Genomic DNA, 57,671 nt, shown 5'->3' with positions numbered 1-57,671 from the left:
TTTGCATAGGTATCTGGAAAGTCTTCAATTCTATTTTCACCATATAACACTTCAGGATGAACCTTAACTAAACCGCTTACAAAAGCTGTGAGCTGTTGATATTTTATTTCATCTGATTTTTCATCCCTCACTTTTTTCAGTCCTAGCAATAATTTATCTTCCGTCATTTCACCAGAATAGACAGCTTCTTCTTTTAACACTTCAGGTAGATTTTTCTCTCCTACTATCAGTATTGCATTTAATCCAACAGTCAAAAGAAGTATCCCTATTATTGAGAAAAGCACATATCTTGTAAAAAGTCCACGCTTTAATTCTTGATATATCATCTCTTTACCTCCTCCTATAGTTTAATGCGGTGAATACTGTGCTAAGTAAGAATATAATTCCACTTACTATCAGCAAAATTGATGGTATCAAAAAAACTTTTCCACCAAGTGTTATCATAGGGAATTTAGTCAATCCTACGAATTGTAGATATGAAAATGTCGCTCCTCCAGGTAACAATATTTTAATTGCATCAATAATTGGAGCATCTATATTAATAAACACACCTAATAGAAAAGCTCCTAGTATTGTCAATATAGAGAATTGAATGGCCTTTGAAGATTTCTTAGCTATAGATGAAATCCAAGTAGAAAAGCTTGCTATTGTTAAAATTCCTATAACTCCGAAAATAAATAAATTTCTAAGTAATTCACCTTGGTTGTATGGAAGAAAGCTTTCACTAAAAACCTGTATTGATGTATTTAAAGCATCAGCAGGCAATAAAAGTCTCAGAAGCACAACATAAACGCCAACTCCACAAAGATAGATAATAAATGCCATAACCCAAGGTATAATAATCTTTGCTACAGCGAGATTCTTCCTACCCTTCATTGTAGTTGTGATAATCTCATCCATTCCATTTTCTTTATCTTTAGCTATAATGGAACCTGCAAAAATTCCTGCCATAATCATAAGTACAAATGAGAAAAACATCATATGTTGAATTCCGTCATCCCATTGTTTAAATCCACTATAATAAGTATAAGGTTTTTTTACGCTATTCCAAATTGAAAGAGCTAATGCCTTTTCACTTTCATTATGTGCGTTTCTATCAATATAATCACGATAATAAAGATCTTCATTTTTATAAAAATGCTTTCCTGCATCCTTCGGAATATCCCAAAGATGCTCTGTAGACTCTCCTATCATGTTTCTAAGTCTTAACTCTTGCATAACTAGCATGTCAGCATAAACAGCATGTTCTAATAGGTCTTTAGTCATTTCTACATTACTTTCGTCATTACCTCTTAATGCATTAAGAAACGCATCACAACCACTTTGAAATTTATCTTCAGTCATTTCTCCAGCAGTAACGTTTCTATCCTTAGCTGCCACTTCTATTGCCGCTTTACCTTTATAGTCTTTGTAACATCCTGTCTGCATAAAGCCATCAGTAGCTCCCCCTACAATAAACCATGTCCATAATCCTGCTAATGTAATTGCAATTAAGATATATGTTAGCAGCCTTTTAAAATTAAGCTGTCTTTTTAACTCTTGAAAAAATATATCCATTTTTATACCTCCTTCACTTTTGAAAGGTAAAAATCATTAAGAGAAGGTGGAACTAACTTACTATTTGGTAATGGAACATCTGCAATATAGCGAATTGTAACCTGACCCCTATTTTCATTACGAAAATTCATAATTCTATATTCATTTTCTAGCCTTTTCATTTCATTTTCTTCAACAACTGTCTCAAATACATTACCATCAAGTCTTTGAATTAAAGAATCACTTTCTCCATTTGCAATTACTTTACCTTTTTCCATAATCACAAGATAATTAGCAATAAACTCAATGTCTGAAACAATATGTGTAGATAAAATAACGATTTTTTCTTTACTTATTGTTGTTAAATACTTACGAAATCTTCTTCTTTCTTCAATATCTAAACCTACAGTTGGCTCGTCTACAATCAAAATATCAGGATTATTTAACATAGCTTGGCATATTCCAACTCTACGTTTCATACCTCCAGAAAGCTTATCAATCTTTTTCTTTCTAACTTCTGATAAATTAAATTGACTTAATAACTCACTGATTCTTTCATTTCTTAACTTTTTATCCATCCCTTTTAAAGATCCAATATAATGGAGAAAATCTTCCACTGATTGATTTTTATCATATCCAAATTGCTGAGGCAAGTACCCTATTTTATCCAAATATGCATTCCTAAGTTCAGCAATATCTACATCGTCTAGCATTATTTTCCCCTTACTTGGCTTTATATTTCCAACCATCATTCTCATTAATGTGGTTTTTCCTGCGCCATTAGGTCCTAAAAGCCCCCAAATTCCTGGAGTAAATTCAAGATTTATATCATCAACAGCCTTTAAATCTTTAAACTCCTTAGAAAGATTATAAACAAATAATTTCATATCTTTTTCCTCCTTAATTAAAGCAAAATAAAAAACCTTTCTTCTATCTTCAGTATAACTAAGATAAAAGAAAGGTTTATTCATAAATTATTTAGTATTTATAAAGATTTCATTAAGAATTGAGTATAGTAATAATAAATACAGTATGTCCATCCTGACTTTCAGCTTCTAAAGATCCCTGATGCCTTTCTACAATTTCTCTTGCAATAGCTAATCCAAGTCCTGCCCCTGATGATTGGCTCCTTGACTGATCTCTTCTATAGAATTTTTCAAATATAAGTTTTAATTCTTGCTCACTTATTATGTCACCATCATTTTCCACAAATAATTGTATACTATGTTTTCCTATTTTTCCGTTTATTTTTATGACAGAATCCTTGTTGCTATATGCTATGGCATTCTTTAATAAATTATTTAACACTCTAGCAAATAGTGATCCGTCGGCATAAATCTTCATATTAGGAGGAATATTTATATTAATTCTTAAGTTTTTATCTCTAAGTAGTGGATATAGTTCTTCAGTCAACTGTTCTAGAAAAAATTCTGCATCTAATAAACTTTTATTCAAAGGGATTTCATGAAGACTAAAACGAGCAATATCAAAAAACTGATTAGTTAAGTCTTCCAGTCTATGAGATTTTCCCAGAAGTTTTTTAATATAGTCTTGGCGCACATTCTCTGGCACCTCAGATTCATCTAAGATTGTGAGATAGCCAATAATACTTGTTAATGGAGTCTTTAAGTCGTGTGCTAAGTAGGTTACAAGGTCATTTTTCTTGCTCATCTCTATTGCTATTTCCTGTTTTACAATTTCATTCTCATGTATAATCTTATTTATTTGAGAATCAATAATCTTTAGTTCTTGAACTTTTTCAGGTACCTCTCCTTTAGCTAATAAAGCTATTCTTTGCTCCAACTGATATATTATTTTTTTTCGTTCCTTATTTCGAGAATATCTTGTTGTAAAGTAAACAACAATTTCTAAAATAGCAAAACCTCCAACAGCTATAAGTGTCAATATATCTTTAAGGTGTGGCCAATAAAAGGTTCCCCTTGTACGTTCCCCTAAAAACGCTACTTTTTCTCTATCGTACAATATTTGCTTTTCAAAATATTCTGCTACAATTCCTTCCAATTCAAAATCAATAAATACCATTATTCCTATAAATATAAAAAAAGCTAAAACATAATAATTCCATTTCCATTTTTTACGCTTCAATGATATAACCTACCCCCCAAACAGTTTTAATATATTCAGGATGTTCAAAAGATTCCTCCATTTTTTCTCTTAAATTTCGAATATGAACTGTTATTGTATTTGTAGATTTTGAATAATACTCATCCTCCCTAAGGAGATGAAACAATTTTTCTCCATTTAAGACTTGTCCTTTGTTTAATAGTAATATTTCAAGAAGGTTAAATTCTGTAGGTGTTAGTTTTAGCTCCTTTCCATTTAAATCAACATGCTTACTTTTTCTATCTAAGATTAACCCTTTATAATATATAGTATTATCTTCCTTTGTTTCTTCTCCATATTCCTTGTATCGTCTGAGCTGAGCTTTAACCCTTGCCATAACTTCCAATGGGTTAAAAGGCTTAGTGATATAATCATCTGCACCATAAGTAAGACCTATTATTTTATCTTGATCCGCAGTCTTAGCAGTAATCATTATTATAGGATACTTATATTTCGTACGTATATTTTTACAAATATTTAGCCCATTTATATCTGGTAACATTAAGTCCAAAATAACTAAATCTGGTTCTTTATTTTCAAGAAGTTCAAAAGCTTCCTTACCATTTTCTGCTTCCCATATCTCAAAAGATTCAGACTTTAAATAGATTTTTAATATATCTCTAATATCTTCATCATCTTCCACAATCAAAATTCTCTCCATTTAATTCCTCCATATGTTTATATTAAAAAATATATAATGTCCTTAGTTCCATTTAAGTATAATTATACCAAATAAAATTACTATCTTCACGCTTTTTATATTTTCGGCTGTGTTAGACAATTTCCTCTAACACAGCCATATTCATAATTTCTTAATTTTATTTTTTAAGAAAATCTCCAATCCACTGGGTTCCATTATACCTACCACCTGTTCCGTTTAGTTTTAAGGTAATAGTGCCATTAAATGGATTAATGTCTTCATAATCATGATGCCTTTCACCATTAATCCAGAAATCTACATATACTCTAGCACTAGAGATAGGTCTATTATAGTCTAATTGTGTTATTTCTATTTTCTTGTCTCCTGAAATACTTCCTGAGTTTGTTAGATAATCACCAAGCCATTGAGTTCCATCATATTTACCCCCCTCTGTAAATAATGAAAGTTCTTTAGTATTATCCCATACACCGGTATTTTCATAGTCATAATGTTTTGCACCATTAATATAAAATTCCACAGCTACTTTTACATCTGAAATTTCTCTAGTATCATCATCTAAAATCACGATTTTATTTGGAGTATAAGTAATTGCAGTCCCATAATCAACTTGTAGTGATGTTCCTTGAGAAAAACTATTTTTATCACCTGTAATTCTTATCTTTATCTTATGATTTCCTAAAGGTAGATTACTTGGGCTATAAATATAAGTGGAATCTTTAGATGATGAACTATAAAGATCTATATATTTTTCGGGACCATCATCTACAGAAATCGCAGCAATACCTGATGTAGGGCTCTTTCTACCATATAATTCAATGTTAGTTCCAAAGAAGCTAATTTCAGCACTACTATTAATTTCTCCATTTATGAAATCACCAGTATAATTAATATCATTTATTGTTTCTAGAGTGCCCTTTGAAGTAAAATTGCTATTTGGTATTACAAATGTAGTAATAGAATTAGCAGGTAAAACTGCATTTAAGCATTTATCAGTTATTGAAATATCATCTTTCTTTTCAATATTTTCAGTGCTGGATGTTCTAAATACATTTGAAACTTCTGAAAGTGAATCAAAGTTAGTAAGATTATAAGAATTAGATATATCATTAGAAGTATTATTCATTGCTATAATTACAAGATTTTTTGAATCTTTATCGTAAGCAGCTATAGAATTTTTATCATCTATATCTATTAACTTATATCCCGCCTTTATAAATTTTGAGAATTGTCCAAAGGTATAATATTGTTTAGTAGTTGTGTACTGATAAGTTGTATCTAAGTAGCGAGCTTGTATAAATCCCCATGAATCACTTCTTTGTTCAATATTTTCTACTGGTTGCCAATATACCCACGCATCAGGCTTCATATCTCTTAAATCTCTTATCATTGTATCTGATAATGTTAATCCATTTGAAATAGAATTTAAATCTGTACCCGAGCCTGTACCATATTCACTCATCCATAATCTCTTATTATTAGTCTTAGCGTATTCCCTAACACCTATTCTATCACTACCACTATATGAATGAACATTAAACTGGGAAATAGCATTTTTTGCATTTGAATCATAATGATTCACATGGTCTGCTAATTTATCCATACTCCAAGAATCATTTGCAGTAATTTCAATCCCTGTTTGAGCAGAATCAATTTTAGCTTTTAATATATTTATAATATTTTTTTGTACCCATGGTTCTACTATCATTCCTTCTTGAGGACGGCCTGCCATCCAAAAACCATCAGGCTCATTAAAAGGTTCAATTGTTCTAAAGTTTATTCCCATAGTATCCTTTAAATGTTGAGTTACTTTTAAAAGATAATCAGCAAAATCGTTTTCGTATTTTGTATTGAAATTTGGAAGGGATAGAGTATTCCCAGCACTACAACCTGATTTCGTCATCCAATATGGTGCACTATTTGCAAAAGCTTCAAATATATTTACTCCTCTCTCTTTTGCTAACCTTAACATTTCACGTTCACCAGCATCACCATCCCAATTCCATACTCCTGGTGATGGTTGATAACCCTCCATTTCTGCATTTACAAAGCTTCCTGAATTCATATGGTTATGACCTGGATCATCGCCTCCCCCAATATTAAAACGAAGCACATTAATTCCTAGACCATCTTCACTAAATAATAAATCAGCAATTTCATTTCTTTTATCTTCTGGCCATTTTCCAATTGTATTTCCCCACCAAGCAAGATTTACACCAAATCCTTCTAATGTTTGATATTGCATATTTGGATCAACTCTTATAGTAGTAGCTGCTTGAGCTTTTTTAGGTAAAGTTATATTAGTACACAAAGATGTCAAAAGTGTAGCAGATAGCAATAAAGCTGCAGACAATTTTGATTTTTTCATTATAATACCTCCATTTTAAATTTATACATATATATTCAAATGTAAATTAAAAATGCAAGTATTTCTCATATATTAATAACTATAATGGTAAAAAAATTCTTGAATAATTTTGTATTTGAATAAAAAAATCTGTTTCGTAGATTATGTGATTCTGCCTCTTTGCAAAGTTATTCACAGATTCAAACTCTATAATTCTCTATAAAGTAAGAAAAAGATGCACCATCATGAAAATGTTAGCATCTTTTCTTTAAATTTTTTATGTATCACTTATAATTTTTTTGCTTTACTATCTATATTTATATATCTCTAATTTCTATTTTCAAGTTTATTAAACATATCTCCAGCAGCCGCTGCCATTATCATAGGTATTATTGCATTAGGTGGGAAAAAGAATATTAATAAAAATATTGCTACAAACATATTCCCTATTGCCTTACTTGCAAGACCAGTTACAATTATAGCAAGACAAAAAACTGGATCTAATGAAAATAACATGGATACACCATAAGCTGCACAACTACCTGCAAAAATCAATGGGAAAATGTGTCCTCCTCTATGACCTGTAGATAAGCAAATCTCAGTTAGTAGAAGTTTTAATAGTGATAATAATATCAGCATATAACCTGACATACTGCCCCATTCAAATACTAGTTTTTTTAACTCATGTTCTCCTGAAAATAATGTATAAGGAAAAACTGTTCCAAATATACCTATAAGTACTCCTCCAATTATTCCTTTTAGTAATTTTTTATTTTCAATAGATTTTAATCCTTTATGAAGTATAACACCATAAGCTTTATATATGTATGCTAGTAACATAGCTATTAATATTAATGGAATTGCCCAAATAATCTCCTTTATTGTTATATTACTCTCTCCGAATTTAACAATGAATGATTCTCTATGATTAATCTTTGATAATAGAAAAAATGCTAAAAAACCAGATATAGTAGTAATTGTATATACTATAGTTTTTATTTTTTTTAGAACCTTTGAATCATTTTCTTCCTCACCCGTTAATGTATATAGTCCAAATAAAGGTGCATTAAATATAATACTGGCACTTGCTTGAATGCTATATTCTATTACAACATCTGAATTATCAATCGCTATATTTTTCCTTCTAAACCTCTCCTTCATCTTATCTCCAATATATGTACTTATTCCTCCCACAATACCTGTTAATGCTGCTTCTGGCCCAACACTTGCTCCAAAAAAAAGTATTGTTAACGAATTAATTATTGAATTTTTTACAGATTTATATTCTATTCTTTTATTTTTCTTATATTCCTCTAAAGTTTCAGGCATATACTTTGGATATTCTCCAAGATATTTTTGAGTAAGCCCTACTAAAACACCACCAATAGTAGCGATAACTAATGTCCAATATTTTATATTAAAAAATTCGCCTGCTGTATTCCATATAAAATTAATCCCAAAGGTTACCAAACTTAAAAATACCCATGTAAAGACACCTACTAACGCTCCCATAAATATGCTATGAATCATCAACTTTAAATCTAATTTTGCAATTTTCATCAAAACTTTCACTCCTTATCTATAATTATTTAATCTTTTCGTTTTACTTAAACCACATTTATTAATATATTTATAATATTATTATATTTTTATAATAAATTCATAATAAAATAATATACCACTATTTTTAAAATTTTTCTACTCTTTCTAAAAATCTATACTCATTTTTTAACCATTTAATTAACTCCCTATCTCTTTTTGCAATTCTTGCAATATTTATTATCAAAGTTCTCTATACGTATAATTCACTGCTACACTTCTGAGGTTTTTATATCTATAATTGCATAATTTTTTCTTTTATACTTTTATTAATTTTTTTACTAAACTCATATTTCCACTAATCATCAAATTCCCTTCATAATTAGTATCTTTATAAATAAGGATTTATATAAATCAATATGTTAATGCACATAGAGCAAAATAATCACGAAAAAATTTTTTTCTATAGTAGTACAAAATAAATGAATTATCACTGACATTAGAAAAATTTGGTTCCATTTTTAAAATGTTTTTGCCTACTCCACCATTTCAATTAACAATTTAGTAAAATTCTAAAAAATTGATAGACTTATTTCATCTATTATTTACTAACTTTATTATTTTTGATATGTGTTGCTCATTATTCAATTAGTCTATTTATTTATAAAACTATCATTAGTATAATTAAATAAAAATAACTATGGAGGAAAGATAAATGAGTAATATAAGAGTAATTATTATGGATGTAGATGGTACATTAACTAATAGTAAAAAAGTAGTAACTGAAAAAACTAAAAATGCTTTAATTAAAGCACAAGAAGTAGGAGCTATACTAGTTTTAGCCTCAGGGAGACCTACCTCTGGATTAATGGATCTTGCTAAAGAATTAAAAATGGATGAAAATAATGGACTTTTAGTTTCTTTTAATGGATCTAAAGTAATTGATTGTGAGACTAATGAAGTTCTATTTAATGAAACTATGAGTATTGAAGAGGGACAAGCAGTACTTGAACACATGAAGAGGTTTGATGTTAAACCTATGATCGACAAAGGTGACTATATGTATGTTAATGATGTTTTCAACAATCAAATAAATTACAAAGGTGCACTTTTTAACATAATTCAATATGAAGCTCGTGGTGGTAAATTTAAGCTTTGTGAAAAAGATGATTTAGCTGCTTTTGCTGATTATCCATTAAATAAAATTTTGACCGCAGGAGAATCTGAATATTTAAAAGCTCATTACAAAGAAATGATGGAGCCATTTAAAGACACTTTAAGTTGTATGTTTACAGCAGATTTCTACTTTGAATTTACTGCTAAAGGAATTGATAAAGCTAAAGCCTTAGATACTGTACTAATTCCTATGGGATATAAAAAAGAAGAAATGATTGCTTTTGGAGATGGTCATAATGATGCTTCAATGATTAAATATGCTGGTATCGGAGTAGCTATGGGTAATGCTGTAGATGACTTAAAATCTATAGCTGATGAAGTGACTTTATCTAATGAAGAAGATGGTATTGCTTATACACTAGATAAATATATAAAAGATATAGATATTTAAACTATCTATAAACTTTAAACACTAAAATTTAATAAAATATTATATAATGTTCATGAGGTGATCTTCATGAACATTTTTAGTAAATTGAATAAACTAACTAATTTAACTGAAAACGAAAAAACATTAGTTACATATATGCAAGATAATCCTGAAATTTTTGTAAAGATGAGTGCTGCTGAAATTAGTGAAGCATGCTTTATTTCAACTTCAACAATTTATAGATTATGTCAGAAGTTAGATTTAATAGGTCTATCAGAATTAAAAGTACAAGTATCTTCTTCTATTAATGAATATTTGAAAGAGAAAAGTTTAATAGATTATAACTATCCTTTTAAAGAAAATGAAACACAATATGAAATTGTTCTTAGAATGAAGGAATTGTATGAACAAACGATGGTATCTTCCTTAAATCTAATAGATCTTGAACAATTAAAATTAATTTCTAATGCTTTAAAAGAAGCAAAATACATAGATTTTTACACATCTGCTGGGAATATTTATTTTGCTGAGAACTTTAAATTTCAAATGCAAGAAATAGGAACATTTATTAATGTTCCTATAGAAGAATACCATCAACTATTAACAGCTTCTACTAGTGACGAAAATCATATTGCAATAATAGTTTCATTTGAAGGTAGAGGTGTAATAATACAAAATATAGCAGATATATTAAAAAAGAATAAAACACCAATTATTTTAATATCTTCTACAAATGAGACTCCTCTTACTAAGTATTCAAACTATCAATTGTATTTAAGTTCAAATGAAAACCACTTTAATAAAATTTCTTCTTTTTCAACAAGATTATCTTTATTATATGTTTTAGATTGTATATACACTCATTATTTTAAATTCGACTATGATAAAAATGTAAGTTATAAACTTAATGCTTACAAAAAATTATCTAAAAAGCAATAATGAAGTTTATTAAATTAGTTATGCAATTAAATTACTTTAAAAATATATTCTCTCTATATATATCCTTTATAAATTAGGTTTAAGATCCTTAGGTATTGATATAGAAGTTAAAAACAAAATAATAAGATGGATATTTTTCTTTCAAAAATATCCATCTTCTCTATAATCTAAGTTCTATATTAAATTATTTTTCTTAAAGCTAAAATATATACCATCATTACTAGCACTATATGTTACTTCATCAGCTATTTCAAGCAACTTTGGTTTTGCATTTTCCATCGCTACACCATGGCTAACACATCTAAACATCTCTATATCATTTTCTCCATCACCATAAGCTAATGTATTACTCTTATCTATATTTAAATAATCAATAACAAACTTAATAGCTGTATATTTACTTATACCTTTAATACCAACTTCCCCGCTCTCAGGTCCAAATTGTGGTACTGTATTATGATATAGTTCTAAGTCTTTATTAAAAGTATTAAATACATCTTCATAAGGATGACCATTGCTAATAAATGAAATCTTATTTACATTATTATAATCAATTTGTTTATCCTTATGTTTATCTAATATTTCATTAAACCATTTAATTTCTTCTATTGCTTCTTCATAGGCCTTACTATTTTCATTAAGTCCATTAGTAACTTGTCCCAAAATAGCATCTTTACAATTTAAACTTCCAAATAAACCATCATTTGATTCGATATAGTAAGCAATATCATATTTATTAAAATACTCTATTAATCTTATTACAAATTCCTCAGGCATTTTTCTATGCATTAATGTTTCACCATCAACTTCAACATATCCTCCACCTGCACAAATCATACCATCAAATCCAATTGACTCTATATCATCATTAATTTCTGGTTTTGACCTACCTGTACAAATATAAACTAAATGCCCATTATCCCTAGCTTCTTGAATTGCTTCTCTAGCTGATTTTGGTACTTCTCCTGCTAAATCACAAAGTGTTCCATCAACATCTATGAAAATCAACTTTTTATTCATTAATATTCTCCTCTAAATTATTAATCTAGATTTTCTCCATTGCTTTCTATAACTTTTTTATACCAATAGAAACTATCTTTCTTGCTTCTGCTTAAATCTCCATTTCCATCATTATCTTTATTTACGTAGATAAAACCATATCTTTTTTTCATTTCTCCTGTTGATGCACTTACTAAATCTATACATCCCCAAGGAGTATATCCTATTAATTCTACTCCATCTTCAACTGCTTCTTTCATTTCGATTATATGATCCCTTAAATAGCTAATTCTATAATCATCTTTAATAGAGCCATCTTCTTCAAATTTATCAACTGCACCTAAACCATTTTCTACAACCATCATAGGGATTTGGTATCTGTTATAAACGTTATTTAATACCCATCTTAAACCTTTAGGGTCAATTTGCCATCCCCAATCACTAGCTTTAAGATATGGATTCTTTGCTCCTCCCATTATGTTTCCTGCAGCATTTTCTACTTCCTTATCTGCTGTTGAGCAATTTGACATGTAATAGCTAAATGTATAGTAATCTACGCATCCTTCTTTTAATATTTGCTCATCATTTTCTTCCATCTTTATTTCTATGTTATTTTCTCTAAAATATCTCTTTGCAAATCCTGGATACGCACCTCTTACTTGAACATCTGAACATAAGAAGTTATTTATATTATCTCTTTCTTGAGCTAAGAATACATCCTCTGGATTACATGTATATGGATAAGTACACATATACGCAATCATACATCCTATTTTGAAATCACTATTAATTTCATGTCCTAATTTAACAGCCTTTGCACTTGCTATAAATTGATGATGAAGTGCTTGAAATCTAAGTTGTTTACTTTCATCTTTTCCATCTCCAAAGTTAAGTGCAAGATCAGCTCCACCTTCTGGTATGATTCCACCAGCCATAAGCCCACCAAATGGATGTGTTAAACAGTTAATTTCATTAAATGTCAACCAATATTTAACTTTATCTTTATATCTATTAAATATAGTTTCACAATATCTAACATAGCAATCAATTACTTCTCTACTTGCCCATCCATTGTACTTTTGAACTAATCCAAAAGGCATTTCATAATGAGATATTGTTACTAATGGTTCTATGTTATATTTTTTTAACTCATTAAAAACATTATCATAAAACTTTAATCCTTCTTCATTTGGCTCTAACTCATCTCCATTTGGAAATATTCTAGTCCAGTTTATTGACATTCTAAAAACCTTGAATCCCATTTCTCCAAATAATTTTATATCTTCCTTATAATGATGATAAAAATCTATAGCCTCATGGCTTGGATAATATGTTCCTTCTTCTAACTTAGGTGTAACTCTTCTTGGCGTTGTGTGAGTACCTCCTGTCATAATATCTGCAGTACTAAGGCCCTTTCCACCTTCTCTATATCCACCTTCAAATTGGTTAGCAGCAGTTGCTCCCCCCCATAAAAAATTCTTTGGTAAACTCATCTTTCTTTCCTCCTCTAAAAAATTTACTTGATGACTAAATTATATACTTAAATTCCTATTAAAATATTTTCATTCAAATTCTGAATAAAATAATAGTTATATATTATCTTCCATCCTCCGTCGCAAACTCCAAGTCGTTTTCAGATAATTTATAACTAACAAAATACTATTAGATATAAATATAATTTAACAAGAATAAAAAAGCGAGATGATTTTTAACTACCTCACCTCGCATTTTTTAACTCTTCTATTATATTATCTAAAAGTGCCATCATAACATAACGACTATTTTTTACTCCAATATCAATATCTAAAATAAGATGCTTGTTAAACAATTTTTTAGTTCTATTATCTAAATCTTGTATTGAAATAACTAATTTTTCGCCTTTACAATTTCTTATATATTCTTTAATAATTCTATTTCCATTAAAAAAATTTCCTGATGTAGTAAATATCAATAATAAACTATCACTACTTATATTTTGTATTTCTTCATTATCTTCAATAACTTTAACTATTTTTCCAAATGGGTGACATTCCATTTGAAAGTATTGTGCCATTAAATAGCAATAATTTAACCCTGATATATAAACTTTATCATAACTATTTATAGTTGAAGCTACATTATTAATATCTCTATAATCTATTTTACTATAAAATAATTTTAAATCCTGACTTAATAAATTTATATCAGTATAATTATTATCTATATTATTTTTTACTTGCTCTATATACAGCAAACATTCCTCTTTAAAAGCATTATAATCAACATAACCAAGTTTTTTTATAAACCTACTAACAGTTGCTTGAGATACAAAACAAAGTTTTGAAAGCTCAGTTATATTATAATTAGGAACACTTTCTATATTATTAACTATAAAGGAAGCTATATTGTAATTTATATCTTCAATATTATGATTATTTATATAATTATTTAACTTATCTATAACTATCAATGGCTTTAATTCTCCTATTTTATGCTGAAAATTATTATAAATCATTTTCTAAAATTATACCATAAAATATTCCCTAAAACATCTATACTTGAAACATAAAATCATTCTAATATCTTCACCAATAAATTCAAAATCAAATGAACTATTATCCCTTACTTCCTTCTCCTCTTTAAAATACTAGTATTTATTTAATTAAAATATAAATTTGTATTTAATTTCCTTATAATTTATAATAAAATTGACTATATGAAATGGAGGGTTTTTGTATGAATTCAAAAAAAGAGGTAAGCATAAGAAAAATATCTGAAGATGCTGAGAATTTATTTAGAGGAGGATTTTTCTGCTCTGAAGCACTAATAAGTTCAATACGTTCTAACTTTGAGTTAGATATACCTGAAGAAATAATATCTATGGCTTCAGGGTTTCCTGTTGGCATTGGACGTTCTAAGTGTCTGTGTGGAGCAGTTTCTGGTGGGGTTATGGCTTTAGGACTATTCTTTGGCCGTACTAAACAAGGAGATTCTAAAGTAGAGAAAAATTTAGAATTAGCAAAGGAATTACATGATTGGTTTAAAGAAGCTAACGGTAAAAATGCTCTTTGCTGTCGTATATTGACTAAAGAGTTTGATATGGCATCTGGTGCTCATAAAGAGCAATGTATACATTTTACAGGTATGGTTGCTGGAAAAGTTGCTGAAATAATAGTAAGAGAACTAAATCTAGTTAATACAGACATCTTAGTTACAGTATAGGAGTAAAAAATATGATAAAGAAAATACCACTCCCTATTTCAGGGGTAATGCTCGGATTTGCGGCTTTAGGTAATTTACTTCAAAGCTATTCTGAATCTATCCGTTTAGTATGCGGAGTTATATCTTTAATTTTAGGATTACTATTAATATGTAAAATTGTAATATATCCGTCTATGATAAAAGAAGATATGAAAAATCCAATTATGGCCGCTGTATCTGCAACATTTCCTATGGCTATAATGCTTTTATCTACTTATATTAAGCCTTTTATAGGACCAGAAGCTATTTATATTTGGTATTTAGGAATAATTCTTCATTTAACTTTAATAGTATACTTCTCAATAGAATTTATATTAAAGTTCAATATAAAAAAAGTTTTTACTACATATTTTATAGTTTATGTTGGACTAGCTGCTGCAAGTGTTTCTGCACCAGCCTTTGAAAAAACAAATATAGGCACATTAGCATTTTGGTTTGCATTTATATTATGTATGATATTGCTTGTGGTTGTAACATATAGATATGCTAAATATAAAGAAATCCCTAATCCAGCTAAACCACTATTCTGCATATATACAGCTCCTGTAAGCCTTTGTCTTGCTGGATATATTCAATCAGTACAAACAAAGTCATTATTAATGATAACTTCCTTAACTATTTTATCATTCATAATATATATTATAGTTCTATTTAAATTACCAAAGTATTTAAAAATGCCATTTTTCCCAAGCTATTCAGCTTTTACATTTCCTTTTGTTATAAGTGGAATTGGAATGAAAATGAATATGACTTACTTAACTAAAATAGGATATAATATGGAATTTTTAAAATATGTTGTTTTATTACAAACAATTATAGCTACTGTATTAGTAATATATACTTTATTCAGATTTATACTTTTTTTAATTCCAGAAAAAAAAGGTTATTCAGTAGCTCAATAATTTTAATCGTTAATTTACTTTTATAAAAACAGAAGTAATAAGTTATAAATTAATAAAGAAAATAGCAACTCTCAAAAACAAAGTTTGCTATTTCTTTATTTTTTATCATTTATTAATCAAACTTCTGCCTATAAAGGAAATTCCATATATTTTATATTACTCCTCTAATCCAGCAAAAATTTCTACAACATCAGGATCACAATGAGAGAAAAATGCACTTTCTCCTTTGTCTAATTTAGCAATATTATTTATATCATCATCATCTAATTTAAAATCAAATACATTAAAATTCTCAATCATTCTCTCTCTATGCACAGATTTAGGAATAGCAATAATACCTTTTTGAATTAAATATCTTAATGCTACTTGAGCTGTAGATTTATTATATCTATCTCCAACTTTTTTCAGAGTTTCATTTGTAAAGATATTCTTTTCACCTTCTGCAAGTGGTGCCCAAGATTCAATTTGCACCCCATATTTATCCATGATTTCCTTAGCCTTTACTTGCTGATTAAAGGGATGTGTTTCAACTTGATTAATCGCTGGAACTACTTCATTAAACTTAATAAGATCTATTAATCTATCTGGATAAAAATTACTTACCCCTATAGCTCTTATTTTACCACTCTTATACATTTCCTCCATAGCTCTATATGTGCCATAATAATCATTGAAAGGTTGATGTATTAATACTAAATCCAAATATTCAAGTTGAAGCTTTTTAAGTGATTTCTCCATAGAAGTTTTTGCCTTTTCATATCCAGCATTTGATATCCACACTTTAGTTGTAATAAATAATTCTTCTCTTGGAACTTTGCACTTTTTAATTGCTCTTCCCACAGCTTCTTCATTACCATAAGTCTGAGCAGTATCAATTGAGCGATATCCTACTTCAATTGCATCTAATACACACCTCTCACATTTCTTCAAATCTTCAATTTGATAAACCCCATATCCTAAAATGGGCATTTTCACCCCATTATTTAACGTTACATATTCCATATATTCCTCCTCATTTCCAAAGCTATTTTCATATATTTATTACTACTATTTCATATTATTATTTATACTTTATTTTAGTTCATTTTCATATTTAAGAACACGTTCTTCATATCCTTCAATTTTCTGATCAAGATAATCTAATATATATATGTTTCAATTAATAATCTACATCATTATGGTGTTATAAAATTAAAAGTTAATAGTCTTATTTAAGTAAAATAGCAAAATTGAAAGCATATATATTTTTAATTTTTTTTATATAAGCTGCTGAAATACTGGCTTTACTTATCCTTTACATTCATTTATTCTTCTCCATACTAAATTGTGTATGGTCTTAAAACGACCATTATTAAGTAACACTACTTAGATTTGCTAATATACTATTAATGATAAGTTTTATAATAGTATCAATATAAAGGAGTATTATATGTATAATAACCAATTTTTCTTTTGTCCCTATCACATGAATCAAGCTGCTTATCCCTCCTTCAATCCAATGTGGAGAACCATAGCACAAAAATTTGCAGCCTTTAGTGGTACCGTTACAAGTATTGAAGATTTTTACACAGGGCAAGATGATCCATCAGCAGGCTGCTATAAATTAATATCGCTGCAAAACATGGACATGGGGCCTGTAAATTTTGTAATTTCTCCGGGAACTTACTTTGTAAATCATGAGGTGATTGAGGTAGGCGATGAAGTAACAGGATTTTACGATGCAAATGCACCCGTACCTCTTATTTACCCTCCACAATATCGTGCAATTGTTATGGCTAAAAACACAGAACCTGAAAATGTTACTGTAGACTATTTTAATAATCAACTTATAAGCAGCGATGGAAATTTAAAACTAAACATTGCCCCATCTACAGAGATAATTCTAACAAATGATCAGATTTTTAATAGATACCCTGGAAATAGAAACCTAATTGTTCTTTATGGCCCTACAACATTTAGTATCCCTGCCCAAACTACTCCATATAAAATCATTGTTCTTTGCTAAATCAAAATATGCTATATTAGTGCATACAATTTACTTACATCATAGCCTTTCTAAAAAAATAGGATTGACTTTATTTTCACCTATAAAAATACCCTTAGCCAAGTAAAGTCAATGGCTAAGGGTAAAAGCCTCATTTATTTATGGTACAGTTCTCCGTAACTATTATAAATGATATGTATCTTATTATTTACTTTTTGTACAGCTACTATATAGCTTTTAAATAATAATATAATTATAGATACTTAGCAGTTAATGACTCGTTGCACTCATATAATTCTTTAGGAGTTCCTTCAAAAATTATTTTTCCACCTTTAGTTCCACCTTCTGGTCCAAGGTCAATAATCCAATCAGCTCTTTTAATTACATTAATATTATGCTCAATAATAATTACTGTATTTCCGTTATCTACTATATTTTCAACAATATTTATAAACTTCTCAATATCAGCCATATGAAGCCCTGTTGTTGGTTCATCCATAATATATACTGAACTTTCCTTATGCAATTCACTAGCTAACTTTAGCCTTTGACATTCACCACCTGATAATGTATCTAGAGTTTGACCTAATGTTAAGTAACCTATTCCCATATCATAAATAGACTGTAGTTTTGTTTTAATAGCTTTTATATTAAAGAAATCAATAGCTTCTACTACTGTCATATCTAATACTTCAATTATATTTTTACCATGGAATCTATAATCTAAGACTTCCATCTTAAACTTTTTACCATCGCATACATCACAAGTACTCTTTATATTTTCCATAAAAGCAAGGTTAGTTTCTACAATTCCACTACCCTTACAATTTTCACATGCCCCTTCTGAATTTGAACTAAATAATGATGGATTAACGTTATTTTCTTTAGCAAAAGCTTTTCTTATATTATCCATAATTCCACTATAAGTTGCTAAGCTTGATCTTGAATTTGCTCCTACAGGACTTTGATCAATTAACACAGCTTCTTTGTTTTGTTTTAAAAATTCATCCTTAATTAATGTACTTTTTCCTGAACCTGCAACCCCTGTTACTAAAGTTAAAACACCCTTTGGTATATTAACAGAAATATTTTTTAAGTTATTTTTCTTACAATTAACAACTTTTAAATATCCCTTATGCTCTCTTACATCTTCTTTTATAGTAAGGGATTTATTTAAAGCATCTCCTGTTAAAGTTCCGGATTTAAGTAAATCTTCATAGCTGCCTTTATATACTATTTCTCCTCCATGTCTTCCTGCTAGAGGTCCTATATCAATGATATGATCAGCAATCTTAATAACGTCTGGATCATGTTCAACAACAATTACAGTATTACCTTTATCACGTAGCTTTTTTAAAAGATTATTTAACTTATGAACATCTCTTGGATGAAGACCTATACTTGGTTCATCAAATATATACATTAAATCAACTAGGTTACTGTTTAGATGTTTTACCATCTTTATACGTTGAGATTCTCCCCCAGATAATGATGAAGTTTCTCTATCTAAGGTTAAATATCCAAGCCCAATATCAATAATATTATTTAATTTTTCAAGAATACCATTAACTAAAGGTTCAGCTTCTGGTTCTTTAATATCTGAAATAAATTTAACTAATTCATCGATTTGCATGCTAGTTAAATCTGCAATATTATAGCCATTAATTAAACATTTATAAACTCTTTCATGTAGTCTTCTTCCTCTACAAACAGGACATTCACCTTCAATTAGTAATTTACTAAGTTTCTTTTTAGCTGCTTCAGAAATTTCTCCTTCTCTCTTTAAATAAAGTCTATTAAACTTAACTATTAATCCCTCATAAGTTAAATTCATTGTCCCTACTTCATCTATCTTGATTTTTTCAGCCTCTCCATATAAAAACTTCTGTAACTCTTCTTCTGAATAATCAATTATCTTTTTATCATTATCAAAGAAGCCTGATTCGGTAAATAGCTTCCAATGCCATGATCCTACTCCAAAGCCTGAAAGTAAAATTGCTCCTTCATTTAAAGACTTATTCATATCAACTATCTCTTCCATATTAGGAACTAGCTTTTTACCAAGTCCCTCACACTCTGGACACATACCATTTATATCATTAAAAGAAAACATATTAGCTTTTCCTATATAGGTACTTCCAAACCTTGAATATAAAGCTCTTAGGAATGAATTAATATCTGTAATAGTTCCTAAAGTTGATCTAGAATTACCACCAATTCTACTTTGATCAATAATAATAGGTGTAGAAAGATTCTCAATATGATCGGCTTTAACCTCACCATATTTAGGTAAAAAGTTTCTTATAAAAGCACTAAAAGTCTCATTTAATTGACGTTGTGCCTCCTTTGCAACTGTTTCAAAAACAATTGAGGATTTACCTGATCCAGAAACCCCTGTAAATATAGTAATTTTTCTTTTTGGTATTTCTAATGATATGTTCTTTAAATTATTTTCCCTACATCCTTTTAAATAAATGAATTCATCTTCCACTTCATTCGCCTCCTTTAATTACTACTTATATATTATAATATTTTAATCTATTTGTAACTGCTTTAAAAATCTCTCTAAAGATTCTCACTCTTTTCAAACTTATACTCTTGTTTTTCTTCTAATGTATATCTCAAATACATAGAATCACCAGTAAAAACTATTCCTTCTTTTTCACTACCAAATAGTGTTGAATCAACTATTGCTAAAACATACTCTGGATTTACATTAGGTGCTATAGCTGAAATTGCATTATTTAATTTCTTTTCTGGAATTTCAGGGTATTCCATGGACATTTAAAAGTTCCTATAGTAATTAAATTAACTCTTTAACTTCAATAAATGGATTTCTATATCTATTTTTCTTCAAAGTTTTATTACCAATATTTATAGATTTCTTAGGACATATATTTATACAAGCCATACAATCAGTACATTTTCCGAGCCAAGCTAGCTTTTTATTAATGATTTCAATATTATATACTGGACAAATATCTTTGCACATTTCACAGCCTATACATTTATCATTCACATTAAATGATTTATCCTTATTTTTAAACCACTTTTTCCAAGCATTATAGAATAATTTATTACCTCTTTTGTAATCAACTCTCTTTACTTCTCTCTTTTCAATCCTTTGAATAAAATCATCTATTATATCTTCATTTAACTCTATTGATTTAAGAGCTCTCTCCTTAGTTGGATTTTTACCTGCTCTTGTATAATTTGAAATGTATTTTACCGTTAAATAATTACTAAGTTCACCTTTATTGCCTAAAAGTTCATTGCTGTGAGGAAAACTTTCTTTAGCTCCTCCCCCTCCAGTAACTCCTATTGCAAAAATATATGTTTTGTCATTTACTTTTAACTTTGATATAAAATCTTCTACTACAATAGGTAATGATCCACAATGTATTGGATATACAAAGCCTATAACATCATCATTTATATTGAAATAACATTTTTTCATAGCAGCTGGTATAGATATTAACTCACAGTCCCCTACTGCCTCTTTTATTTTTTTAGCTACGTATAATGAATTACCTGTAGATGTAAAGTAATAAATCTTCATGATTTTCTCCCCCTTGAGCCTTTTTTACGTTCTGTTTATTTTTTAATTGTACCATAAATTAATTAACTCATTTTAAAATATTCTTCTAACTTTTAGCTTAAAAAAGATAAAAACTAAGAGGTAAGGATCCTCCCTACCTCTCTTTATTCTTACTACTATAGCATAGATTATTTTAGATATTAGCCTTACAATTTTGCCCTATCTATCAAAAGGACTCCATAGAAACAAATCCTTAATTATTTCAAATTCCATTTCTAATATACATGCTTCTACTAATATAATAATTCTTTGCTTAATTTAATTATTATTTTTATTTGTTTCCTTAACCTTAGATGACATAATTGGTACTGTTGTTGCTATAACTAAAATTATTAATAATATTATTGCCATGGTATTACTAGATACAAAGCCTGTTGGAGTCATAGGAGTTATTACTCCTGTTAATTGTAATATCATTCCTACTAATCCTATTATAGAACCTCCTGCAACAAGCCCTGAAGATAAACTTATTCCATTTGACACTCTAAGTTCTCTTTCTTTATCACTTTTACTCATCTTTTCAACAAAGAAACGTATTAATGCTCCTACTAGTATTATAGAATTTGTTGATATAGGTAAATAAAACCCTATAGCAATAGTCATTATAGGCAAGTTTAGTAAAAATAAGAATAGTGCCATAACAACACCTACTATAATCATAGGCCATGGTAAGTTTCCTGACATTATACCCGATGTTAAAGTCGACATTAAATTAGCTTGTGGAAGAGCAAAGGGTGCATCTACTCCTGTAATTGCTATTTGATCTTTTAGTATAAGAATTGTTCCTGTTACAACAACAACACCTACTATACTAGCAATTGCAAAGTAATTTTGCATTTCTCTTTTCCTTCCTTTTATAATATAAGTTACTTTTTGAGATTGGCTATATCCACCTGCTACTGATATAGCTACTATCATAAATAGTGCAAATAAAAGTAAAGATTTATTATCTGACTTATCAGTCCATCCCATTATAACAAATACTAATGTTAATATAACTAATGATGCGATTGTCATACCTGATACAGGAAGATTTGATGTTCCTATTGTACCAGTTAAACGTCCTGCAACTATTACAAATAATAAAGCTAGTATTAATGATACTATTGCTGCTAATATAGCCATAGTAATACTTTTAGAAATTATAAATGCAGATACAAATGTAAGTATAATTCCAACTAATAATATTAATATATGTCCTGAACTCTTTTCTGAATTACTATCATTACCGCTTTTTGCTTTTAAAGTTTCTTTTATTGAAAATACTATAGTTGGTATAAGTTTAATTGCACCTATTATACCACCACAAAGCATCATTCCAGCTCCTATATACTTAACATAATTTCCTGATATTAAGTTTACATCCATTTGATTAAGGACTATTGAAGGATCATTCCATGAATGTGCATTAGATTCTGCAAAATCAGTAAAGTATCCTATTAATGGAGCAACTCCAAAATTAGCTAAGACTGAACCTGCAAACATAGTTATGGCTACTTCTAATCCAACTATAAATCCGATACCTAATAATAGTGGATTTCCTTCAGTAGAAAATTTCCATTTGTAAAACTTACTTCCTACGAAGGTAATAGTATTGTTAATTAAATTTAAGAATGAACTTGTTAAAACATTTATAATACCACTTATTACAAACCCAATTCCCATGTACTTTACAGCATCTCCACCCTCTTCTGAAGCAGTAAGGGTCTCTGATATTGCTAAAGATTCTGGATACATAAGGTTTTTATCTTCTTCAATTATTAAATAATTATAAACTAGTGATAATGCCCCTATCCCAAATAAAGCTCCTGCTATACTTACGCTTAGGCCTTCAAAAAAAGTAACATTACTGCCTATTAGTATAACAGCAGGTAATACAAAAATCATACCACTTGCTATGGATTCTCCACCACTTGACATACCTTGTATTATATTTTTACCAAATATGTTTTTTTTACGAGTAAATATGCCTAGAAGCATTGAACCTATTATGGCTCCTGGGATTCCTGCTGCAACAGTTAGCCCTGATTTCATACCTGAATAAGCAGTAGATGCTGCAAATACAGCTGCTAATATTATTCCTATTATCATTACAGCTAAATTTGATCCATTATTTTGTTTTTGTCCATGATTTTCTTCATAAGTCGATTTAGTCGCTTTTTTATTCATTTGTTACTTCCTTCCGTTGCTTAATGATTTTAATACGATTTTAGTAATATATTAAATCAAAACATATATTTTCACGCAATTTTTATTGTAGCAATATTTTATCTCTTAGTTAGCTTTCACAAAAAAATTCAATTTATTCTTTATGGCATTGAATACCATTGAGATATCTGTGCGAACACCCACCTATCTGAGGATAGGGATAAAAATCAGAGTACCGGTATTTTGGATTTTTATTTTAGAGATTTCAAGGCAATACTTAGTTTTAAGTATTGTTTTTTTATTTTTTATAAAATAAAAAACCAAGAAATTAGCTTTCTTGGTTTCTAAAATATTGTCATAATCTTAATTAAAACTTAGTGATACATATGCAGCTTTTGTTACTTCATCAATTTCAAGTGTGTATTGACACTGCTCTATATTTATTCCGCTTGTAAAAGCCTGCTGTATAGAATCTTCTATATCTGTTTGTCCACCTTTAAAATAAAGAATCTTATATGTTTTACCGCTTATATTACTTAAAAAATCTTCTTTTATATAGTTGGAGAATTCATTTTTATCTTTAACTACCACTATATTATCTCCATTTAAATCTTTCTCTACTAAGTTTAAATTATCAAAACTATATTCTGTTCTAGTTGCTTTTGGATAATTGCTTTCATCCCATTTATGGGTATCTTTTATTTGTTCATCTGTAATATTAAAATATGAATATCTAAGTTTGTTACTTCCATCATCCATTACAGGATCATCCCAAGTTGCATCTAAATGATAATACTCTCCGCCAAGTTTTACTAAATTCCATGCATGACTTATATAGCCATCCTTATTACGTGCCTCTCCAAGTATAGTCATTGTTTCTATACCTGCTGCTTTTAATAACTTGTCCATAGCAACAGCATATCCTTGACAAACTGCTATACCATCTATTAGTGCTCCATAAGCTGTATATGATTCTTTTGGCATATCTTCCGAAAAAATTCTTTCATCATACTTACAATTATTAATTAAATAATCATGAAGAGCTCTTTCTTTTTCATACTCCTTCATTTCTGGTCTTATTACTGTACTTAGGATTTCTTCTACTTTTTTATTAATCTCATTATTCTTGTTAACTAATACCTCTTTGCTCTCATAATATTCTGGCTCTAATATTACTCTTACAAATAATTTTAAATCCATTGTCTTAACTTTTGTATTATCAAAATTACCTGAAAGCTCTAAATTATCTTCTAAAATATCATTTATAACAGCTCCGTTAAATATATTTTCATCATAGTTTTTCACATCAACAACTATTTCACTTTCATAATTGTATAACTGATTTTTTACAGTATCATAATAACCATCATAATCCTTAACTAAATTCCCACTAACTGCTTCACACCCTACCATCATTGATAGGCACATTATAGCAGAAGCTAAAATTATCTTTTTAAATTTACCTGACATCTTTTCTCTTACCCCCTACTCACTCTCATAAAAAACTTTTTATGTATAACATGTAATATTATCGTTATACTTTCTCTTTCCTTAATAATATTATGCCAAGTATATAAGGACAAATAATCAAGAATTGAATCAAGTAAATATTTAATAACCCTATTTCGGCGATTTAGAGACTTACTTAAAGGAAACTCGACTCGCATTCGCTCGCTGAGTAAGTTCCACCGACAAAAACAAGTTTTTGGGTGTCACTTATGGTACGCTTCTATATACATTATTCTAAATCTCATCTCTATTAATCAAAGACTCAAACCACTTCTCATCACTACCAATTTCATTTCTATTTCTATCTACTGCTATAATTCTTAAGTTTGATGTATTGTCTAGTCTTAATTTTTCTTTATATTCATTTATTGATTTTCTTAAGTTAAAGCAGCCTCCATCTACGTAGTGAAGGATACATATAGTTTTATTGTAATCTTCAATTAATTCTCTAAATAAGCCATTAATATGTCCATCATCGCAGTTAAAGGCAAATCCACATACACAAATAATATCTGATTCTTTAAATTTATTAAACATATCTACATATCTTTTAGACATCTTAACTGATGTCAATGGCTTTATACCACTTTGAGTAAATAAGAAGGGGACTATTATATGTTTTTTATCTTTATTTTCATCAAATGATATTATTTTATTTAAATATGGATCATAGTAATCATTTATAGATCCATTTAAGTAGTAAACTTCTTCTTTTATTATATCTTCTATGAATGAGTTATAGTTTGTTGTCCCTATTGCATTTATATCTGCAAATTCTTTTAGATATAAAACATCATGATAATATCCATTACCTTCTTTTATCTTTTCTGTATTGCTTTTTGCTATTGATTCGATATACCTTTTTACTGTATATAAAAATATAACTATTTTATTAAATTTTCCCCAATCAGTTTTAGGACTATAAATATATCTCCAGTTAGAATCAATTAATGTTTGATAATCTAATGCTCTTGAATATATATCCTCTAATATTTGTAATCCAAATCTAGTTATTTTCTCTTCATTACTATAATTTTCTTGTATATCTAAATCTTCATTTTCTATTAATAGCTCTAACCCCTTCATACCTGTATTTGTATAATCTAATGTAAAGATTGCTCCAAGATCATCAAATAAATCTATGCTTTCTGGACTATCATAAAAAATTCCATCATTTAATCTATGTATTAAATCTTCACCTAATGATCCTATTAATAATTCAAGTATTGCTCTTGTTATATTTCTTATGCTTAACTTAAATTGATAGCTTACGTTCTCCAATTCTAATAATTTTAAAAATCCAGAAAAATAGTTACTTCCAAAAAGTGAGTTATCTCCTCCTAGTAATGGATTTAACTTTATTATATGAGAGTAATTATAGGAGCCTAATTCTAAACCTGTTATTTCTAAAAATACTTTATCTATATCAAGTCCATTATTATATAATCTTTCTGATATTAAGTTAACCTTTTCATCAAAGTTATTTAAGTACTCTAATATATTGTTTCTTTTGTTTTCTAAACTACCCTTTACTATTGATTCATATTGTGTCTTAGTAAAAGCAGTTAGTTTTTTATTATCAAATCCTTCTGGTAACCATCTTGCATAATTTGATTGTTTATCAACGTTATTTAATTGTTCTTTTAAAATAATCTTATCATCACTAGTATTCATTCTAAAAATATCAAGTGCAAACTTTCCACCTGATGGCAATCCGTATGAACATTCAGCACCTGCTCCAAAAAACAAAGAAACTTTAGTCATAATATCTTCCCCTTAAAATAAATAATATTTAATATGTTAATTATATCATATATTCCATTTATTAACATAACAATGCATATACTATAATAGTGCATTTTCCACTTGAATAATTTTACAGTTAAATAACCAAACAATTTGATGACCATATACATTCTTACCTTTTAAATGTAAATTATGAAAGGAACACTTTTCAGTGGGATTTTTAGCCTTTGACGAGAGCTCAATTTTCTCTGAAATAGTATCATTAATAATAAAGTATATTAACTCTTTGGTTTCTCTAGATTTATTCCAAATCAATTCTATAACTAATGTTTTTAATGCTTTAATTAAAAGTTTTTCATCTCAAATACTATTTGATAAAAATCTAGTGATACTTTCTCAATATTTTTGCGAAGTAAGCTCCGCTATATCAGATATTTTTCTATTAAAACCATTTGATATAATAGCATTCATAAAACTTTCTAAGTGATTTAGTCGTGGCTTAGACAAATATAAATCAAAATTTAATTACTTAAAAATTTTGTATTTTTATGGTTTATCTGATATAATTTACTTCTGAAACTTCTATGTTTAACTCGTTATTTTGGTTATTTAAAAGAAAAGTTCAAGAAGTTTAATAATAAAACGGCTTATAAATTAGGTGTAGATAAAAGTTATTTTCACAATAAAATATATATGGAAAATAATTTTATATAATATTTTCTTTGGTTACTATGAGCTAAAGTTAAAAATAACGAAGGTGAGGATTTTCTAAAGTATGGTTTAAAAAGATTTTAAAGATATAAAAAAATATAAATTTATTAAATTATTAGTGGAGAGTTAGTTATGGACTGTAATAAAAAAAAATTAAAAAGAGAAGTTAAAACGTTAATAGAAAATAATGAAATTAATGAAGCGAGATCAAAATTAGATGAATATAAAAAAATTAATCCTTATGATATGGATAATTATTGTATGGAATCAATAATTGAATTTCTAAATGGAGATTTAATTAAAGCTGAAAGTATTTTAGAGAGTATATATTATAAATATGAGTATAATTTTGATATAAATTATAACTTAGGAATTATATCACTTTATAGAATGGACTATGAAAAAGCATTAAATTTTTTATTGAAAGCATCAATTTTAAATGCAGAAAAAACAGATGAAATAAATAATATTATTTTTAATGAAATAAATAATAATATTAATAATGAACAGTTCCAAAGAGTGACAGAAGAAGTTAGGTTGTATTTTAATAATATTAATAAAACTTTTCCTAGGAAAAATATTGATGAATTATATATTGGAAAGAGTATAAAAAACAAAAACATAAATTATTATTGTGGAATATATGATTATTATTTTCCTGAAAGGGATGGATCAATGTTAGATTATAATGCTAATATGGGAAATTTCTTTAAGACTGAAGTATTAATTGGAGAAAAAGAAAAAGAATTTAACTTTACTTGTAATAGTAAATCAATAATGCCAATAATGAAATTAGATAAAAGTTCTAAAATAGGTATTAATGTGAATAGTTCTAAATTTACCTTAAATAATAATTTAAATAATAGGTTTTATTATTATCCTTTAGAAAAAGGAGACAATGTTAAGATAAATAGTGATTTTGAGTTTGTTCTAGGGAATCTAATTAAGTTAGGTTATGATGAAAAAAAACCTAAGTTGATTTTAAATCTATTTATTGATGGATTATCACAAAAATTTTTAGAAAAAAATGATTTAAAAGATTGTATGAAAAATACATATAACTTTTTTAAAGATGGAACTATATGTAATAATGCATATGTGAGTGGAGAATGGACATATGTTAGTATGGCTAGTTTCTTTACAGGATTGTATACAACAAATCATAGAGTTTTTAATCCAAATTATGATAGCAATAACATATTTAAGAATAGATTATATAGTGAATATTTAAATGAAAATGGATATTTTTGTGCCAAAATAGATGGAGATTGGAGAAGTACACCATCTAGCGGATATATAAAGGGATTTGATAGATATTTATATCAAGCATCTGCAAGAGGAATGCATTGTGATGAAATAATTAATGAAACTATAGAGCATGTTGAAGCATTTAAAGAAAAAAATAATTTTCTATGGATATGCATTCCAGATCTTCATGACATTGCAGATGAATTTGAAACTAGAATTAGTACTCAGGTGAAAAATTCAATTGAAAGTAGAACATTAGAAAAAAGCAGTGAAACTAGTGTAAGAAAAAATTATGATGTAAGCAAAATAGAAAAGTATAAAATACAATTACAAAGAATAGACACATACTTAGGAGTATTGTTCAATTATATAAAGGACAATTTTAGAGAAGATGAAGTAATTATAAGCTTAATTTCTGATCATGGACAAGGGTATTTAGTAGAAAGTGATGAATTTTTAGATGAAGAAAGAACAAAAGTTCCGATGTTTTTTAAAGGTAAAGGTATTCCGAAAGGAGTTTGTAATGAGTTACTACAAGGATTAGATTTATTTCCTATAATATTTAAATCTATAGGATTAAGTGAATATGAAATAGGAGATGGAAATGTTCCTAAATATTTTGATGGTACAAGAGGAAGAGATTATGTAATATCAGAAAGTATTTTTCCTAAAAGCCCCTATAGAATTTCTATCAATGATAAAGAACATAAATTTTTCTTTTCAACTATAGATGATTGTACTGTTGATGGTAGAATTAATATAGATAATTATAAAACAAAGCTTATAAATAAACTTACAGGCGAAGAAGAAACAGAAATTTATAAAGAAAAAGTATCAAAGTATATAGATATGGTAAAAGAACATATTAGAGAATATGTTATAACAGACGTTTAATGCAGTAGCATAATTAATAAAGTTTTATCTTAGGGGCTGTCGCAAAATGATTAAATAATAATCAGTAGCGATGCTCCTTTTTGTTGTTAACGGGACAGTAGGTAAACTTGTGCAAAATTAACTCTACCTACTATCCAATTATCTCATTATTAAATTCACTTTAGCTAAACTGTTGTCACATTAGATTATACTCAAAGTTATATAATAGTTTTATAGTATAATAAAAATTAAGTTCCACAAAATGTTCTATATGGACGTTTTGATGGTTCAGGCAATGTAGAATAGTATTCATAATTTTTAGAGTAATCATATGGTGATGAAAGAGCCTCTAGAAGTTTATCCATTACGCTATAGTCACCATTCTTCACTGCCGCTTCTAATGCCTCTTCTACTCTATGATTACGTGGAATTACTACTGGATTAGAGTTTTTCATAAGTTCTTTTGATTCATCTTTTGATTGATTTTGTCTTGTTAGTCTTTCTCGCCATATTTTATACCATTTTTTAAATTCTTCTGTTTTAAACATTTTAGTATCTTCTATATTATCAATTGTTAATTCACGGAATGTATTTGTATAGTCTTCACTATGCTGATACATAATTATTAAAAGGTCTTTTATTAATGCTTCATCTTCTAATTCTTCGTTAAATATCCCAAGCTTAGCTCTCATTCCAGAAAGCCAATTTGCTTTATATATCTCATCAAAATCTGAAACTGCATTTTGTGCTAATTCCACAGCTTCATCTTGATTAGTATGGAGAAGTGGTATTAGTGTTTCAGCAAATCTTGCAAGATTCCAAGCAGCCAGTTTAGGTTGGTTTTCATAAGCATATCGACCTTGAGTATCAATAGAGCTAAATACAGTTGCAGGATCATATATATCCATAAAGGCACAAGGTCCGTAATCAATACTTTCTCCACTAATTGCCATGTTATCAGTATTCATGACCCCATGTATAAAACCAACAAGTTGCCATTTTGCTATAAGCTCAGCCTGTCTTTTTATTACTTCTTGTAGTAAAGAAAGATATTTATTTTCTTTATCATCTACATTTGGAAAATGTCTATTTATAGTGTAGTCAGCTAATTCTTTAAGCTCATGAACATTTCCAAATCTTGAAGCAAATTGAAATGTTCCTACACGTATATGACTTGAAGCCACACGAGTCAGTATTGCACCAGGTAAATAGCTTTCACGTATTATTGGTTCACCGGTTGTAACAACAGCCAAACTACGAGTTGTAGGAATTCCAAAAGCATTCATTGCTTCACTTATAATATATTCTCTTAGCATTGGTCCTAATGCAGCTTTACCGTCTCCACCTCTTGAATATGGAGTTCTACCCGAACCTTTAAGTTGAATGTCAACTCTCTCACCATTAGGAGTTATATGCTCTCCTATTAACACAGCTCTACCATCACCTAACATAGTAAAATGTCCAAATTGATGTCCTGCATAGGCTTGAGCAAGTGGCACGGAACCTTCTGGAATCTTATTTCCAGCAAATATCTCTAATCCTTCATTGCTTTGTAGAAACTTTGAATCTAGTCCTAATGATGTTATTAAGGAATAATTAAGTGCAACCAATTTTGGTGATGGCACATGACTTGGATTCTGTTCAGTAAAAAATATTTCTGGAAGACCAGCATAACTATTATCTAATTTAAAACCTGTTCCTATTATTTTCTTTTCTTCTGTCATAATATCTCCTTTGCTTATTTTAGTTTTTATATATAGTCTTTTTAAATATCCAATTCTATAATAACGTCCCATTTTTAGTTTCTACTTATAGGAACTTATTATACTAGATATATTTAAAGTAAAATCTCTTTGTAATTTAAATTATAATTGCTTAATATATATTAAGCATGTAGGTCCATTTTTAAAATTAAAGTAACTATAGCCATAACATCTCATTAAAAATAAATATTATTAAATAAGTATTATTATATATAATTATAACATGTTTACCATTTATTTACCCAAGTTTTATTATTATAAAAAAGATTATGGAAAAACTTTATTGTTTTCTCCATAATCTTATTTTAATTTTATAGGAATTGTTTTCTATTATTATATAAAGATTTATATCCTAAATTTAAAGATAAAAATACAGTTAGGCAAACAGAGGTACAGATTGCAATCATAATAGCTATTTGGTACATAATAGCTGTAGTAGGTACTGTACCAGATAATATTTGTCCAGTCATCATTCCAGGTAAAAAGATTATCCCCATTCCAACCATGGAATTTAATGTAGGAATTAATGCAGTTTCTAAAGCATTGTTAGCAAAAGGCTTTAAAATATCTTTAGGTTCCACGCCTAAATTAAGTAAGGTGTTAATTTTGCTTTTTTCTTTGTTTATGGAATCCATGAAAGTTTTTATCCCAATGTTTATTCCAGTCATGGCATTACCAATTATCATACCTGCTAAAGGTATGGTATATTGAGGATCAAATATAGATTTTTTCACGACTATACCAACAAAGAAAAATAGAATAAAAAGCCCTGCAAATGTTAAAGAAATTCCTATTGCCAGTTTAAAATAATTGTTTAAATCTTTTCTACTTCTAATTACTCTATTAATAGAAAATGTAATCATGCCTACTAGAAAAATTACAGTAAATATAGGCTTAGGATTACTAAACATATATTGAAGTATATAACCTACAATCACAAGTTGAACTGACATTCTTAAACTTGCAATTAAAAGAAGTTTTGTTTGATTAATTTTTGATTTTTTCATTATAAGTAACACTATAATTAGCAGTAAATAAATAAGTGAAAACTGAAAAATACCAAGTTTAGCTACTCCTTCCACAGTTTGTCCCCCTTAACTATTTCAATTTTATTTTCACAGAAAGCATCAACAATATTTTTATCGTGGCTTACTATTACCATATCAATATTCTTTTCTTTACAAAAGTTTGTTATATTCTCCATTACTCTATGGCTATTCTTTTCATCTAAGGCTGAAGTTGGTTCGTCTAATAATATAACCTTTGGGCATAATGATAAAAAAATAGATATATAAACTCTTAAACGTTCTCCACCAGAAAGGGTAGTTGCATTTTGGTCTAAAGGGACGTTTACTAAGCAAATTTCGGTAATATAATGTACATAATCCATCGTAGGAATAGGCTCATCCCTTAGTGAATAAAAGATTTTAAAATTATCTAAAATACTCTCATCAAAAAGAAATGGTTCCTGTGAAACCAAGCTTACATTACGCCTTAAAACAATGGGATCATATTCTTCAATTGCTTTACCGTTATATAGCAACTCTCCTGATATTGGGCTTATGGAATTGTTCAATAGTTTTAAAAAAGTACTTTTACCACTTCCACTTTCACCAACAATAAAATTAATTTTACCTTTTTCAATTCTCACATTATCATAAGTTAAATTAGACTTGTAAATAAGATTACTCGCTTGAAATAATGGTTCATTCATTATATCCACTTCCTTTATCTATATTAAAACTAATATCACACCTATTATTTCAGATATTTCCATAAATCTATAAAATTAACTTTCTACTTGATTATTAGAATATCTTTTTCGAGTTAAATCCGCTCATTGACTATAGGGTGATAAATAATATCTCTCTGAAAGACATTCCTTTTAAATAATCTTCATATATCCTTGCATTTCTATTGGATACTCACAAAGAATTTCAATAACAAGTTCATTTTCATTTATATAATATGCTTCTAATTTCTTTTGGATTAATTTATAATTTAAATTTTCTAAAATAACTTCAGCTTTATTTTTATTTGCATTTACTCTAAATTTTTCAATATTTATATAATGTGCTTTTTCATTACATTTAGGAGAATTTCTTTTTACTATTGATAAATTTTCAGGAACTAGTTCCCATTGATATTTTTTAAATAGCTCATTTTGCTCCTCCTAGTCATTCAATTTTTAGGATTTGCAAAGGCTATTTCATCATATTTTTATAATAATGCAATAGCCTCTACTACGCATTAAAAATATCTCTTGTCATAAATAAAAATGAGCCAATATGATAAAAATCATATTGACTCAATACTTTAAAATAAAGCCTAATTTATTTATGGTACGGTTCCCCATAAATAATGTTAACTTTCATTATTGTAAATTCATCACAGAATAATATTATTTATTAATCACTGAATTAAACTCCCTCTTATAATTTATATGGCCAATCATTACTACTAAGAACACTAATAATTCTCCACCTAAATTACTAAGCCATATGCCGTTATCTCCTATTATTCTTGGCAATATTAGTAAAGAAATTTGAGTAGCCAGAAATCCTCTAAATACGCATATAGTAGTTGAAATTTTGCACATTTCGATACTTTGAAAATAAGCTGCTTTAACTATATTAATACCAGCAAAGAAAGTTCCTAGGCTAAATATTTTAATTGCATTATATGTTGTTTCTATCAAATCGATATTGGTAGTAAAAAATGATATTATCCATTTTCCAAATATGAGAAAAATAAAATAATTAACAAAGGCTGCTACAAGCGTACTTTTTATAGCTAATGAATAATAATATTTAACTTTTTCCTCTTCTCCAGCCCCGTGATAAAAGCTTAATAGCGGTTGCATCCCTTGGGATATACCTATAATTATCATATTTATAACTGTTAATATATAGTTTATTATGCTATAGGTTGCAGCACCATTTTCCCCAATTCTCTTTAAAATTACCATATTAAAAGCCATTGTTACAACTGCTATGGTACACTCTGTTAAGAATGCTGGAAATCCTATTATTGTTATATCCTTAATTGCTTTAAAGGATATTTTGCATCTTTTAAAGCGGAGGACTCCTTTTCCACTTAGAAAGTACACAATTGCTATGGCCATGCTTACAAGCTCACCTAACCCTGTAGCAATAGCAGCTCCTATAACGCCCCACTTAAATATAAAAATAAATATATAATCTAGCAATATGTTAGTTAATGCTCCTGCTATCATTGCAAACATAGCAAGCCTTGGTGCACCATCATTTCTTAAAAAACAGTTTAACCCCTGGCTTAAAACTAAAGGTACAGAAAATATGAAACAAAACCTTATATAATTATACACATCCTCTATTAGAGACTCCGGTGCTCCCAAGACATAGGCTATAGGTTTTGAAAAAAATACACCTACTATAAATATTACGATTGCCACTATAATTAAGAATAAAATAGATTCATTAAATTTATTTATAGCCTCCTGTTTTTTACCAGCTCCTAAGTTCATCGCAACTAATGTTGATCCACCAACAGAAATTATTAGCCCTAATGCTGTAGCTATCAGGTTTGGTGGAAATGCTATATTTACTGCTGCTAGTGCATTACTTCCAACCCCTTTACCAACAAACATTCCATCTACAACAATGTATAATGACGTAACTAACATTCCAATTACAGCTGGAATTACATAGTTAAAAAATTTTCTCATCAATACAATCCCCTCCTTACAGAGAAGAATTATATACTCTACAACTATTATAGAGTCAAGAAAATTTTTACTTTGCAACCTTTATAAATAATTCCATAAAACATTTCTCTTTATCATCACAAAACTCTGAAGCTATATAGCTTTCATACAAAGTCCCTTCAACTCTTAAATTTTCATCCTCAATAAATTTAAAAAGTTGTTTTACATATTTTTCGTGGTTACTATAATAGTCAATATAAAGGATAGATGCATATAATCCTTCTTTAAGTTCACAAATCTTAATCTTTTCATCTTCTTCTATATCGTTATCGGTAATATTAAAATAAATATTATATTTTGCCTCTCTTTTTTTGTTAAACTCTTCATAGTTTATTTCATATAGAACTTCCAAAGTCAAAAGGTCATTTAGCTTAGGAAGTTTATTTAAGGCTTTTCTAAAATTTATTTCTGCATCTTCTAAATCTTTATTCACCACATTTATCTTAGCAATCTTCTTTTTAGGTTTTTCATTTAGAAATGCTGCTCCTAAAGATTTCGTAAGCATATACTTTATGTATTGGCTTTTCTTTTGAATTAAGTTTCTTTGCTTTTGCAATTCCTTAATCTGTCTATCTATTTCATATTCTTGATTTTGTAAGAGTCCAAGTGAGTCTTCTATATTAACTTTGTTTGATATAATTTCTTTTATTTCTGAAAGAGATAATCCTAATTTTCTATAAAATATTATAAAATCTAATTTATAAAATTGTTCTAAAGAATAGTATCTGTATCCATTATCCTTAACTAAACTTGGTTTTAAAATCCCTAATTTATCATAATGTCTTAATGTTTGAACAGACAAGTTAGATAGTTTAGATATCTCTCCTATTGAAAAATATTTTTCCATAATAAACCTCTCTTTAATGGTAGCCATATTAATTATAACTTACATATAAAACCTATTATATATTTCCGTTTGCATTTCTCTGTGCATTGCCCAAACATTGCAATTTTGATTAGCCAATACTGAAACAGTAATATATTCTGTACATATATTTTTAAATTCAAGAGTCACTTACAACATCCCTATTATATAAAAAATAATTCTGTGTACAATTTTACCACTATAATATTGATTATAACATATATTTTCTTCTCACATGGCTCCTCCTATATTTCATTATCTTTAATTCTTCTTGCTAAATCTTTCACTTTTTCTTCTATAATTTTTGCAACTTTAATAAATTCTTCATCAGAATTACCAGTAGGATCTTCTAATCCCCAATCTTCAATATGATTAGCTGATAAAACAGGACATACAACATTACATCCCATTTTTATAACAATATCTGCCTTTGGTATATCAGTAAGTAATTTAGATTTTTGAGTTTCATTCATATCTACTTTATATAAATCTTTTATTATTCTTACTGCATCTTGATTAATTTGAGGTTTAGTTTCAGTTCCTGCTGAATAGCTTTCAAAAACCTCACTTCCATATAATTTACCTAATGCTTCTGCCATTTGTGATCTACATGAATTATGAACACATACAAATGCTATCTTCTTTTTCATCATTAATATCTCCTTCTATTTAATTATTTATAATAATTTATCTTCTTACGAACTCAAAAAAACTTGACAATTAAAAGTTTATTGTCAAGTTTTTATAGATTATATTAAATCTATATTAGAATCATACCATAAGCCAAATTTAGTAAAAATTTTCAAATTAATTATTTAAATATTTTATTTTAACATCATTATTTCATATAATGATTTGTCTTTTATTGTCTCATTTATATCCTTATAATTTATATTAATTTCTGTTTTACCATTAAACCTAAAATAATATGGATTAACTATCATCCCTGCGATTTTTCTTTTTAAAAATGGCAACCCACTTAATAAACTTCTATCCTCTATTAACTCAGGGTTAGATATACTAATTTTTATATTATCCTTTTTATCTTCCCAATTAAAATTCAATTGCTGAGGATATTGTTTACCACCTAGATGAGTGATATAATTACTTTTTTCTAAAGTAAGTTTACTTCCATCACCTGTTAAAATTTTATCTCCCTTTGCAAACATAAATAAATTAACTCTTTCAGATCCATATTTTTTATCAGCTACCATTTCAAAAAATATTGCTTTATATTCTCCTATATCTAATCTTCCCCAATACCAATGATTAATAATCTTAGTTAGTGGTACATTACCCCAGTTATGATCATGATATCCTCTTCCTGCTACTTCACGTTCCTTTCCTTCAAATTTAATTTTACCATTTACTGTTCCATATGGTATTGGTACAAACCAAGCAAAGAAATCCTTTTTTTCTTCTCCAAAAAAGGCCTTTCCTACTCCAGATCTCCAAGAAGGAACAACACGATTAAATTGTAAATCTGCAGATATATCTTCAAAATCTACATGTAAATTATAAGTTTTCAAGTCTCCTTTAACCCAATTATTAGCAACCTTCACATCACATTGCTTATCTGATGCAGAAAAATCCTCTTTAGGAAATTCTATTAATTTTAAGTAAGTTTTTCCCTCCGGTGTTGTTATGCTAAGCTTTACAAGTGGTGTTAATGGTACCTTTATATTTGCATATGACTTTGTAAAAAATATAGCTACAACAGTTGTCCCATCATCTAAGTGAGCATCAAAATACCACCATTCAAACTTACCTGAACTAGTATCAATCCTAATTCCATCCTCCCAAATGGCAGGTTCTTCCTTTAGCCCTTCTTTTTCAAACCATTCTTTAGACATTCCTACCTCAAGTAACTTATTCATAAATATCTCCTCCCAATATTAATTATTAAAATATCCCCACTTAATATTATATCATTTTAAAAAAACACTATTACTTTATTTTCCAATATGGTTGATATTTATGTGTTTTAATTTTACAAAACCTAAATTTCATTAACACTTATCATATCAATACTTTAGAAGAAAGTCTACGTTACTTATGGTATGGTTCACTCTGCCTAATTCTAATTTATTGGGTAGCACACCTAAATCTACCACAAATAATTTTGCTGTAATCTAGCTCTCTTTTCTTTATTAAAGCCATATTCTTTTTCTAAATATTCATCTATGGAGCCATATCTTTCTTTAATTGCATTTAAAGCACTTTCTATATATTCTTTTCTTACCTCCATAAAGACTTTGAAAATTTCTTTGCTATCTTCATCAGTTAACAAATTGCCAAGAGATTTAAATAATGCTTCATTCATACTTGAGCGATATACATTAGTTAATAAATAGTCTTCTATAACAGTTTCCTCTGGTACTCCTAATGCTAGTAATACTAATGCAGAACCTATACCTGTCCTATCTTTACCAGCTGTACAATGCTGAACTATTGGCATTTTATCTGGATATTCAATATACTCCATAAGTTTTTTAAAGGCTTTGTTATCAAATAGCATCTCTAGATAACAATTTTTAAGAAGATCCTCTAGATTACCTAGTGCTTTTAAGCTTTTACTTTCCTTCATTAAGGAAAACATATCAAAATTAACATCACTATTATCAAAAGATTTTATTCCAGAAATATTTATATTTTTAATTCCTTCAATTAATGGATCTGGTTTTGCATTAACTTCACCCTTTGAACGATAATCCAAAATTGTTTTTATACCTAAACTTTTTAGATATTCCATATCTTCTTCCATTAACCCAGCTAATTCATCAGAACGATAAAAAATATTCCATTTAACCCTTCTACCATCCTTTGTTTTATATCCTCCTATATCACGAAAGTTACTAGTACCCTTAAATGGTATTAATACTTCCGCAACTATTTCTGAAACATATCCCTCAGCTTTTAAAATAAAATAATTTCTTCTTGTAGTATCTGGATCGTCAAAAATAGCTGTATTTTTTCCTTCTACAGTTGTAATATATTCTTCAATTCCATTTACATCAGGAGTTTTATTCCAATAAATTTTAACCTGCTTAAGTTCTTTTTCTGACTTCCAACTAATATTTATTTTGTTATCATTAATTCTTTTAATCTTTACATCTTTAAAATATTTTTTATCTTTTTCTACCTTTAAAAAATCCAAGCTCACTCTCTCCTTTTTGTAGTTTACTTATTAAATTTTATTATATCACAGAAAAAGCACCAATCTTCCAATGACTGGTGCTTTATCCTTTTAATTTCATATAATAAATTCTTATAAAATATCCCTAAATATGCTTAAGGTCAACATAAAAATTAATTAATCTAAAGTAATTACATGTGTTTTATCAATTGTCTTTCCATCTTTTTGTTCAGTTGCGTGGAGCATTATTTTTTTACTAGATGGACTCCATGCAACAGGTGCATAATATTCTCCTTTAGAAACTAATGATTTTTCACCTATTTTTACATCTACTACATAAACACCCTCAGATCCCATCATATTAGATATATAAGCTACTTTTGTTCCATCTGGAGACCAGCTTTCACCAAATATACTTCCTTCAGCCAATGTTTGCATGTTCTCTCCATTTAAATCAGTTACTATTAAAGCATTACTTTCTTTTTGAATTACTTCAATAATAAAGTTCTTTTTATCAGGAGATAATTTAAAGTTAAAAACTTGCTCGTTAATAAACTCTTTAGTTTCTTTTGTTTTAATATCATAAACCTTCATTTTTTTCTCTTCACGCTGTTGTGTTCTATAATATATTTTATCTCCGACCATTACTGGATTCATTATACACATTCCATTAATAAGAGCTTCACTATGGAAGTTCGATGTATCTCCTGTTGCCATTTGTTCTTTTTCTACATTTTCTATTTTTGCTGAAGTTCCATCAATTTTTACAATATAAAAACCCTTAATATTCATATATGGCATAATTAATTCTTCATTATTAATCCATTGAGCTTGTGTTAAGTCAGCCATATCCATAGATGGCTCATTAATTTTAACTTTTATATTCCCTTCTGAATCTGTAATATATCCTATATTTTCTTTTTCAAAATCATTTACATAAAATACATGTTTCTTATCAGGTGAAGAAATAGCATAACTTTGTAGCTTTGATTTATCAGCAATACTTTTTTCTGTTTTAGAATTTAAATCATATGAATAAAGACTTTTCACTTTAAATTCTCCAAGGTTATTTTTTATAGGATCTATTTCTTTATTTTCCTTTGAAACAAGAATTTCATTTTCTGATAACCAATCATATCCTATTAATCCTTCATAAGTATTAATTTTAGATGCAGTAACATTATCTGCTAAGATATTTTTTGTATCCTTTGTAACATATATTTTCTTAATTCCTTGTTTAATTACCTTTTGACCTTCTGGTTGCTTTTTTGCAAACACTGGAACTGATGCTAAAGCACATACAGCTGCTGTTAGTATTAATATTTTTTTATTTATCATTTTTAATCCCTCCATATTTCTTATGAGTTTACTATACCAACTTGATTTTTCGAAAGTATATCGAATTGTTTCAATACTGTAAACTTTTATAAAATAGGAAAAGAAATTAAAAAGATTGTACCTTTAGGTTCGTTATCCCTTAAAGAAATATTTCCATTTTGCTTTTCTATTAATTCCTTTACTATTGAAAGTCCAAGACCAATTCCCCCATGTTTTTTAGAGCGATCTTTATTAACTGTATAAAAAGGTTCAAATATTTTTTCTTTTGCGTCCTTTGGGATTCCTATTCCTGTATCTGATATTTCTATATATACATATTTATCTTTAATATAATTCTTGATTAATAACTTTCCTTCTGGTTCATTGTATTTTATACCATTGTCTATTAAATTCGTAAAAATATAAACTAAGCTTTCTTTATCACCCCAAATGACTGATGATTGTATATTAGTTATCATACTAATATTAAATTTCTGTGCTTTGCCTTTCATACGGCTGCATATATCCTCAAGGATTTCTCTAATGTCAAGCTTCTCTGTTTGAAGCTCAAAATCATATTTTTCAAGTGAAGATAAGTATAATACTTTCTCTACCGTTTCATAAAGTCTTTCTGTTTCCTTTGCTATATTAGCCTTTGCATCTTTAAGTAAGTCAGGATCATCAGAATACATCTCTAATAAATCTGAATATGCTTTTATAACTGTAAGAGGGGTTTTAAATTCATGAGTTATATTCCCAATAAATACTTTCTGCTGCTTTTCTAATTTTTTCACTTTTTCTAGTGCCAATTTTAACTTCTGATGTTCGTCCTTTATTTCTTTAATATTTTTTTCAATTTGATTACTCATATAATAAAGCCCTTCACTTAATTCACCAAGTTCATCATTTCGTTTATATGGAACAATATCATTATGTAAGCCTCTTTTAATGTTAAGGACATCTTTTTTTAGCCTTAAAATAAATTCTACATATCTATTAAAGTAAAAATATCCTGCAATAAAACTAAATATAAATACAACAAATCCTATCCTAATAAAAAGTAATTTAATTTCATTATAAAATTTAATATCATTTTCAATTGAATACTCAAATTTAATTGCACCTATTTGACTTTCATTATTATATAATGGAGCAATATAAATTATAGTATTTCCACTAACCTCATAAGATATATTACCCTCCAGTGCATAGGAGAGCGTTTCCTTAATTTTAGCAGTGTCACTAAAAGCCATAGAGCTAACAACTTCTTTTCCTTCCATATCATATATAACTGCACGCATTCCATTTATTGAATTTAACTGTCTTACAAGTTCTTGTGCATTTCTTTGTAAAAATCCCTCTTCATCCTTTATAGGGTCTGTAATAGACATCTGTTTAACATATGTATTTGCAATTTTCCCCTGACGTGCTAAATACTCTTCTTGTTGCTTTTGTTGATTGTTCTTTATTCCTCTAAGGACTAAAGTACTGAGTATACTTACAGTTAAAATTAAAAGAGTTGCTAAAAAAGCACTAGATTTAACCTTTATACTAACTTTCATGGATTTCACCTATAGACTTATATCCTACCCTATACACAGTCTGTATTATATCTTGGTAAGGCTCCTGTAATTTCTTTCTAAGCCTTTGAACATGAATATCCACTGTCCTAGTACCTCCAAAGTATTCCATTCCCCAAATTAAATCTAACAATTCTTCTCTCGTATATACTCTATTTAAATTTGATAATAAAAGTACTAGCAAATCAAATTCCTTAGGGGTTAGTTCCAACTCTTCCCCTTTTATAAGAACTTTTCTTTGCTTTAAAATAACTCTTAAATCCTTAATTTTTATCTCCTCATCCTCAGATTCATTAACATTTTTATTTAACCTTCTAATCAGCGATTTTGTTCTTGCTAATATCTCTCTTATATCAAAGGGTTTTACTATATAATCATCAGCACCTAATTCTAAGCCTAATACTTTATCTACAATATCATTTTTTGCAGTAAGCATAACAATGCCTAAGTCATCTCTATCACCTAATTTTTTACACACTTCATAACCATTCATTTTAGGCATCATTACATCCAAAATAACTACATGTGGTTTAAAAGTTTGTATTTTCTTTAATGCTTCCTCTCCATCATAGGCTGTTTCAATAATATATCCCTCTCTTTTAAGAGCATAAGCAATTGCATCAGCAATACTTTTTTCATCATCCACTACTAATATCTTTTCTTCCATTTGCCACCATCCTTAATAATTTCAGTATAATACTAATCTTTATTAGAAGAATTATTATAACTCTACTCTTTTCACATAATACCTGCATTCGACATGAAAATAATTACATAAATTTATTGTAATATATTATAACCCATATTGTTCTATCCTCCAATATATAATACCTATATGCTCTCTCATAATTGCAGTGTAATAATACAATGCTAACTATTTACCAACTTTTAAATCTACTTCCACTTTAGAAGAATTTCAATTACTATAACTATAACTTCTTCCACTATCGAATACTTCTGCTCTAGCTACATAACTATAGCCATAGGTGTCTTATTAAGTTCATGTACCATCGGCATAGCCAGTGGTTATCAAAACAAAATAAATAGTAACCACATTATATATATTATAATATGGTTACTATTTATTTGCCTAAACTTTATTATAAAAAAATTATGAAGTGCAGTTCTTATTTTCTCCATAATCTTATTTCAATTTAAATTAAGTTTTTCTTCTCATAACTTAAAGTTTTTTATCAATTCGTTAGCCAATTCATCATCAATTTCTAAATAGTAAATATCACTATCAAATTGGATAACTCATAAATAATTTAATTATTTTGTTTCCTAGAGTAAAATGTAATAAAACTTCCTTACCTTCACTATTTATTAGAATCCATACTACATTATTTCCAGATACAATTTGATATAACTTAATTTCATAAGATTTAGTCATTTATAAGACATATCACACTTACATATTTCTATAATAATACTGTATTAAAAAATTAATATTAATAAACTTTAATAAATTAAAACCATGCATAATTAAGGTTTACTCCTCGAATTATACATGGTTTTCTAATTTATAGAAACTTCATATAACAACACATGAAAGTTTTAATTTTACTATTAAAAATTATGAAATAAATCTAATTGTAAGCTTTAAATTTTACTTTAGTTCTGGCCAGCAATCTTTATTAGCTTCAATCATTTCATCTAAAATACTTTTAGCAACATATGTTGAAGGAATTGTTTTGTTCATAGCAAAGGCTTTTAATGCTTTATCATATGAATTTTCAATAGCTGCTTCTACAAGTAATGTTTCACAAGCATCTTGTTGTTCAATTAAACCTTTATAGAACTTAGGAATATCCCCTTGACGAATTGGTTCTGGACCACGACTTGTAATATAAGCTGGAACTTCTACCATAGCAGCATCAGGTAAATTTGCAATTGCACCGTTGTTTTCTACAATTACAAGTTGTCTTGATCTTAAATCACAAGCAAGAGATTTTAAAACCTCTACAATAAATGCTCCATGTACACCTACAAAGAATTGAGTTAAATCTACATTCTCGCCACGCTCATGAGCTTCAACTGCTTCAAATAATCTTTTTTCACGTCCATTGATTACTTGTGTAGCTCTTGTATTATTTATATCCTCATGCTTTACAATATCATCACCTAGTAAATAATATTGCATATAAGTATTTGGAAGATACTCTTTAAAAAGGTTTACTATATTTTTAGAGTTTTCAAAAGTATGAAGCCAAGAAGGATCTTTTACTAAAGCATCATTATAGCTTGATTCTGATAAATAACCATATTTTGAGACATGCTCTTTAAGTTCTTTTGTAACATCAACTCCATTTTTACGAACTGCTGTGAACCAACCAAAATGATTTAATCCAAAGTAATCAACTTCTAAATTAGATAAGTCTGTTTCTAAAATTTCAGCCATTCTTGCTTCAATTTCAACTGGCATATCGCAAATATTTAAAATACGTGCATTTGGACGTATTTTTTGTGTTGCTTTTGCAACTATTGCTGCTGGATTAGAATAGTTTACAATCCAATAATCTTTTGCAGCATATTTTTCACAAAGATCTATTAACTCTATCATTGGATAAATAGTTCTTAGTCCGTAAGCCATTCCTCCTGCACCGCAAGTTTCTTGACCAATAACTCCGTTCTTTAAAGAAATTTCTTCATCCTTTACTCTCATCTCAAGTTTTCCAACACGCATTTGAGCCATAATAAAATTAGCATCGGCTAATGCCTCTTCTGGCTTTACACTTAATACAAGCTTAACTTCTGGAGCAAACTCCTTAACTACCTCATTTACAATTACCCCCACTTTACGTTGACGTTCTTCATCAATATCATATAACCAAAGTTCCCCTATATTAATGTTTTCTTTTTCTACAAGTAGGCTTTTAACAATCCCTGCTGTGTAAGTACTTCCTCCACCACAGATTACAATTTTAAGTTCTTTTTTCATACCTTGTTACCTCCTTTTGTTATCTTGTCTACATTATTGCAGATAGTAATCTATACTTTAATATAATTACTGTCATTGAGAAAAAAGGTATCATTAAATTTGATTATTTTTATACTTTGTTGTAACTTTTAGTTACCTTCATCTAAAAAAAGTAACATAAATACTATGTTATATTAAATTTTCTTATAAATTGAAATAATAAAATAGTTACTATATAATTCTCTATAAGGATGGATTAAAATGTTGCTAAATTCTTTAACCCAAAGCTCAATATTTAATGAAAGCGAAAAAATTATCGCAGAATATATATTAAAAAATCTTGATAATCTTGAGAATATAACCATTCAAAAGCTTGCAAATGAAACATTTACAGCCAATACAACAATCATTCGTTTTTGTCGTGAACTTGGAACTAATGGTTTTAAGAAATTTAAAATTCAACTTATAAAAGAAGTTTAAAACTCATATAACATAAAAAATAATATTGATTTTAATAAACCATTTAAAGAAAATGATACTAATATAGAAATTTGCAAAAAGATGTCTGAGTTATCAAAAGAAATTATTGATAGATCCTATTTAATGTTAGACTTCACAAACTTAGATAAGGCACTTAACATTATAAATAACGCAAATCGTATTTTTATTTTTGCTTTAGGTGATTCTTATATAAGTGCTTTATATTTTAAAAATAAGATGATGAAAATAAATAAGTATGTAATTTTAGCAGATGAGCTAAATGCTGGATCAGTTAATATTTTAAATACTACCAAATCCGATGTTGTCATTTTTCTAACCTATAGTGGAGAAAATTATGATTATACAAAATACGTTTTGTTTCTAAGAAAAAAAGGAACCCCTTCTATATTAATTACTTCTTCTAAAGAAAACATATTAAATAAATTAGTAGATGTCTCCATATGGGTACCTGATTGTGAATCATTAGATGAAAAGATAGCACCCTTTGCTTCTCAAATTTCATTTAACTACATACTAAATATTTTTTATGCAAAGATATTTAAAAAGGATTATTACTTAAACTATAACCAAACTAAATCTAAAAATATTAACTCTAGAAAATTTCTGAATAAAAGTATAGAGTAATGATTATATAAAATTTAACTTAAGAGCAAGTCCATATACAAATCTTTAGCCTAAAAAAGGCCTTAACCAAATAATATAAATGGTTAAAGCCTTTTTTCGCATTTGCTTATTATTAAGTTAGTTTTTTACAATTTCAATTAATTTCTTAGGGCATTTATATACACATTTTTCACATAATATACAATCTGGATTTTTTACTGTATCATTTTTATATTCTTTTGGTGAGATACCCATAGGGCAAGCTTTTGTACAAAGTCCACATCCTACGCAAGATTTATCTACTGATAAGTTTACCTTTCTTCCTTTTAATTTTGCTATAAAGTAAGATAAAGAACCCATTGGACAAAAATTGCACCAAACTCTTGAGTTAGTAAATAATCCTAATGCTATTCCAACAATAGTAGTTATTAGGATGATTCTATAAAATACAAATCCTATTCCATATAAATCTCCCCAGTTTTTATATAGTCCAAGTCCAAAGTTAACCATAATAAAGAATATCATAAATACTCTAAAGCCTGTACTTTTAAAGAACTTTGGAACCTTTTTCTTAGGTGTAATTTTAGATATTACATTGTCATAAAAATTTCCTCTTGGACAATAGTTTCCACACCAATATCTCCCCTTTCCAGCTAATGCTAGTATTGTTGGTGCTAACATACAAATAATTGCCACAATTGCAAACCTCATATCAAATAAAGACACTATGACAACAAATAGAAATATTAAATAACTGTACTTTTTGTATAAATTTTTCACTAGTAAATTCCCCCTACAAATGTGATTACTTGATTATTATATATACAAACCTTAATTTTATATGTAACTTTATCACATTTATAGAAATCTCAATCTGATTTAAGTTAATTTAATTAAAATCAAAATACTTTACTTTAAAACTAAAAGCCAGGCTATAATTTTTTAAAACAACCTGGCATTTTTATACTATTTATGTCTATACAAAATTCAAAATCTTTCTTCAATACAATTTTCAATTTAGAAATTTAATTATACTCCTTCAGTAACACATTGTATTCATAATAAATAATATATAGTATAGAACAAAAGATACTGTTACTATTATTAAATAAGTAAATCTATAAGGAGACGTAAAATATGGAAAATAATAAACCTTTAATAGATTCGGCTCTCGTAACTGATCCGAACACTAAAAATTTAGTTCCGGACTATTTTGGTACCGCCAACTGGGCCTATAGTCCACTCCTAAGAAAATTCGTGGATGCAATGCCTGGACTTGGTTCTAGCAATGCAAACGCTTTAGGTCAATATATTCCTGTTGCTATTCCTGATACTACCACCTATCCTGGTACTGATTACTATGAAATCGCTGTGGTGGAGTTTCAAGAACAGATGCACTCTGATCTTCCACCAACCACACTTCGAGGATATGTACAATTATCTACAGAAATAGTTCCTGGTAACCTTATTGCTTTAGCTTATCAAGATACACCAATTTTAAAAGGTGACGGTACCCAAGCTTATGGTGTGGATGCTCCTCATTATATGGGACCTGCTATTATTTCTAATCGCAATATACCAGTTCGTATAAAATTCTACAATCTGCTTCCTACCGGTACTAATGGTAATCTCTTCATCCCGGTGGATACAACCGTCATGGGTGCAGGAATGGGCCCTCTAGGAATGGAAGCTAATCCTATGGATTACACTCAAAACCGTGCCAACATCCATCTTCATGGTAATAATACTGTTTGGATAAGCGATGGTACACCACATCAGTGGATTACACCAGCTGGAGAAGACACTCCATATCCTCAGGGAGTCAGTGTAGTAAATGTGCCTGATATGGAAGATATAGACAACCCTCGCGATGGGATGCAAACGTTGTATTACACCAATGCACAAAGTGCTAGGCTAATGTTCTATCATGATCACTCATATGGTATTACTCGACTTAATGTCTATGCGGGAGAGGTTGCACCGTATCTATTGACTGATCGTGTTGAACAGGATTTAATCAATGGTACTAACTATTCAGGTGTAAATCCAGACTCTAAAAAAATCCTACCTGACCTTGGTATTCCTCTTATTATTCAAGATAAAACTTTCGTTGATGAGACTACTATCCTAAACACAGATCCAACTTGGGCATGGGGCACAACACCAGGCACACCTAATAGAGGTGACCTTTGGTATCCTCACGTTTATAGTCCGGCTCAGAATCCATGGGCTATTAGCGGATCAAACCCATTTGGCCGCTGGATGTATGGTCCATGGTTTTGGCCACCAACTACTGATATAGAGCATGGGCCAGTTCAAAACCCTTACTATGATCCTATAAATGCTCCCGAACAACCACCAATGATGCCTGCCACACCTAATCCATCCATGCCAGGAGAGGCTTTTATGGATACTCCTATTGTCAATGGTACAGCTTATCCCTATCTAGAAGTAGAGCCTAAAGCTTACCGTTTCCGTATACTAAATGGCGCAGATGACCGTTTCTTTAATCTACAAATGTATGTAGCTGATCCTGCCGGAAATACCTTGCCTGGAACAGCATATGGTACAGAGGTTAAAATGGTACCTTCTTGTGGAATAGAAGGAATTCCTGCTGACTTTCCAAGTGGTGTACCAGATCCAGATCCTACCATAAAGGGACCTGACTGGATTCAAATAGGCACCGAGGGCGGTTTCCTCCCAACACCGGTTGTTATACCAAGTCAGCCTATCACCTGGAATCTTAACCCAACAAATTTTAACTTTGGAAATGTTGTTCAGCATTCTCTTCTACTTGGAGCTGCAGAACGAGCAGACGTTATCGTTGACTTTTCCCAATATGCAGGAAAGACGCTCATTCTTTATAATGATGCTCCAGCAGCTTTCCCAGCTAGAGATCCACGTTACGATTATTACACTGGTAACCCTGACCAAACTGCTGAAGGTGGTGCACCGTCAACCCAACCTGGCTACGGTCCTAATACTCGTACTATTATGCAAATCAGAGTAATGGACTCTCCTCCAGCTGATATGTACGACATTGATTCTTTAAAAGCAATATTTGCTAAAGCAAATGTTAAAAGAGGTGTTTTTGAAGCGGCTCAGGATCCTATTATCATACCACAGGCTGCATATAACTCCGCATACAACGTTACAAACTTCCCTGCAGATGCTGCTAATGCCTATGTTCAGCTTAATGAGTTCTCTAAGACTTTCAAACCAATAAATACTAATGGAACGCTTCTACCAGCTGTTACTTTACCAATAGAACCAAAGTCTTTACAAGACGAAATGGGTGAAGTCTACGACACCCAATATGGACGAATGAGCGGTATGCTTGGACTTGAATTCCCAGTTACCAACTCCACTAACAATCAATTTGTAGTCTACGGATATGCCAGTCCGCCTGTTGAAATTATTAAAGGCACAGCAAATCTAACTACGACTCCTATTGGATCTCTTAAAGATGGAACTCAGATTTGGAAGATTACCCACAATGGTGTAGATACTCATACTATTCATACCCACTTGTTCTCTGCACAACTCATTAACCGTGTTGCCTGGGATGGAGCTTTAATAGAACCTGACGCTAATGAATTAGGTTGGAAGGAAACCTTCAGAGTGAACCCTCTAGAGCATACAATTATTGCTATGAGGCCGAATATTCCTACTCCTCTACAAGTGCCATTTGAAGTACCAAATAGTATTCGTCTAATTGACCCAACAATGCCAGAAGGTGCTGTACTATCACCACCGCCACCAGCAGGATGGTTCGACCCATTAGGAAATCCAATAACCCAAGTTACTAACCACTATGTGAACTATGGTTGGGAGTATGTATATCACTGCCATATTCTTGCTCACGAAGAAATGGATATGATGCACTCCATGTCCTTTGTAATTCCACCGAAAGTTCCTTCAATTTTAACTATCACTGTTATCGGTTCTGGCGCAAAAAGGAGTGTACTTTTAGTTTTAATGCCTAATTCCTTAAATGCCACTACTTTAACTATTCAAAGAGCCACTAGTAGTTCTGGTCCATGGAGTAATCTAGCAACGGTGCCATCTAGTACAAATTTGTACACTGATCAAGTTGGTAATACAAATATCACTTACTACTACCGTGCCTTTGCATCAAATACTGTGGGTGATACTGATACTCCTGGCTTCCCAAGTATAACACTGAACTCTGACTTCTCTAATATAGTTATTGCTCGTAAAAAATAGACTGTAGATTATCAACTACTTTTGACCCACTACTAAAATTAATCTAAGAGTTCAGCATCATATCATCTATCACGTAAGCAATTTATGTTAATATTGATTTTCTTAGAACTTTCACTTATATTTATGAATTTCATTAATTCTAAAAGCCTATCTTGTAATAAATCTATAGTTAATGAAATCATAGGATCTGAATAATAAATCTTTTTAGGTACAACAGAGGCTATAATTTTAGTAGCCTCTGTATTTTTAGAATTTGATTTCTTTAATTATATATTCTCAGACATAATTTTCTTGTATGCTTTTGTATCAGTACGGTTAATAAATTTATATAGCTTTAAAAGCCCATAAGTTTGTAGCTTCATTCATAAATATATCTATATCCCATGTTTGTTTACTTTTTATTTTGCTATCAGGATCATTTACTATTATCTTATTATTACTATCAACTCCAGTTAATACTATAAAATGTCCAGTAGTAGTAAATGTTCCAGGTCCCATACTTGCTATTATAGGTTGTCCTTTTTTCAAAGTGTTTATTATAACTTCCTTATTTAGTGATAACTCTTTACCCATTACCCCAAAATTTTTGGCTCCCTCAGTCATAAGGCTCCAAGTTGAACCTACTCCCTCTGCTAAATACCCATTCTTTTCACTAAAATCTGCTACAACCTTTGGATTTATATTTATGTTATCTGTAAGCCCTACTGCTACCATTGATAGAGCTGTAGGCCCACACCCATTAATTGCTATAAACTCTGAACCATACTTATCATATCCCCATCTTTCATCCCATTGTATAAAAAGTGGAATTTGTCCTTTTTTATAATCATTTTTTACAGATATATCTTTATTTTTTGATGCATCATAATTAGGGTAATTTGCTACAAACCCTATCTCTTCATCCTTTTTTGCTGCCAACTCTAAAAGTTCTTTTGGATATGCATCTACATTATTTAATATCTTATTAATTTCAGGATATTTATTTGCTTTTTTTAATAAGCTTTGTATTACCGGATCCTTTGAGTTTTTTACTTCTTCTGGTATTTTACTTAAATTATTTTCTTCAACTTTTTGTACTGTTTCTACTTTTTGTACCTCTTTATTATTAATCATTGAACTAAATATTTTTTCACTAGTTTTATAACCTATATATCCTATTAATGCTACTGTTACAATAAATATTGTAAATCTAAGCTTTCTAACTTTTCTTCTTCGCCTTTTAATTGATTTTGCACTTCTTTTTGATGGCATAATATATCTCCTTGTCCGACTATGTTTTATTGCTGCTTCTCTAATTTTTTAATTTTACCTCTTTTTTTTATTTTTATCAAATATTTTATATCTCAACTCATTATACAATAAATTTATACTAATTTTTTATCAAAAATTTATATTAGTTGTTTCAAAATTGTAAATTTTATAATGAATTCATTTAATCTTTAACTCAAAAATCATTTAAAATAATAAAGAATTTAAATATTTACTAAATACTATCTATTTTATAAAAAAGGAAGCACTACTAATCTAGTGCTTCCTAATCCCTTAAAATACTTATAATATTTTTCCATCACTTTCTATAATTTTTTTATACCAATAGAAACTATAATCCTTACTTCTACTTTTGTAGCTGCTTATTGAGAAGAAATACATTTTCTATTTCATTTCCCTGACCATCATAATATTTTATATCTGCTCCTGTTATATACCCTAATGTATCTCTATCAAGTACACTACCTTGAATCTTCAATAATGCTTCTTCATTCATAGGCAACTCTAATTCTTTTGTTTCATAATCTCTTTCACATACTATCTTTACTTTCATATCTATCATTCTCCTTTATAATCTTAGTATGCTTCATCAAAACCTAAAATATTTCACATTACTAATTTTCCTTTATTTTTTTACTTTTTGTTCTGATCCATAAACCATCACTGATTTTGTTATATAAAAATAAGAGAGTACAGACTCTTAATCAATACTCTCTTACATTTTATAATTATCTTTACTATTTTAGCTTTTACTTTCTTTTTCTATTTATATAGAACCCTGTAGCCGTTGTAATTATTCCAATTAATCCTATAGCAGCTGCTGGTGTGCCTCCTGTATTAGGTAACTTACCATTATCTTTTCCATTTCCAGTATCAGTACCACTACCAGTATCACTACCATTATCTTTTAATTCAAGCTTTTCTATAGCAACCTCTAACCAATCTTCTGCATCTTTTACTTCCTTTTTAGTAGATTCTTCATTATCAAAAGTCTTCTTAGCTGATGCTAATGCTTTTTCTAAAGCCTTCCAGCTTTTCTTCGTATATTGTGATGAGTCAAGAGCTTCAGCCTTCTTTATTAAATCATCTAATTTATTTTTGCTTGGCTTTAATATTAACTCTGAGTAAGCTTTATTTAAATCATCATGAGCCTTATTGACATCTTTTTGTGTAGCACTTGAATCGGCTAATACCTTCTTAGACTTTGTTAGCTCCTTTTGTAACTTCTTCCAAGTTGATGGAATATACTCATTTTCATTTAAAGCTTCAATCTTTTCTACTAATTTATTTAAATCCTCCTTTGATACTGTTGTTTTTTCGTCTATTGTAAAGTTTATTTTATAGGTATTCATTGTACTTGATTCTGATAAGACTTTTATTGTTGTTTCTCCCGGAAGCTTATCTGCATTCGTAACAAACACTTTAGCATTTTCATTTGCTTTTGTTACTGTTACTTCTGGAACTTTTTTTGTACCTGCTGGTAAAACTACATTATATTGATGGTTATTTGGATAAAAGTCTTTTATTGCTGTTCCATTAACTTTTATTTCTGAAAGTGATGTGTCTGTACTCTTAGCATTTTTTATAAATTTAGCATCTGCCCATGCACCATGATCATACTTGATATTTCCCTCATAAGAATCAATATATAGTGCTAGCTCTTTAACGCCTTTTAAATCTACTTGCACTTTAGAAGCATTCCAAGTACTATAAATTCTTCCACTATTGAATACTTCTACTCCATCAGCTTCTACTCTAGCTACTATTGATGGACCATATCCTGATACACCTCTATCTAGACCAACATATGATTCAAACTTATCATAATCCTTTCCTTCTAAGTTATAAACTATTTTTGAATCCGAATTTGTCCCAATTCCTTTATTAAATTTAGTTATATTATCGTTAACCTTTACTCTTAATGGATTTCCAACTACTGTTTGGTCTTTTTTAACTTCATACATTCCTGCTGTTGCACTGTCCCATTCCACGTCTGATGCATAAACTATATTATTAGTTTTGAAGTTTAACTTATAAGTCTTATTGAATATTTCCCCTAATAATTCATCTTTATAAGTTACCTTAACTGTGGCCATACCAGATATTGTTTCCACATCGCTAACTTCTACTATTACATTATCATTAGCTGTTTCAACTTCTATTACTGGAGGAGTATCTAACGACCCTTCTAAATACTCTATATCATATTCTGTAATATTTTCATTGAAGTTTGCTATACTTACTCCATTTACTTTAATACCATTAACTAAATTCTTTTGTAAGCTTGAATTTGCTTTGCTTATTTCCATTGGAGAATCTTCTTTAGTTACACCATTTATCTTAAATGTGTAATTATACATTTTTCCACTTTCCATCATAAATTCTGGATGTGGAGTTGCTCCCCAGCTATTGTCTCCACCTACACCCATTTGTTTGTAGTTAAGTCTTAATACTACATTTCCTGTCTTTTGAAGCTCATGTGGATGACGTTTTCCTGAAGAAAGCTCCTCTGGTGTATATTCTAATGCATTAAATTCTATTATTGGTAAACCTGATGCCATTAATCCAACACCGTCATTGTTTGTTAAAGTTACCCATCTTACATCTGTTCTATTTCCTGTTTCTGATGGTTCGATATATGGTATAAATAACTCATCTACCTTTTTATTGTATACACCAACATCATAACCTGTATTTCTGTCTATATAGTTTTCCTCTGGTCCTCTTCCATACCAAGTTACATTTTCAAATTCTGATGGTAGTTGAAGCATCATACCTATTTCAGGTATTTCTGATAATCCTTCACCTGCTTTTAATGTATTACTTACTACTACTTCACCATTTCCATAGACTGTATAATCTAATTTTAATGTTGATTCTACTTCTGTTGGAACAGTTAATTCTAGTTCTATTTTAGCAGCCTTATCATCAATTTTCACAATATTAATATTTTTAACTGTTGAATTTTTACCTGCTTCTTTCCATGTTGCTAATCTCTCTTCTGCTCCGTTTCCTCTATCATTATCATTTGGAGCTCTCCAATAATTTGGTACTAGAGGGTCTTTTATTAATTCTACTTTTTTACCATTATCATTAAATTTATATGACTCTAATGCTCCTGTATTTTTATTTATTTTAACATCAAATTCGCTACCTTCTATTGCTACAGCATCACTATTTTCTTTTACATTAACTGATGACATTGATGTTATATCTAAAGCTTTTTCTAATGGATTATTAAATGGAAGCTTAAATTGTTGTTTTGCAATCGTATGTCCTGCACTTGCCCAAGACTCATCTCCCTTTAGAGTAAAGCTTATATTTAACCAATATTCTGTTCCTGGTATTATTTCTGGAGTCGTAAATGGAATTGTCATCTCTTTGCTTGATAATGGATCTACAGATATATCAAAGTTTCCTTGTTGTATAACTTTATCATCTGCTCTTAATTCCCAATTTCCTTGATATTTCTCTGTATTTGTAAATAAGAATTCATTTTTAATATTAATTTTACCATTTACAACGTCTACATCCTTTATTTTTATTTCTTGGTATACTTTTTTAACTTCTTGAAGCTCAGGCTGTACTGTTCTATCTGCTGAGACTAATCCATTTGCACAGAAGTTTCCATCTGTAAAGTCTTCATCTCCCCAATCTCCACCATAGCTAAAATACTCTTCTCCTGTATTTTTATCTGTCATTTTTATTGATTGCTCAACCCAGTCCCAGATGTAACCACCTTGCATATTATCATATTTATCAAATACATCCCAATACTTTTGTAGATTACCTACACTATTTCCCATAGCATGAGCATATTCACATTGAATATATGGCTTTTTGTTATCCTTATCTTGTCCATAAGACTCCATTTCCTCTATTGTTCTATACATTCTTCCGTACACATCTGCTACATCTCTATATGGCTCATAGTGTATAGGTCTTGTAGGATCCTTTTCTCTTATCCAATTAGCTGCATGTTCGAAGTTTTTTCCTCCACTTGATTCGTTACCTAATGACCACATTATTATAGATGTTTCATTTTTTGATCTTTCTAACATAGATCTTTGTCTATCTATAACTGCCTCTTTCCATTCTGGTCTACTTTGTGGAATTTCATCTAATCTTCCATGAGTTTCTAAGTTTGCTTCATCCATTACATATAATCCATATTCATTACATAGATCATACCATCTTGGATCGTTTGGATAGTGAGATGATCTTACAGAGTTTATGTTGTTTTGCTTCATAAGCTCTATATCTTTAATCATGCTTTCTTCTGTTAAAGTTCTAGCTGAATCTGGAAGGAATTCGTGTCTATTTACTCCCTTAAAAGATATTGGTTTTCCATTTATTTTAACCTGACTATCTGATATTTCTATTTCTCTAAATCCAAATTTATTACTTATTGTTTCTATTACATTTCCCTTTTCATCTTCAAGAGCAATAACAATTGTATATAAATTTGGTGTTTCTGCTGTCCATTTCTTTGGGTTTTCAACTATTGTATTAAGTTCAGCAATGGTATCCTCATTATTTGATGCAGTTATGCTTATTTCTTGTGATAGATCTTTAATTACATCTTTATTTTCATTGTAAATTAGTCCTCTTACTTTGTATTTTCCATCTTTCTCTATACCATAATTTGAAACGTTTACTTTTACATTTAATTGTGAATTTACATATTGTTCATCTAAATCAGTAACTAATGTATAGTCCCTAAGATGTGCTTTTGGTGTAGAATATAGGAATACATCTCTGAATATTCCACTTAACTTAATCATATCTTGTGATTCTAACCAGCTACCATCGCTCCATCTATGAACCTTAACTGCAATTTCATTTTCCCCTTCTTTTAGGTATTTAGCTATATTGAAGTCATGTCCTGTAAAGGTATCTTCACTATATCCTACATATTCTCCGTTTATATATAAATAATAAGCTGATTCTACTCCCTGGAATGAAACGAATACTTCCCTATCATTCCATCCTTTCGGTATAGTAAAGGTTCTCTTATAATATCCTATTGGATTATAATCTGTTGGCACATCTGGTGGATTTGGATTTGTCGCTTGATATTCCCAAGGGTAAGCTGTGTCATTATATCTTGGTTGATCATAGCCATGTAGTTGCCAGCTTGATGGTACAGCTAGAGTATTCCATTTACTAGTATCATAATCAGTCTTATAGAAATCTTTTATATCTTGTGACGGCTTGTCCACTATATTAAATTTCCAATCTCCATTTAAAGTTTGATAATTAGTTGAATTTGAATAATCTGAGTAATTAGGATTGTTTAACGCTTCTTCAATTGTGTTATAGGGCATAATAGTGGCATGGGCTCTCTCCCTATTATCTTCAAATTTTTCAGGATTGCTTGCCCAGAACTCCGTCCCATTACTTGTTTGATCCATAACATCTGCTAAGATACTTGGATCCACATTATTTAATAGGATACCAGTACATAATGTAACTGCTAACACTTTAGCTAATGTCTTTTTGCTTAACATAATACTCCCTCCAAAATTTATTTTACTTTATTTTACTTTATTTTACTAACAATATATTAACACTTATTTTATATTGTGTAAATGTTTTCCATAGAAATTTTTATATTATTTTCAATATTATGGTATATAAGAGCAAATTTTGCATTATACTCTCTAAAGTTTAATTTATTGTATTAAGTAAAAAAATAAGGAGGTGTTGCACTTCCTGCAGGCATATTTCAACTATTCAGTATAAATCCTACCTTTTTAGGAAAACTATTTTCTATATACAAAGTAAAAATGGAGGTATAAAAAATTGAAAGAAAAACAAGAAACTCCTTCAAAGAAAATAAGCAAAGATGAATTTATATCACAGGAAGATAGTAAAAAGGAGGAGAATAAGCTCTCCGCCAAGAATTTATTGTGGATTGGGCTAGGTGGTATCATTGGATCTAGTTTTTTTCTTGCGTCAGGGTTACCTATAAGCTATGCTGGTCCTGGAGTTATTTTTTCTTATCTATTAGGTGGTTTATTAACAATCCAGATTGCAGGTGCACTAACCTCTCTCTCTGTTAATCATCCCGTTAGTGGTTCCTTTAAAGTCTACGC

The 57,671-nt window shown here is 29.1% G+C and carries 43 protein-coding genes and 1 pseudogene (2 of these 44 running past the window's edge); 10 read left to right on the top strand and 34 right to left on the bottom strand.

Going from position 1 to position 57,671, the window contains the following annotated elements; all coding sequences use genetic code 11:
• From ACZJV1_RS08275 to ACZJV1_RS08245, 7 genes are all read right to left on the bottom strand, one after another.
• Positions 1-326, bottom strand: the 5' portion of a protein-coding gene (locus ACZJV1_RS08275) for a hypothetical protein (RefSeq protein ID WP_463652000.1). It extends 790 nt beyond the left edge of the window; only the first 326 of its 1,116 coding nucleotides appear in the window; it begins with the start codon at positions 324-326; its stop codon lies beyond the left edge, outside the window.
• A 4-nt stretch (positions 327-330) separates the two neighbouring features.
• A complete protein-coding gene (locus ACZJV1_RS08270; RefSeq protein ID WP_463651999.1) occupies positions 331-1,557 on the bottom strand; it encodes an ABC transporter permease in 1,227 nt (408 codons plus the stop codon).
• 2 nt (positions 1,558-1,559) lie between these two features.
• Positions 1,560-2,423 (bottom strand): ABC transporter ATP-binding protein, encoded by an 864-nt coding sequence (locus ACZJV1_RS08265; RefSeq protein WP_463651998.1) that lies wholly within the window; start codon positions 2,421-2,423, stop codon positions 1,560-1,562.
• Positions 2,424-2,535: 112 nt separating this feature from the next.
• Positions 2,536-3,642: a sensor histidine kinase gene (locus ACZJV1_RS08260; protein WP_463651997.1), complete on the bottom strand. Its 1,107-nt coding sequence runs from the start codon at positions 3,640-3,642 to the stop codon at positions 2,536-2,538.
• Positions 3,632-4,321: a response regulator transcription factor gene (locus ACZJV1_RS08255; protein ID WP_463651996.1), complete on the bottom strand. Its 690-nt coding sequence runs from the start codon at positions 4,319-4,321 to the stop codon at positions 3,632-3,634. Before ACZJV1_RS08255 ends, ACZJV1_RS08260 begins: the two co-directional genes overlap by 11 nt.
• A gap of 157 nt (positions 4,322-4,478) precedes the next feature.
• Positions 4,479-6,686, bottom strand: coding sequence for a glycoside hydrolase family 30 protein (locus ACZJV1_RS08250; RefSeq protein ID WP_463651995.1), 2,208 nt, complete (start codon positions 6,684-6,686; stop codon positions 4,479-4,481).
• Positions 6,687-6,992: 306 nt separating this feature from the next.
• A complete protein-coding gene (locus ACZJV1_RS08245) occupies positions 6,993-8,225 on the bottom strand; it encodes a chloride channel protein (protein WP_463652149.1) in 1,233 nt (410 codons plus the stop codon).
• A 694-nt stretch (positions 8,226-8,919) separates the two neighbouring features.
• Here ACZJV1_RS08245 and ACZJV1_RS08240 point away from each other — a divergent pair.
• Together ACZJV1_RS08240 and ACZJV1_RS08235 are read left to right on the top strand one after the other, a co-directional pair.
• A complete protein-coding gene (locus ACZJV1_RS08240) occupies positions 8,920-9,771 on the top strand; it encodes a Cof-type HAD-IIB family hydrolase (RefSeq protein WP_463651994.1) in 852 nt (283 codons plus the stop codon).
• A gap of 66 nt (positions 9,772-9,837) precedes the next feature.
• On the top strand, positions 9,838-10,689 hold the full coding sequence (locus ACZJV1_RS08235; RefSeq protein WP_463651993.1) for a MurR/RpiR family transcriptional regulator: 852 nt from the start codon (positions 9,838-9,840) through the stop codon (positions 10,687-10,689).
• Positions 10,690-10,863: 174 nt separating this feature from the next.
• On the opposite strand, the gene ACZJV1_RS08230 is transcribed toward ACZJV1_RS08235, so the two are convergent.
• The 3 genes from ACZJV1_RS08230 to ACZJV1_RS08220 all read right to left on the bottom strand — a co-directional run bounded on the left by ACZJV1_RS08230 (position 10,864) and on the right by ACZJV1_RS08220 (position 14,137).
• Positions 10,864-11,709, bottom strand: a complete 846-nt coding sequence (locus tag ACZJV1_RS08230) for an HAD family hydrolase (protein ID WP_460288888.1) — start codon at positions 11,707-11,709, stop codon at positions 10,864-10,866.
• Positions 11,710-11,729: 20 nt separating this feature from the next.
• Entirely contained in the window at positions 11,730-13,181 is a 1,452-nt protein-coding gene (locus ACZJV1_RS08225) for a glycoside hydrolase family 1 protein (RefSeq protein WP_463651992.1), read from the bottom strand.
• 224 nt (positions 13,182-13,405) lie between these two features.
• The gene (locus ACZJV1_RS08220; RefSeq protein WP_463651991.1) at positions 13,406-14,137 is read right to left on the bottom strand and encodes a MurR/RpiR family transcriptional regulator; all 732 of its coding nucleotides are present in this window, start codon (positions 14,135-14,137) and stop codon (positions 13,406-13,408) included.
• 266 nt (positions 14,138-14,403) lie between these two features.
• On the opposite strand from ACZJV1_RS08220, the gene ACZJV1_RS08215 reads away from it, so the two are divergent.
• Both ACZJV1_RS08215 and ACZJV1_RS08210 read left to right on the top strand, forming a co-directional pair.
• Positions 14,404-14,889: a C-GCAxxG-C-C family protein gene (locus ACZJV1_RS08215; RefSeq protein WP_463651990.1), complete on the top strand. Its 486-nt coding sequence runs from the start codon at positions 14,404-14,406 to the stop codon at positions 14,887-14,889.
• An 11-nt stretch (positions 14,890-14,900) separates the two neighbouring features.
• Complete coding sequence (locus ACZJV1_RS08210) at positions 14,901-15,830, top strand: TDT family transporter (protein WP_463651989.1); 930 nt, start codon at positions 14,901-14,903, stop codon at positions 15,828-15,830.
• Positions 15,831-15,986: 156 nt separating this feature from the next.
• Here ACZJV1_RS08210 and ACZJV1_RS08205 read toward each other — a convergent pair whose 3' ends face one another.
• Positions 15,987-16,832 (bottom strand): aldo/keto reductase, encoded by an 846-nt coding sequence (locus ACZJV1_RS08205; RefSeq protein WP_463651988.1) that lies wholly within the window; start codon positions 16,830-16,832, stop codon positions 15,987-15,989.
• Positions 16,833-17,259: 427 nt separating this feature from the next.
• On the opposite strand from ACZJV1_RS08205, the gene ACZJV1_RS08200 reads away from it, so the two are divergent.
• On the top strand, positions 17,260-17,835 hold the full coding sequence (locus ACZJV1_RS08200) for a hypothetical protein (RefSeq protein WP_463651987.1): 576 nt from the start codon (positions 17,260-17,262) through the stop codon (positions 17,833-17,835).
• Positions 17,836-18,067: 232 nt separating this feature from the next.
• Here the strand turns inward: ACZJV1_RS08200 and ACZJV1_RS08195 are convergent, their stop codons facing one another.
• The 7 genes and pseudogenes from ACZJV1_RS08195 to ACZJV1_RS08165 form a co-directional block, all read right to left on the bottom strand.
• A complete protein-coding gene (locus tag ACZJV1_RS08195; RefSeq protein WP_463651986.1) occupies positions 18,068-20,305 on the bottom strand; it encodes an ATP-binding cassette domain-containing protein in 2,238 nt (745 codons plus the stop codon).
• 74 nt (positions 20,306-20,379) lie between these two features.
• The gene (locus ACZJV1_RS08190; protein ID WP_463651985.1) at positions 20,380-20,598 is read right to left on the bottom strand and encodes a hypothetical protein; all 219 of its coding nucleotides are present in this window, start codon (positions 20,596-20,598) and stop codon (positions 20,380-20,382) included.
• A gap of 19 nt (positions 20,599-20,617) precedes the next feature.
• Positions 20,618-21,373 (bottom strand): EFR1 family ferrodoxin, encoded by a 756-nt coding sequence (locus tag ACZJV1_RS08185; RefSeq protein WP_463651984.1) that lies wholly within the window; start codon positions 21,371-21,373, stop codon positions 20,618-20,620.
• A gap of 297 nt (positions 21,374-21,670) precedes the next feature.
• The gene (locus ACZJV1_RS08180; RefSeq protein WP_463651983.1) at positions 21,671-23,581 is read right to left on the bottom strand and encodes an OPT family oligopeptide transporter; all 1,911 of its coding nucleotides are present in this window, start codon (positions 23,579-23,581) and stop codon (positions 21,671-21,673) included.
• A 342-nt stretch (positions 23,582-23,923) separates the two neighbouring features.
• Positions 23,924-25,030 carry a transglutaminase domain-containing protein gene (locus tag ACZJV1_RS08175; protein ID WP_463651982.1) on the bottom strand — a complete coding sequence of 369 codons (1,107 nt, stop codon included), beginning with the start codon at positions 25,028-25,030 and terminating at the stop codon, positions 23,924-23,926.
• A 273-nt stretch (positions 25,031-25,303) separates the two neighbouring features.
• Positions 25,304-26,833 carry a hypothetical protein gene (locus tag ACZJV1_RS08170; RefSeq protein ID WP_463651981.1) on the bottom strand — a complete coding sequence of 510 codons (1,530 nt, stop codon included), beginning with the start codon at positions 26,831-26,833 and terminating at the stop codon, positions 25,304-25,306.
• Between the two features lie 114 nt (positions 26,834-26,947).
• A pseudogene (locus ACZJV1_RS08165) lies at positions 26,948-27,340 on the bottom strand (IS701 family transposase); the annotation flags it as partial.
• A 318-nt stretch (positions 27,341-27,658) separates the two neighbouring features.
• On the opposite strand from ACZJV1_RS08165, the gene ACZJV1_RS08160 reads away from it, so the two are divergent.
• On the top strand, positions 27,659-29,668 hold the full coding sequence (locus ACZJV1_RS08160) for a sulfatase-like hydrolase/transferase (RefSeq protein ID WP_463651980.1): 2,010 nt from the start codon (positions 27,659-27,661) through the stop codon (positions 29,666-29,668).
• Positions 29,669-29,895: 227 nt separating this feature from the next.
• Here the strand turns inward: ACZJV1_RS08160 and ACZJV1_RS08155 are convergent, their stop codons facing one another.
• From ACZJV1_RS08155 to ACZJV1_RS08100, 12 genes are all read right to left on the bottom strand, one after another.
• Positions 29,896-31,371 (bottom strand): protein adenylyltransferase SelO, encoded by a 1,476-nt coding sequence (locus tag ACZJV1_RS08155; protein WP_463652148.1) that lies wholly within the window; start codon positions 31,369-31,371, stop codon positions 29,896-29,898.
• A gap of 350 nt (positions 31,372-31,721) precedes the next feature.
• Entirely contained in the window at positions 31,722-32,492 is a 771-nt protein-coding gene (locus ACZJV1_RS08150) for an ABC transporter permease (RefSeq protein WP_463651979.1), read from the bottom strand.
• Entirely contained in the window at positions 32,480-33,124 is a 645-nt protein-coding gene (locus ACZJV1_RS08145) for an ABC transporter ATP-binding protein (protein WP_463651978.1), read from the bottom strand. Before ACZJV1_RS08145 ends, ACZJV1_RS08150 begins: the two co-directional genes overlap by 13 nt.
• 687 nt (positions 33,125-33,811) lie before the next feature.
• Complete coding sequence (locus ACZJV1_RS08140) at positions 33,812-35,116, bottom strand: MATE family efflux transporter (RefSeq protein WP_463652147.1); 1,305 nt, start codon at positions 35,114-35,116, stop codon at positions 33,812-33,814.
• Between the two features lie 67 nt (positions 35,117-35,183).
• Complete coding sequence (locus ACZJV1_RS08135; RefSeq protein ID WP_463651977.1) at positions 35,184-36,002, bottom strand: MerR family transcriptional regulator; 819 nt, start codon at positions 36,000-36,002, stop codon at positions 35,184-35,186.
• Between the two features lie 263 nt (positions 36,003-36,265).
• Positions 36,266-36,670, bottom strand: a complete 405-nt coding sequence (locus ACZJV1_RS08130) for an arsenate reductase/protein-tyrosine-phosphatase family protein (protein ID WP_463651976.1) — start codon at positions 36,668-36,670, stop codon at positions 36,266-36,268.
• A gap of 174 nt (positions 36,671-36,844) precedes the next feature.
• Positions 36,845-37,897 (bottom strand): lipocalin-like domain-containing protein, encoded by a 1,053-nt coding sequence (locus tag ACZJV1_RS08125; RefSeq protein WP_463651975.1) that lies wholly within the window; start codon positions 37,895-37,897, stop codon positions 36,845-36,847.
• 230 nt (positions 37,898-38,127) lie between these two features.
• Complete coding sequence (locus tag ACZJV1_RS08120) at positions 38,128-39,177, bottom strand: tyrosine-protein phosphatase (protein ID WP_463651974.1); 1,050 nt, start codon at positions 39,175-39,177, stop codon at positions 38,128-38,130.
• A 156-nt stretch (positions 39,178-39,333) separates the two neighbouring features.
• The gene (locus ACZJV1_RS08115; RefSeq protein WP_463651973.1) at positions 39,334-40,494 is read right to left on the bottom strand and encodes a hypothetical protein; all 1,161 of its coding nucleotides are present in this window, start codon (positions 40,492-40,494) and stop codon (positions 39,334-39,336) included.
• Between the two features lie 86 nt (positions 40,495-40,580).
• Entirely contained in the window at positions 40,581-42,035 is a 1,455-nt protein-coding gene (locus ACZJV1_RS08110; protein ID WP_463651972.1) for a HAMP domain-containing sensor histidine kinase, read from the bottom strand.
• Positions 42,025-42,720 (bottom strand): response regulator transcription factor, encoded by a 696-nt coding sequence (locus ACZJV1_RS08105; RefSeq protein WP_463651971.1) that lies wholly within the window; start codon positions 42,718-42,720, stop codon positions 42,025-42,027. The genes ACZJV1_RS08110 and ACZJV1_RS08105 overlap by 11 nt, the downstream gene beginning before the upstream one ends.
• Before the next feature lie 942 nt (positions 42,721-43,662).
• Positions 43,663-44,994, bottom strand: a complete 1,332-nt coding sequence (locus ACZJV1_RS08100; RefSeq protein ID WP_463651970.1) for a 6-phospho-alpha-glucosidase — start codon at positions 44,992-44,994, stop codon at positions 43,663-43,665.
• 240 nt (positions 44,995-45,234) lie between these two features.
• Here ACZJV1_RS08100 and ACZJV1_RS08095 point away from each other — a divergent pair, with 240 nt between their 5' ends.
• Both ACZJV1_RS08095 and ACZJV1_RS08090 read left to right on the top strand, forming a co-directional pair.
• Positions 45,235-45,453 carry a MurR/RpiR family transcriptional regulator gene (locus tag ACZJV1_RS08095; protein WP_463651969.1) on the top strand — a complete coding sequence of 73 codons (219 nt, stop codon included), beginning with the start codon at positions 45,235-45,237 and terminating at the stop codon, positions 45,451-45,453.
• 81 nt (positions 45,454-45,534) lie between these two features.
• Complete coding sequence (locus tag ACZJV1_RS08090; RefSeq protein ID WP_463651968.1) at positions 45,535-46,098, top strand: MurR/RpiR family transcriptional regulator; 564 nt, start codon at positions 45,535-45,537, stop codon at positions 46,096-46,098.
• Positions 46,099-46,215: 117 nt separating this feature from the next.
• Here the strand turns inward: ACZJV1_RS08090 and ACZJV1_RS08085 are convergent, their stop codons facing one another.
• Positions 46,216-46,857 carry a 4Fe-4S binding protein gene (locus ACZJV1_RS08085; RefSeq protein ID WP_463651967.1) on the bottom strand — a complete coding sequence of 214 codons (642 nt, stop codon included), beginning with the start codon at positions 46,855-46,857 and terminating at the stop codon, positions 46,216-46,218.
• A 357-nt stretch (positions 46,858-47,214) separates the two neighbouring features.
• On the opposite strand from ACZJV1_RS08085, the gene ACZJV1_RS08080 reads away from it, so the two are divergent.
• Positions 47,215-50,304 (top strand): hypothetical protein, encoded by a 3,090-nt coding sequence (locus ACZJV1_RS08080; RefSeq protein WP_463651966.1) that lies wholly within the window; start codon positions 47,215-47,217, stop codon positions 50,302-50,304.
• 324 nt (positions 50,305-50,628) lie between these two features.
• On the opposite strand, the gene ACZJV1_RS08075 is transcribed toward ACZJV1_RS08080, so the two are convergent.
• The 3 genes from ACZJV1_RS08075 to lacZ all read right to left on the bottom strand — a co-directional run bounded on the left by ACZJV1_RS08075 (position 50,629) and on the right by lacZ (position 57,083).
• Positions 50,629-51,555, bottom strand: a complete 927-nt coding sequence (locus ACZJV1_RS08075) for a C39 family peptidase (RefSeq protein WP_463651965.1) — start codon at positions 51,553-51,555, stop codon at positions 50,629-50,631.
• A gap of 364 nt (positions 51,556-51,919) precedes the next feature.
• Positions 51,920-52,126: a hypothetical protein gene (locus tag ACZJV1_RS08070; protein ID WP_463651964.1), complete on the bottom strand. Its 207-nt coding sequence runs from the start codon at positions 52,124-52,126 to the stop codon at positions 51,920-51,922.
• Between the two features lie 196 nt (positions 52,127-52,322).
• Positions 52,323-57,083, bottom strand: coding sequence for a beta-galactosidase, LacZ type (gene lacZ, locus ACZJV1_RS08065; protein WP_463651963.1), 4,761 nt, complete (start codon positions 57,081-57,083; stop codon positions 52,323-52,325).
• A 295-nt stretch (positions 57,084-57,378) separates the two neighbouring features.
• On the opposite strand from lacZ, the gene ACZJV1_RS08060 reads away from it, so the two are divergent.
• Positions 57,379-57,671: the beginning of an amino acid permease gene (locus tag ACZJV1_RS08060; RefSeq protein WP_463651962.1), read on the top strand. 1,123 nt of this gene lie beyond the right edge of the window; 293 of the gene's 1,416 nt are visible here — the first part of the coding sequence; the start codon lies at positions 57,379-57,381; its stop codon lies beyond the right edge, outside the window.

It is taken from the genome of Clostridium sp. LS3 (assembly GCF_055330225.1).
This window is presented reverse-complemented; position numbering and strand designations above follow the sequence as displayed.

Excerpts from the sequence above, each read along its gene's own strand:
- ACZJV1_RS08100 (WP_463651970.1), bottom strand. The coding sequence starts at position 44,994 with ATGAAAAAAGAACTTAAAATTGTAATCTGTGGTGGAGGAAGTACTTAC.
- ACZJV1_RS08160 (WP_463651980.1), top strand. The coding sequence starts at position 27,659 with ATGGACTGTAATAAAAAAAAATTAAAAAGAGAAGTTAAAACGTTAATA.
- ACZJV1_RS08215 (WP_463651990.1), top strand. The coding sequence starts at position 14,404 with ATGAATTCAAAAAAAGAGGTAAGCATAAGAAAAATATCTGAAGATGCT.
- ACZJV1_RS08245 (WP_463652149.1), bottom strand. The coding sequence starts at position 8,225 with ATGAAAATTGCAAAATTAGATTTAAAGTTGATGATTCATAGCATATTT.
- ACZJV1_RS08105 (WP_463651971.1), bottom strand. The coding sequence starts at position 42,720 with ATGGAAGAAAAGATATTAGTAGTGGATGATGAAAAAAGTATTGCTGAT.
- ACZJV1_RS08255 (WP_463651996.1), bottom strand. The coding sequence starts at position 4,321 with ATGGAGAGAATTTTGATTGTGGAAGATGATGAAGATATTAGAGATATA.
- ACZJV1_RS08185 (WP_463651984.1), bottom strand. The coding sequence starts at position 21,373 with ATGAAGATTTATTACTTTACATCTACAGGTAATTCATTATACGTAGCT.
- ACZJV1_RS08145 (WP_463651978.1), bottom strand. The coding sequence starts at position 33,124 with ATGAATGAACCATTATTTCAAGCGAGTAATCTTATTTACAAGTCTAAT.
- ACZJV1_RS08090 (WP_463651968.1), top strand. The coding sequence starts at position 45,535 with ATGTCTGAGTTATCAAAAGAAATTATTGATAGATCCTATTTAATGTTA.
- ACZJV1_RS08240 (WP_463651994.1), top strand. The coding sequence starts at position 8,920 with ATGAGTAATATAAGAGTAATTATTATGGATGTAGATGGTACATTAACT.
- ACZJV1_RS08175 (WP_463651982.1), bottom strand. The coding sequence starts at position 25,030 with ATGTCAGGTAAATTTAAAAAGATAATTTTAGCTTCTGCTATAATGTGC.
- ACZJV1_RS08180 (WP_463651983.1), bottom strand. The coding sequence starts at position 23,581 with ATGAATAAAAAAGCGACTAAATCGACTTATGAAGAAAATCATGGACAA.
- ACZJV1_RS08235 (WP_463651993.1), top strand. The coding sequence starts at position 9,838 with ATGAACATTTTTAGTAAATTGAATAAACTAACTAATTTAACTGAAAAC.
- lacZ (WP_463651963.1), bottom strand. The coding sequence starts at position 57,083 with ATGTTAAGCAAAAAGACATTAGCTAAAGTGTTAGCAGTTACATTATGT.
- ACZJV1_RS08270 (WP_463651999.1), bottom strand. The coding sequence starts at position 1,557 with ATGGATATATTTTTTCAAGAGTTAAAAAGACAGCTTAATTTTAAAAGG.
- ACZJV1_RS08250 (WP_463651995.1), bottom strand. The coding sequence starts at position 6,686 with ATGAAAAAATCAAAATTGTCTGCAGCTTTATTGCTATCTGCTACACTT.
- ACZJV1_RS08265 (WP_463651998.1), bottom strand. The coding sequence starts at position 2,423 with ATGAAATTATTTGTTTATAATCTTTCTAAGGAGTTTAAAGATTTAAAG.
- ACZJV1_RS08200 (WP_463651987.1), top strand. The coding sequence starts at position 17,260 with ATGTATAATAACCAATTTTTCTTTTGTCCCTATCACATGAATCAAGCT.
- ACZJV1_RS08155 (WP_463652148.1), bottom strand. The coding sequence starts at position 31,371 with ATGACAGAAGAAAAGAAAATAATAGGAACAGGTTTTAAATTAGATAAT.
- ACZJV1_RS08135 (WP_463651977.1), bottom strand. The coding sequence starts at position 36,002 with ATGGAAAAATATTTTTCAATAGGAGAGATATCTAAACTATCTAACTTG.
- ACZJV1_RS08095 (WP_463651969.1), top strand. The coding sequence starts at position 45,235 with ATGTTGCTAAATTCTTTAACCCAAAGCTCAATATTTAATGAAAGCGAA.
- ACZJV1_RS08230 (WP_460288888.1), bottom strand. The coding sequence starts at position 11,709 with ATGAATAAAAAGTTGATTTTCATAGATGTTGATGGAACACTTTGTGAT.
- ACZJV1_RS08170 (WP_463651981.1), bottom strand. The coding sequence starts at position 26,833 with ATGACTAAAGTTTCTTTGTTTTTTGGAGCAGGTGCTGAATGTTCATAC.
- ACZJV1_RS08075 (WP_463651965.1), bottom strand. The coding sequence starts at position 51,555 with ATGCCATCAAAAAGAAGTGCAAAATCAATTAAAAGGCGAAGAAGAAAA.
- ACZJV1_RS08190 (WP_463651985.1), bottom strand. The coding sequence starts at position 20,598 with ATGTCCATGGAATACCCTGAAATTCCAGAAAAGAAATTAAATAATGCA.
- ACZJV1_RS08115 (WP_463651973.1), bottom strand. The coding sequence starts at position 40,494 with ATGATAAATAAAAAAATATTAATACTAACAGCAGCTGTATGTGCTTTA.
- ACZJV1_RS08125 (WP_463651975.1), bottom strand. The coding sequence starts at position 37,897 with ATGAATAAGTTACTTGAGGTAGGAATGTCTAAAGAATGGTTTGAAAAA.
- ACZJV1_RS08130 (WP_463651976.1), bottom strand. The coding sequence starts at position 36,670 with ATGAAAAAGAAGATAGCATTTGTATGTGTTCATAATTCATGTAGATCA.
- ACZJV1_RS08070 (WP_463651964.1), bottom strand. The coding sequence starts at position 52,126 with ATGAAAGTAAAGATAGTATGTGAAAGAGATTATGAAACAAAAGAATTA.
- ACZJV1_RS08110 (WP_463651972.1), bottom strand. The coding sequence starts at position 42,035 with ATGAAAGTTAGTATAAAGGTTAAATCTAGTGCTTTTTTAGCAACTCTT.
- ACZJV1_RS08205 (WP_463651988.1), bottom strand. The coding sequence starts at position 16,832 with ATGGAATATGTAACGTTAAATAATGGGGTGAAAATGCCCATTTTAGGA.
- ACZJV1_RS08210 (WP_463651989.1), top strand. The coding sequence starts at position 14,901 with ATGATAAAGAAAATACCACTCCCTATTTCAGGGGTAATGCTCGGATTT.
- ACZJV1_RS08140 (WP_463652147.1), bottom strand. The coding sequence starts at position 35,116 with ATGAGAAAATTTTTTAACTATGTAATTCCAGCTGTAATTGGAATGTTA.
- ACZJV1_RS08225 (WP_463651992.1), bottom strand. The coding sequence starts at position 13,181 with ATGAGTTTACCAAAGAATTTTTTATGGGGGGGAGCAACTGCTGCTAAC.
- ACZJV1_RS08080 (WP_463651966.1), top strand. The coding sequence starts at position 47,215 with ATGGAAAATAATAAACCTTTAATAGATTCGGCTCTCGTAACTGATCCG.